56 protein-coding genes (2 of these 56 only partly in view) are annotated in these 54,166 nt (G+C 65.3%); 28 read left to right on the top strand and 28 right to left on the bottom strand.

The features are described from left to right. Positions 1-437 carry the 3' portion of a nuclear transport factor 2 family protein gene (locus ACT2FV_RS10110; RefSeq protein WP_059604582.1) on the top strand. The gene continues 43 nt to the left of window position 1, outside the view, so the window shows 437 of its 480 coding nt (coding positions 44-480); its start codon lies off the left edge, out of view; the stop codon is at positions 435-437. A gap of 443 nt (positions 438-880) precedes the next feature. Here ACT2FV_RS10110 and ACT2FV_RS10105 read toward each other — a convergent pair whose 3' ends face one another. Next, a complete protein-coding gene (locus ACT2FV_RS10105; protein WP_124901798.1) occupies positions 881-1,966 on the bottom strand; it encodes a tartrate dehydrogenase in 1,086 nt (361 codons plus the stop codon). A 117-nt stretch (positions 1,967-2,083) separates the two neighbouring features. On the opposite strand from ACT2FV_RS10105, the gene ACT2FV_RS10100 reads away from it, so the two are divergent. Continuing rightward, positions 2,084-3,007, top strand: coding sequence for a LysR substrate-binding domain-containing protein (locus tag ACT2FV_RS10100; protein ID WP_175816307.1), 924 nt, complete (start codon positions 2,084-2,086; stop codon positions 3,005-3,007). A 176-nt stretch (positions 3,008-3,183) separates the two neighbouring features. Here ACT2FV_RS10100 and argC read toward each other — a convergent pair whose 3' ends face one another. Further along, positions 3,184-4,122 carry an N-acetyl-gamma-glutamyl-phosphate reductase gene (gene argC, locus ACT2FV_RS10095; protein WP_124629511.1) on the bottom strand — a complete coding sequence of 313 codons (939 nt, stop codon included), beginning with the start codon at positions 4,120-4,122 and terminating at the stop codon, positions 3,184-3,186. Positions 4,123-4,240: 118 nt separating this feature from the next. Here argC and ACT2FV_RS10090 point away from each other — a divergent pair, with 118 nt between their 5' ends. Next, a complete protein-coding gene (locus ACT2FV_RS10090) occupies positions 4,241-5,125 on the top strand; it encodes a LysR family transcriptional regulator (protein ID WP_174906947.1) in 885 nt (294 codons plus the stop codon). 62 nt (positions 5,126-5,187) lie between these two features. On the opposite strand, the gene ACT2FV_RS10085 is transcribed toward ACT2FV_RS10090, so the two are convergent. The 4 genes from ACT2FV_RS10085 to ACT2FV_RS10070 form a co-directional block, all read right to left on the bottom strand. Beyond that, positions 5,188-5,652 carry a hypothetical protein gene (locus ACT2FV_RS10085; protein ID WP_059604569.1) on the bottom strand — a complete coding sequence of 155 codons (465 nt, stop codon included), beginning with the start codon at positions 5,650-5,652 and terminating at the stop codon, positions 5,188-5,190. A gap of 60 nt (positions 5,653-5,712) precedes the next feature. After that, the gene (locus tag ACT2FV_RS10080; protein ID WP_444503785.1) at positions 5,713-6,930 is read right to left on the bottom strand and encodes a patatin-like phospholipase family protein; all 1,218 of its coding nucleotides are present in this window, start codon (positions 6,928-6,930) and stop codon (positions 5,713-5,715) included. A gap of 129 nt (positions 6,931-7,059) precedes the next feature. After that, a complete protein-coding gene (locus ACT2FV_RS10075; protein ID WP_108064654.1) occupies positions 7,060-7,845 on the bottom strand; it encodes a 3-hydroxybutyrate dehydrogenase in 786 nt (261 codons plus the stop codon). 61 nt (positions 7,846-7,906) lie between these two features. Continuing rightward, the gene (locus ACT2FV_RS10070; RefSeq protein ID WP_124627802.1) at positions 7,907-8,647 is read right to left on the bottom strand and encodes an acetoacetate decarboxylase; all 741 of its coding nucleotides are present in this window, start codon (positions 8,645-8,647) and stop codon (positions 7,907-7,909) included. Positions 8,648-9,102: 455 nt separating this feature from the next. Here ACT2FV_RS10070 and ACT2FV_RS10065 point away from each other — a divergent pair, with 455 nt between their 5' ends. Beyond that, positions 9,103-9,684, top strand: a complete 582-nt coding sequence (locus ACT2FV_RS10065; protein WP_444503784.1) for a phosphatase PAP2 family protein — start codon at positions 9,103-9,105, stop codon at positions 9,682-9,684. Between the two features lie 26 nt (positions 9,685-9,710). Here ACT2FV_RS10065 and ACT2FV_RS10060 read toward each other — a convergent pair whose 3' ends face one another. The 5 genes from ACT2FV_RS10060 to ACT2FV_RS10040 form a co-directional block, all read right to left on the bottom strand. Then, positions 9,711-9,935 (bottom strand): hypothetical protein, encoded by a 225-nt coding sequence (locus tag ACT2FV_RS10060; protein ID WP_059605810.1) that lies wholly within the window; start codon positions 9,933-9,935, stop codon positions 9,711-9,713. A 119-nt stretch (positions 9,936-10,054) separates the two neighbouring features. Next, positions 10,055-10,876, bottom strand: a complete 822-nt coding sequence (locus ACT2FV_RS10055; protein WP_444503783.1) for a siderophore-interacting protein — start codon at positions 10,874-10,876, stop codon at positions 10,055-10,057. 37 nt (positions 10,877-10,913) lie between these two features. Beyond that, entirely contained in the window at positions 10,914-11,624 is a 711-nt protein-coding gene (locus tag ACT2FV_RS10050) for a PadR family transcriptional regulator (protein WP_124627797.1), read from the bottom strand. A gap of 382 nt (positions 11,625-12,006) precedes the next feature. After that, positions 12,007-12,954 carry an aldo/keto reductase gene (locus ACT2FV_RS10045; protein ID WP_151048203.1) on the bottom strand — a complete coding sequence of 316 codons (948 nt, stop codon included), beginning with the start codon at positions 12,952-12,954 and terminating at the stop codon, positions 12,007-12,009. Positions 12,955-13,312: 358 nt separating this feature from the next. Beyond that, on the bottom strand, positions 13,313-13,933 hold the full coding sequence (locus tag ACT2FV_RS10040) for a LysE/ArgO family amino acid transporter (RefSeq protein ID WP_124903303.1): 621 nt from the start codon (positions 13,931-13,933) through the stop codon (positions 13,313-13,315). A gap of 106 nt (positions 13,934-14,039) precedes the next feature. Between ACT2FV_RS10040 and ACT2FV_RS10035 the strand changes: the two genes are divergently transcribed. Then, positions 14,040-14,933: a LysR family transcriptional regulator ArgP gene (locus tag ACT2FV_RS10035; protein WP_059598694.1), complete on the top strand. Its 894-nt coding sequence runs from the start codon at positions 14,040-14,042 to the stop codon at positions 14,931-14,933. Between the two features lie 60 nt (positions 14,934-14,993). Here ACT2FV_RS10035 and fnr read toward each other — a convergent pair whose 3' ends face one another. The 3 genes from fnr to ACT2FV_RS10020 all read right to left on the bottom strand — a co-directional run bounded on the left by fnr (position 14,994) and on the right by ACT2FV_RS10020 (position 17,126). Continuing rightward, positions 14,994-15,740: a fumarate/nitrate reduction transcriptional regulator Fnr gene (gene fnr, locus ACT2FV_RS10030; RefSeq protein WP_059447453.1), complete on the bottom strand. Its 747-nt coding sequence runs from the start codon at positions 15,738-15,740 to the stop codon at positions 14,994-14,996. A gap of 168 nt (positions 15,741-15,908) precedes the next feature. Further along, the gene (locus ACT2FV_RS10025) at positions 15,909-16,376 is read right to left on the bottom strand and encodes a universal stress protein (RefSeq protein ID WP_059598695.1); all 468 of its coding nucleotides are present in this window, start codon (positions 16,374-16,376) and stop codon (positions 15,909-15,911) included. 339 nt (positions 16,377-16,715) lie between these two features. Then, positions 16,716-17,126 (bottom strand): DUF3005 domain-containing protein, encoded by a 411-nt coding sequence (locus ACT2FV_RS10020; RefSeq protein ID WP_444503782.1) that lies wholly within the window; start codon positions 17,124-17,126, stop codon positions 16,716-16,718. Between the two features lie 279 nt (positions 17,127-17,405). On the opposite strand from ACT2FV_RS10020, the gene ACT2FV_RS10015 reads away from it, so the two are divergent. After that, entirely contained in the window at positions 17,406-17,639 is a 234-nt protein-coding gene (locus ACT2FV_RS10015; RefSeq protein ID WP_011659947.1) for a hypothetical protein, read from the top strand. A 137-nt stretch (positions 17,640-17,776) separates the two neighbouring features. Further along, entirely contained in the window at positions 17,777-18,697 is a 921-nt protein-coding gene (gene epsC / locus ACT2FV_RS10010) for a serine O-acetyltransferase EpsC (RefSeq protein ID WP_059533573.1), read from the top strand. Between the two features lie 115 nt (positions 18,698-18,812). Here the strand turns inward: epsC and ACT2FV_RS10005 are convergent, their stop codons facing one another. The 3 genes from ACT2FV_RS10005 to ACT2FV_RS09995 form a co-directional block, all read right to left on the bottom strand. Then, positions 18,813-19,616: an SDR family oxidoreductase gene (locus ACT2FV_RS10005; RefSeq protein ID WP_444503781.1), complete on the bottom strand. Its 804-nt coding sequence runs from the start codon at positions 19,614-19,616 to the stop codon at positions 18,813-18,815. After that, entirely contained in the window at positions 19,616-20,245 is a 630-nt protein-coding gene (folE, locus tag ACT2FV_RS10000) for a GTP cyclohydrolase I FolE (RefSeq protein WP_048250599.1), read from the bottom strand. Before folE ends, ACT2FV_RS10005 begins: the two co-directional genes overlap by 1 nt. A gap of 101 nt (positions 20,246-20,346) precedes the next feature. Continuing rightward, positions 20,347-21,273 (bottom strand): LysR family transcriptional regulator, encoded by a 927-nt coding sequence (locus ACT2FV_RS09995; RefSeq protein ID WP_059598699.1) that lies wholly within the window; start codon positions 21,271-21,273, stop codon positions 20,347-20,349. Positions 21,274-21,389: 116 nt separating this feature from the next. On the opposite strand from ACT2FV_RS09995, the gene pobA reads away from it, so the two are divergent. The 7 genes from pobA to ACT2FV_RS09960 all read left to right on the top strand — a co-directional run bounded on the left by pobA (position 21,390) and on the right by ACT2FV_RS09960 (position 28,323). Continuing rightward, on the top strand, positions 21,390-22,622 hold the full coding sequence (gene pobA / locus ACT2FV_RS09990) for a 4-hydroxybenzoate 3-monooxygenase (protein ID WP_059598700.1): 1,233 nt from the start codon (positions 21,390-21,392) through the stop codon (positions 22,620-22,622). Between the two features lie 145 nt (positions 22,623-22,767). Further along, positions 22,768-23,481, top strand: coding sequence for a 3-oxoacid CoA-transferase subunit A (locus tag ACT2FV_RS09985; RefSeq protein WP_014900666.1), 714 nt, complete (start codon positions 22,768-22,770; stop codon positions 23,479-23,481). A gap of 19 nt (positions 23,482-23,500) precedes the next feature. Further along, a complete protein-coding gene (locus ACT2FV_RS09980) occupies positions 23,501-24,157 on the top strand; it encodes a CoA transferase subunit B (protein ID WP_012365076.1) in 657 nt (218 codons plus the stop codon). 88 nt (positions 24,158-24,245) lie between these two features. Further along, the gene (locus ACT2FV_RS09975) at positions 24,246-25,619 is read left to right on the top strand and encodes a 3-carboxy-cis,cis-muconate cycloisomerase (protein ID WP_151048198.1); all 1,374 of its coding nucleotides are present in this window, start codon (positions 24,246-24,248) and stop codon (positions 25,617-25,619) included. Next, complete coding sequence (pcaD, locus tag ACT2FV_RS09970) at positions 25,619-26,404, top strand: 3-oxoadipate enol-lactonase (RefSeq protein ID WP_174913497.1); 786 nt, start codon at positions 25,619-25,621, stop codon at positions 26,402-26,404. Before ACT2FV_RS09975 ends, pcaD begins: the two co-directional genes overlap by 1 nt. A gap of 10 nt (positions 26,405-26,414) precedes the next feature. Then, entirely contained in the window at positions 26,415-26,801 is a 387-nt protein-coding gene (gene pcaC, locus ACT2FV_RS09965; RefSeq protein ID WP_059598704.1) for a 4-carboxymuconolactone decarboxylase, read from the top strand. 163 nt (positions 26,802-26,964) lie between these two features. After that, the gene (locus ACT2FV_RS09960) at positions 26,965-28,323 is read left to right on the top strand and encodes an MFS transporter (protein ID WP_444503780.1); all 1,359 of its coding nucleotides are present in this window, start codon (positions 26,965-26,967) and stop codon (positions 28,321-28,323) included. Between the two features lie 123 nt (positions 28,324-28,446). Here the strand turns inward: ACT2FV_RS09960 and ACT2FV_RS09955 are convergent, their stop codons facing one another. Then, on the bottom strand, positions 28,447-28,695 hold the full coding sequence (locus ACT2FV_RS09955) for a hypothetical protein (protein ID WP_059598707.1): 249 nt from the start codon (positions 28,693-28,695) through the stop codon (positions 28,447-28,449). A gap of 109 nt (positions 28,696-28,804) precedes the next feature. Further along, entirely contained in the window at positions 28,805-29,422 is a 618-nt protein-coding gene (locus ACT2FV_RS09950; RefSeq protein ID WP_059684979.1) for a LysE family translocator, read from the bottom strand. Between the two features lie 996 nt (positions 29,423-30,418). Between ACT2FV_RS09950 and thrS the strand changes: the two genes are divergently transcribed. Then, positions 30,419-31,627, top strand: a complete 1,209-nt coding sequence (gene thrS / locus ACT2FV_RS09945) for a threonine--tRNA ligase (protein ID WP_444503779.1) — start codon at positions 30,419-30,421, stop codon at positions 31,625-31,627. A gap of 168 nt (positions 31,628-31,795) precedes the next feature. Next, a complete protein-coding gene (locus ACT2FV_RS09940; RefSeq protein WP_444503778.1) occupies positions 31,796-32,272 on the top strand; it encodes an autoinducer binding domain-containing protein in 477 nt (158 codons plus the stop codon). 352 nt (positions 32,273-32,624) lie between these two features. Here ACT2FV_RS09940 and ACT2FV_RS09935 read toward each other — a convergent pair whose 3' ends face one another. The 4 genes from ACT2FV_RS09935 to ACT2FV_RS09920 form a co-directional block, all read right to left on the bottom strand. Beyond that, complete coding sequence (locus ACT2FV_RS09935) at positions 32,625-33,716, bottom strand: IS630 family transposase (protein ID WP_444503777.1); 1,092 nt, start codon at positions 33,714-33,716, stop codon at positions 32,625-32,627. 1,317 nt (positions 33,717-35,033) lie between these two features. Next, positions 35,034-35,279 carry a chromate resistance protein ChrB domain-containing protein gene (locus tag ACT2FV_RS09930; protein WP_174920077.1) on the bottom strand — a complete coding sequence of 82 codons (246 nt, stop codon included), beginning with the start codon at positions 35,277-35,279 and terminating at the stop codon, positions 35,034-35,036. A 70-nt stretch (positions 35,280-35,349) separates the two neighbouring features. Then, positions 35,350-36,528, bottom strand: coding sequence for a chromate transporter (locus ACT2FV_RS09925; RefSeq protein WP_444503776.1), 1,179 nt, complete (start codon positions 36,526-36,528; stop codon positions 35,350-35,352). Continuing rightward, positions 36,525-37,502 carry a chromate resistance protein ChrB domain-containing protein gene (locus ACT2FV_RS09920; RefSeq protein WP_444503775.1) on the bottom strand — a complete coding sequence of 326 codons (978 nt, stop codon included), beginning with the start codon at positions 37,500-37,502 and terminating at the stop codon, positions 36,525-36,527. The genes ACT2FV_RS09925 and ACT2FV_RS09920 overlap by 4 nt, the downstream gene beginning before the upstream one ends. Before the next feature lie 263 nt (positions 37,503-37,765). Between ACT2FV_RS09920 and ACT2FV_RS09915 the strand changes: the two genes are divergently transcribed. From ACT2FV_RS09915 to ACT2FV_RS09890, 6 genes are all read left to right on the top strand, one after another. Beyond that, on the top strand, positions 37,766-38,038 hold the full coding sequence (locus tag ACT2FV_RS09915; protein WP_059447469.1) for a metal/formaldehyde-sensitive transcriptional repressor: 273 nt from the start codon (positions 37,766-37,768) through the stop codon (positions 38,036-38,038). Positions 38,039-38,049: 11 nt separating this feature from the next. After that, positions 38,050-39,363, top strand: coding sequence for a CDF family Co(II)/Ni(II) efflux transporter DmeF (dmeF, locus tag ACT2FV_RS09910; RefSeq protein WP_151047203.1), 1,314 nt, complete (start codon positions 38,050-38,052; stop codon positions 39,361-39,363). A gap of 3 nt (positions 39,364-39,366) precedes the next feature. Beyond that, the gene (locus ACT2FV_RS09905) at positions 39,367-39,552 is read left to right on the top strand and encodes a DUF1289 domain-containing protein (RefSeq protein ID WP_059508013.1); all 186 of its coding nucleotides are present in this window, start codon (positions 39,367-39,369) and stop codon (positions 39,550-39,552) included. Between the two features lie 7 nt (positions 39,553-39,559). Beyond that, complete coding sequence (locus ACT2FV_RS09900) at positions 39,560-40,765, top strand: MFS transporter (RefSeq protein WP_444503774.1); 1,206 nt, start codon at positions 39,560-39,562, stop codon at positions 40,763-40,765. Positions 40,766-41,118: 353 nt separating this feature from the next. After that, a complete protein-coding gene (locus ACT2FV_RS09895) occupies positions 41,119-42,426 on the top strand; it encodes a dicarboxylate/amino acid:cation symporter (RefSeq protein ID WP_124627763.1) in 1,308 nt (435 codons plus the stop codon). 450 nt (positions 42,427-42,876) lie between these two features. Next, a complete protein-coding gene (locus ACT2FV_RS09890; RefSeq protein WP_444503773.1) occupies positions 42,877-44,811 on the top strand; it encodes an SMP-30/gluconolactonase/LRE family protein in 1,935 nt (644 codons plus the stop codon). A gap of 34 nt (positions 44,812-44,845) precedes the next feature. On the opposite strand, the gene ACT2FV_RS09885 is transcribed toward ACT2FV_RS09890, so the two are convergent. Together ACT2FV_RS09885 and ACT2FV_RS09880 are read right to left on the bottom strand one after the other, a co-directional pair. Next, positions 44,846-45,274 carry a GNAT family N-acetyltransferase gene (locus tag ACT2FV_RS09885; RefSeq protein ID WP_444503918.1) on the bottom strand — a complete coding sequence of 143 codons (429 nt, stop codon included), beginning with the start codon at positions 45,272-45,274 and terminating at the stop codon, positions 44,846-44,848. A gap of 533 nt (positions 45,275-45,807) precedes the next feature. Beyond that, complete coding sequence (locus ACT2FV_RS09880; protein ID WP_011881216.1) at positions 45,808-45,963, bottom strand: DUF3309 family protein; 156 nt, start codon at positions 45,961-45,963, stop codon at positions 45,808-45,810. A 215-nt stretch (positions 45,964-46,178) separates the two neighbouring features. Between ACT2FV_RS09880 and ACT2FV_RS09875 the strand changes: the two genes are divergently transcribed. The 6 genes from ACT2FV_RS09875 to ACT2FV_RS09850 all read left to right on the top strand — a co-directional run bounded on the left by ACT2FV_RS09875 (position 46,179) and on the right by ACT2FV_RS09850 (position 51,763). Then, positions 46,179-46,853 carry a histidine phosphatase family protein gene (locus ACT2FV_RS09875; RefSeq protein ID WP_059604850.1) on the top strand — a complete coding sequence of 225 codons (675 nt, stop codon included), beginning with the start codon at positions 46,179-46,181 and terminating at the stop codon, positions 46,851-46,853. A gap of 20 nt (positions 46,854-46,873) precedes the next feature. Further along, positions 46,874-47,905: a phosphotransferase gene (locus ACT2FV_RS09870; protein WP_444503772.1), complete on the top strand. Its 1,032-nt coding sequence runs from the start codon at positions 46,874-46,876 to the stop codon at positions 47,903-47,905. A gap of 58 nt (positions 47,906-47,963) precedes the next feature. Next, a complete protein-coding gene (locus tag ACT2FV_RS09865) occupies positions 47,964-48,728 on the top strand; it encodes an SDR family oxidoreductase (RefSeq protein WP_059605181.1) in 765 nt (254 codons plus the stop codon). 7 nt (positions 48,729-48,735) lie between these two features. After that, the gene (locus ACT2FV_RS09860) at positions 48,736-49,494 is read left to right on the top strand and encodes an SDR family NAD(P)-dependent oxidoreductase (protein WP_059604859.1); all 759 of its coding nucleotides are present in this window, start codon (positions 48,736-48,738) and stop codon (positions 49,492-49,494) included. Positions 49,495-49,533: 39 nt separating this feature from the next. Then, positions 49,534-50,778, top strand: a complete 1,245-nt coding sequence (locus ACT2FV_RS09855; protein ID WP_124627757.1) for an acyl-CoA dehydrogenase family protein — start codon at positions 49,534-49,536, stop codon at positions 50,776-50,778. Positions 50,779-50,857: 79 nt separating this feature from the next. Further along, a complete protein-coding gene (locus ACT2FV_RS09850) occupies positions 50,858-51,763 on the top strand; it encodes a LysR family transcriptional regulator (RefSeq protein WP_444503771.1) in 906 nt (301 codons plus the stop codon). Between the two features lie 43 nt (positions 51,764-51,806). Here the strand turns inward: ACT2FV_RS09850 and ACT2FV_RS09845 are convergent, their stop codons facing one another. The 3 genes from ACT2FV_RS09845 to ACT2FV_RS09835 form a co-directional block, all read right to left on the bottom strand. Beyond that, the gene (locus ACT2FV_RS09845) at positions 51,807-52,934 is read right to left on the bottom strand and encodes a molecular chaperone DnaJ (RefSeq protein ID WP_444503770.1); all 1,128 of its coding nucleotides are present in this window, start codon (positions 52,932-52,934) and stop codon (positions 51,807-51,809) included. An 82-nt stretch (positions 52,935-53,016) separates the two neighbouring features. Beyond that, on the bottom strand, positions 53,017-53,193 hold the full coding sequence (locus tag ACT2FV_RS09840) for a hypothetical protein (protein WP_444503769.1): 177 nt from the start codon (positions 53,191-53,193) through the stop codon (positions 53,017-53,019). A gap of 160 nt (positions 53,194-53,353) precedes the next feature. Then, a protein-coding gene (locus ACT2FV_RS09835) for a DNA polymerase II (RefSeq protein ID WP_444503768.1) crosses the window boundary here: on the bottom strand, positions 53,354-54,166 show its end. 1,560 nt of this gene lie beyond the right edge of the window; 813 of the gene's 2,373 nt are visible here — the last part of the coding sequence; its start codon lies off the right edge, out of view — the gene reads right to left on this strand; the stop codon is at positions 53,354-53,356.

Genomic DNA, 54,166 nt, shown 5'->3' with positions numbered 1-54,166 from the left:
CGCTCGATACGGCGCGCCAGAAAGTGCGTGCCGCGGAGGATGCGTGGAACACGCGCGACCCGCAGCGCGTCTCGCTTGCCTATACGCCGCAGAGCCGGTGGCGCAATCGCGCGGAGTTCGTGACGGGCCGCGACGAGATCGTCGGACTGCTGCAGCGGAAATGGACGCGCGAGCTCGACTACCGGCTGATCAAGGAGCTGTGGGCGTTCGGCGGCAATCGCATCGCGGTGCGATTCGCATACGAATGGCATGACGACGCCGGCAACTGGTTCCGCTCATACGGGAACGAAAACTGGGAGTTCGACGAAAACGGCTTGATGGCGCATCGCCACGCGAGCATCAACGACCTGCCGATTCGCGAAGCGGATCGCCTGTACCACTGGCCTCTCGGTCGCCGTCCGGACGATCATCCCGGTCTGTCCGATCTTGGGCTGTGACGTAGCACGATGGCGTCGCGTGGACGCGCTCAATTGTGCATCGAGCGTGACGCCTGTGCTCAACGGTGAGGGAATACGGGAGCCGCTGGTTGAGGTGAGCGTTTTCGGGAGAGGAGGCATTTCGTGCGGGACGGTGTGATTCTTCACGCCCTGCATCTCACCGATCAATCTTCGCTGGAAACGGTCCGGTTGCACTGAGCGAAGCGTTGCTCGCATGCGGATCGAATGCGACATCGGCGGCGCACTTGCTGCATACACGCATGGTGGTGAGATTCAATCGGTGTGTATCGAGGTGCGATCCAACTCACTGTTCGACATCGACATGCACGCATCCAGGCGTGCGCGTCGAAATCGGCGAAGGTGCGCGGCAGTCAGTCGTGCTGCTCACCCTTGAGCATGACATCGATCGAACACTTCCCAGCCGCGCGCCTTCGGACGTTCCGTCAGCCGGCGATCCGCGCCGCGATCGCCTCACCCACTTCCTGCGTCCCCACCTGACCGCCAAGATCGCGCGTGCGCGGTCCGGTGCGCAGCACGTCCTCGATCGCCGCGACGATCGCATCGTGCGCCTCGCGTTCGCGACCCGCGCCGTTGCCGAGGAAGTCGAGCATCATCGCTGCCGACCAGATCATCGCGATCGGGTTCGCGACATACTGGCCCGCGATGTCCGGCGCGGAGCCATGCACCGGTTCGAACAGCGACGGAAACGTGCGATCCGGGTTCAGGTTCGCCGACGGCGCGATGCCGATCGTGCCCGTGCAGGCCGGCCCGAGATCGGACAGGATGTCGCCGAACAGGTTCGACGCGACGACGACGTCGAAGCGGTCAGGCTGCAGCACGAAGCGCGCGCACAGGATGTCGATGTGCTGCTTGTCGACGGCGATCTCGGGATAGCGTTCGCCCATCTCGGCCGCGCGTGCGTCCCACCACGGCATGCTGATCGCGATGCCGTTGCTCTTCGTCGCGACGGTCAGGCGCTTCGCGCGGCGCTGCGCGAGCTCGAACGCGAACTTCAGCACGCGCTCCGTGCCGTGGCGCGTGAAGATCGACTGCTGCATCACCACTTCGCGCTCGGTGCCTTCGAACATCGTGCCGCCGACCGACGAATATTCGCCTTCGGTGTTCTCGCGCACGATCATGAAGTCGATGTCGCCTGCTTTGCGGCCGGCGAGCGGCGACGGCACGCCGTCGAACAGGCGCGCGGGCCGCAGGTTGATGTACTGGTCGAATTCGCGTCGGAATTTCAGCAGCGAACCCCACAGCGAAATGTGATCGGGCACCGTCGCGGGCCAGCCGACCGCACCGAACAGGATCGCATCCATGCCCGAGAGCCGGGCCTTCCAGTCGTCCGGCATCATCTTGCCGTGCTGGGCGTAGTAGTCGCAGCTCGCCCAGTCGATCTGCTCGAACTGGAAACGGATGCCGAAGCGCGCCGTCACGGCGTCGAGCACGCGCAGGCCCTCGGGCATCACTTCACGGCCGATGCCGTCACCGGGGATGACGGCAATCTTGTACGTCTTGTCGCTCATGCAAGCCTCCTTGGCTGGTCGGGCCGCCGGCAGCGTGCGCAGCGGAACACGATGCCATTTTATTTATTTCCATTCAGATTAAAATCGTGCGAAAGGTTAATCGACTTTCCACGAATCGTGAACAAATCGCCGAATCTCGACGACCTGCGCGTCTTCAGCCTGGTCGTCCGCCTGACGAGCTTCAGCGCGGCGGCCGAGCAGCTCGCGGTATCGCCCGCATATGTGAGCAAGCGCATCGCGCTGCTCGAGGCGCAGCTCGGCACGCGGCTGCTGCATCGCTCGACGCGCCGCGTGACGGTCACGGAGGCCGGCGAACGCGTGTTCGCGCGTGCCGAGAAGATTCTCGATGACGTCGACCATCTCGTCGAGGACGTGTCGACCACGCGCACGGTGCCGCGCGGCACGCTGCGCATCTCGAGCAGCTTCGGCTTCGGCCGTCATGTCGTCGCGCCGGCGTTGCTCGACTTCTCCGCGCGTTATCCGCAGCTGAACGTGCGGCTCGATCTGTTCGACCGGCTCGTCGACGTCGCGGGCGAAGGCTACGACCTCGACGTGCGCATCGGCGATGAGATCGCCGATCACCTGATCGCTCGCCGCCTTGCCGCGAACTATCGCGTGCTGTGCGCGTCGCCCGACTATCTCGCACGGCGCGGCACGCCGCGCACGCTCGCGGATCTCGCATCGCACGACTGCCTCGCGATCAAGGAGCGCGACCATCCGTTCGGCGTCTGGCGGCTGAACCTGCGCGGAGAAACGGCAACGGTGAAGGTCGGCGGCGCGCTGTCGACGAACCACGGCGAGGTGGCCGTGCAATGGGCGCTGGCCGGGCGCGGAATCGTGCTGCGCTCGATCTGGGAAGCGGGGCCGCTGATCGAACGCGGCGCGCTGCGTCGCGTGCTGTCGGACGTGATTCAGCCGGCGAACATCTGGGCTGTGTATCCGGAACGCGTCGCGGCTTCGGCGAAAGTGCGCGTGTGCGTCGATTTTCTCGCGGAGGCGCTTGCCGGGTTGAATGCCGCGGCGGGTGACGATGCGGCCTGAAATCGGCCAAAGGTGAGCTTTTACGGGGGCATGTAAGAAGCGTCGGCCAAGGCCCGTTGACGGCTCGCAACCGCGTCGCGAGCCGGTAGCGTGCCGCAGGCACCGACGCACCGACGCACCGACGCACCGACGGCCGCGATGCGCCGGGCCGGCCGATGATGTTGGCCGCCTGGGGCTTACGCCGCTTTCGCCGCACCGAGCATCAGATCGAGGTTCTGCACGGCCGCGCCGGATGCCCCTTTGCCGAGATTGTCGAACACGGCGGACAGCAGCACCTGGCCGTGCTCGGCATTCACGAACACGCCAAGCCGCAGGTCGTTCGTACCGTTCAGCGCTTGCGGATCGAGATGCGTGATCGTGCGCGTATCCGCGAGCGGCGTGACCTCGACGTGGCGCGCGTCGGCGTAATGGTGCGCGAGACACGCATGCAGCAACTCACCGGTCACGCCGGCCGGGAGAAGGCGCAGCTCGATCGGCACGGTCAGCACGATGCCTTGTCGATAGGCGCCGTAAGCCGGCACGAACAGCGGACGATGCGCGAGCCCCGCGTGCAGCTGGATCTCGGGCACGTGCTTGTGCGCGAGCGCGAGGCCGTAGACCTGCAGCGGTTTCGTGCGTGCGGCCCCGTTCGATTCGAATTCGTCGACGGCGGTCCGTCCGCCGCCCGAGTAACCGGACACGGCATGGATGCTCGCCGGGTAGTCGCGTGGCAGCAGGCCAGCTTGTTGCAGCGGCCTGAGCAGGCCGATCGCGCCCGTCGGATAGCAGCCCGGATTGGTGACGCGCCGCGCGTGCGCGATCGTCTGCGCATGTCCGTGGACCATCTCGGGAAAACCGTAGACCCATTCCGGATCGGTGCGATGGGCCGAGCTCGCGTCGATCACGCGTACCGCCGGATTCCGGATGAAGCCGACTGCTTCGCGCGCGGCGGCGTCGGGCAGGCACAGAATCGCGATATCGGATGCGTTGATCGCTTCGCTGCGCCGCGCGGGGTTCTTGCGCTCGGCATCCGGCAGCGTGACGAGCCGCAGATCGGTGCGATCCCGCAGGCGCTCGTGGATCAGCAGTCCGGTCGTACCTTGGTCGCCGTCGATGTAGACAGTGGAGAGGCTCATGATGGTCGCGTTTCTCGCTTAGGACGTCGGGAAAGCCGTATCGTCCATCGAACGCCTAGAATAGGAAAAGTTGAATTTCCTGATTGCGAGATTCAGATTTCCTGAACGAGAGGTGGGAATGCGCGAGATCAGTCTGGATCGACTGCGTACGCTGGTCGCGATCGCCGACCAGGGATCCTTCGTGGCCGCCGCGCAACTGCTTCATCTTGCGCCGCCGACGGTCAGCCTTCATGTCGCCGAACTCGAAAGCCGCATCGGTGCGCCGTTGCTGTCGCGCACGCGCGGCAACGTGCAGCCGTCGACCATCGGTGCGGTGCTGGTGGAGCGGGCGCGCCGTCTGCTGGCCGAGGTCGAGTCGACTCTCGACGACGTGGAGCGACAAGTGCAGGGGCTGACCGGGCGGGTGCGTCTCGGCGCATCGACCGGGGCGATCGCCCATCTGTTGCCGCAGGCGGTGGCCCGGCTGCGCGAGCGGCATCCGGACATCGATGTTCAGATCGCCGTGCTCACGTCGCACGACACACTGGCGCGCATTGCGCAGGGCACGCTCGACGTCGGACTGGTGGCGTTGCCGCAGCCGGCGGTCGCGGGGCTCTCGATCCGCGCGTGGCGGCGCGATCCGGTGCTGGCCTTTCTGCCTGCGGACTGGCGGCTTCCGGCGCGTGTGACGCCGGCCTATCTGGCCGCGCGTCCGCTGATTCTTAACGATGCGACTACCCGCCTGTCGCGGCTCACCGCGGAATGGTTCGCGCTCGGTGGCCACCGCCCCGAGCCCCGCATCGAACTCAACTACAACGATGCGATCAAGAGTCTGGTCGCCGCAGGCTACGGCGCGACGCTGCTGCCGCACGAGGCGGGCGCCCCGTTGCCGGATGCACGCATCGTCATGCGGCCGCTGCGTCCGGCGTTGTGGCGCGAACTGGGCATCGCCCATCGGGCCGGCCCGGTCGAGCGGTCGACCCAGCACGTGCTCGACGCGTTGTGGGCGCTCGGCGCGCGCTAGAAAGCAGCGGGCGTCATGCGTCGTGCGCGGCCGTGCCGGCGTCGGCACGCGGCAGTGGGCCGTTACAGCCGGCTATCCCTCGCGAGCATCAGCACGCGCGCCCAGCGCCGCGCATCGTGCTTGTCCATCATCGGCAGCTTCCATTCGCCGCGTGCGGCGTCACGCACACGCACGACCAGATGCCAGCGGCCGTCGATCGGCTCGGCTTCGCAGCCGTCGAGCTGCGACAACGTATAGCGGCCGTCCGCACCGTCGTGCGACAGCCACAGCAGCCCCTGCGTCGCTGACACGCGCACGTCGCCCCACTCGCGATGCACGACGTGGGTCCAGCCTTGTTCCTTCGCGTTCGGTGCGATGTCGCGACGGCGCTTGATCCACCACGCGATCAGCGCGATCAGGATCGCGGCGGCGAACAAGGCGGCCGCGATCGCGACCGGCTGGCCGAACTGCGCGGCGATGACGTGAAACAGATGAACCGCGCCCCATCCCACGGCGATGAGCGCGAACAGCGCAATGAAAATCGGCATGTCGAATCGGAAAGGAGGACGGACCGGCGCAGGCAGCGCGCCGGTCCGTCGCACGCGGCATTACCGGCGGCGGTGAATGTCGTGCGTGACGAAGCCTGCGTCGTTGGCGGGCAGCGCGAGGCCGTCCTTGACCGCGAGCGTCTTGCGGATGTCGTCGAGACCCGCGCTCCAGTGGTCGCGCATCGTCGACAGACCGAACTGATAGTCCTTGTAGTGGTGCTCGTACGCCTTCTGCTGATAGATCAGGTGCTGGATGTTGTACTTCTTCCCGCTCGACATCGCTTCAGCCTCTACGCACCACGGGTCGTTCTTGCGCTGCTCCTCCGGCACCTGCTCGAGCACGTGGCGCAGCACGTTGCGGTAGCGCTGTTCGCGCTGCAGCGTGTCGGTGACGAAACGCGTGCGGCTCGAATACTGCACGTCTTTCGTGCGTTCCGCGACGTCGGCCATCGTGCGCGGCAGCGGCCCGCGTGCGCTCCACAGGTCGACCTGGAACGCGAGCGTGTCGCGTCGCGGACGCGCGCTCAGCACTTCCATCAGCGGCGTGTTCGATACGACGCCACCGTCCCAGTAGTATTCGCCGTCGATCTCGACCGGCGGGAACGCGGGCGGCAGCGCGCCGGACGCCATGAAGTGCTCGGGCGCGAGGCGGATGCGCGAGTTGTCGAAGTACACGAAGTTGCCCGTGCCGACGTTGACCGCGCCGACCGACACGCGCGTCTCGCCCGAGTTGATCCGGTCGAAATCGCACAGCCTGAGCAGCGTCGCGCGCAGCTGCGACGTGTCGTACCAGCTGATCTTTTCCGGATGATCGGACACGCCCGGCAGCGGCGGCGGCAAGCGCGGCACGAAGAAGCCCTGCTGGCCCTGCATCATCGCGCTCGCGGCCTGCGACGCGGTGAAGAACGTGCGGATCTGGTCGATGCTGTTGAACAGCGCGAACTCGAATGCGGCCGGAATTGCGGGAAAGAATGCCGGCTGGCAGATCGTTTCCCAGAATTCGCGCAGCCGCTCGACACGATGTTCGGGCGCATTGCCGGCGATCAGCGCGGTGTTGAGCGCGCCGATCGAGATGCCGGCGATCCAGTCGAGCGGAACGCCGGCTTCGTGCAGCCCTTCGAACACGCCGGCCTGATACGCGCCGAGCGCGCCGCCGCCCTGCAGGACGAGCGCGATCGTTTCGTATGGCAGCGACCGCGCAGCGGCCGGCGCGCCGGCTTCGTGTTGCAGGTCCGCCGCATCGACGGCCTGCTTTTCTGTACGCGCGTGCGGTTTCATCAGTTGCTCCGAGAAATCCCGCCGTAGATGGCGGAGACGGATGGCATACCGTCGAGCGACGGTATGCCATCACGAGTCGTGAGAATGGACGTGGTGCGGGAATCGCCTCCCGTCCGGGAGGCGAGGACGTTACTGCATGAACCAGCCGTGGCTGACGACGAACGACTGGCCCGTGAGCGCGGCGCTCGGGAACGCCGACAGGAACAGCACCGTCTGCGCGACGTCCTGCACCGTCGTGAACACGCCGTCGACCGTGTTGCCGAGCATCACCTTCTTCACCACTTCCTCTTCGCTGATCCCGAGCTCCTTCGCCTGCTCCGGAATCTGCTTGTCGACCAGCGGTGTGCGCACGAAGCCCGGACACACGACGTGCGAGCGCACGTTGTGCTTCGCGCCTTCCTTCGCCAGCACGCGCGCGAGACCGAGCAGCCCGTGCTTGGCCGTCACGTACGCCGACTTCAGCGGCGACGCTTCGTGCGAGTGCACCGAGCCCATGTAGATCACGACGCCGCCGCGATCGTCCTTGTACATGTGCTTGAGCGCGGCCTTGGTCGTCAGGAACGCGCCGTCGACGTGGATCGCCTGCATCTTCTTCCAGTCGGCGAACGAATAGTTTTCGATCGGGTTGACGATCTGGATGCCCGCGTTCGACACGAGGATGTCGACCGAGCCGAACGTTTCGGCCACCTTGTCGATACCGCTGTTGACCGCTTCCTCGCTGGTCACGTCCATCGCGACGCCGATCGCCTTGCCGCCTGCCTTGTTGATCTCGTCGGCGACCGCATTTGCGCCGTCCTGGTTCAGGTCGGCGATCGCGACCGCTGCGCCCGCCTTCGCGAGCTCCAGTGCGATTTCCTTGCCGATGCCGCTTGCGGCGCCCGTGACGACTGCGGTCTTGCCATTCAGGTTGCTCATTTCGAATTTCCCGTGGTGAAAGGATTGACAGGGAGAAAGGACTGCGGACGTGTTACCGAGGTTACTGAGCGAGGTAATCGTAGACGACTTCGCCGAGGCCGAGTGTCAAATCCGCGACGAGGTGGCGCGCTTCGACGATCTCGAGTACCGGCAGGTCGGCCACCGGCGCGAGTGCGTGCGGTGCCAGTTCGAGCGAGGCGGGGCCCGTCCACGCACCCTTCATCTTGATGTCCTGCATGTAGTAGCGCACCAGTTCGCATACGCGTGCGGTGCCGTCGACGTGCGGGATGATCTTGAGCAGGAAGTTCGGGCCGGCGAGACGCTTCGTCTGCTCGTCGATGTCGAGTTCCTTGTGCTTGTAGCCCATCGTGCCGGTCGCGACGCGCACCTTGCCGTAGTCGAGCGTGCCCAGGATGTGATCGGTGTTCACGTGCAGCGTGGGCGACGCGAGTTTCTTCGGGAAACCCCACAGCTCGCGGCCGCCGGCGATCGGCGGGTGATCGTCGAGATACATCGCGAGCGTGTAGCCGCCGGCCTGGCCGTTGTACTCGACGGGGATCACCTGGCCGCTTTCCGTGTAGTCGCCGAAGCCGGTCGAATCGGCCATGCGAATGAATTCGTAATGGACGAGCGGCTCGATGACCTGCAGTGGCTCGGGCACGATTTCACGCAGACGATCCGGATCGGTGCGATACGTGATGATCAGAAACTCACGATCGACGAAACGGTACGGGCCCATCGGAAAGGCGGGGCTGGTCAACGGCATCGCAAACGCTTTCGATCGGACATCGCTGGGTTTCATGCGGACTCCTTGTTGTTGATCGCTTCGTGGATGAGTGCTCGTAAGCTCGTAATCCTATGCCTGTGCGTTGCCGTTGTGCGATGCCGCATCTGGAATTAATTGTTGCCGATTTCGAATGATTTGCAACGCAAATATTGAGGCGAACGGTGCGAACGGCATGGAGCGCATGGGGCGCTCCGATATTCTCAGGCGTCGATGACGCCACGATGTGAAAAAGGTGAGCCTTTACGGGATGGTGGGTGAGCTTTTACGGGAGACGGTCGCGCGGAAATGTGACAATTGTGTGAACTTGTGTTGCAGTGCGGGCTCTAAGCGCGTTCGCGCGCGACGTGCAGGCCCGGTCCTGATCATCGGCCGTCCGACGCATTAAGCGTTACTTAAGCGAGTGAGCACTAGCATCGTTCCACCCGGCCGGCACGCCCGGTCCAATCGTTACGCCCCAGGCAACCGCATTCATGCAGAACCTCAATCTCACCCTGTTTTCCGCCATCAATGCCGGCGCCGTGCCGCCCCCCGGTGTTGCTCGCGTCGCGATCTTCGCCGCCGACTGGCTGGTCTATGCGCTGCCCGCGATGCTGCTGCTGACCTGGATCTTCGGCGAGCGCCCGACGCGCCGCCAGGCGATCGAAGCCGGCGTCGGCACGTGCGTGGCGCTGGCGCTCGCGCAGGTAATCGGGCATTTCTGGTTTTCGCCGCGGCCGTTCATGGCCGGTGTCGGCACGCAACTGATTCCGCATGCGCCGGACAGCTCGTTTCCGAGCGATCACATGACGTTCGCGTGGAGTCTCGCGGTCGGCATGATGCTCGCCGGCAGCACGCGGCTGAGCGGGTTCGTGATGGCCGCGATGGCCGTGGTGATTGCTTGGGGGCGCGTGTATGCGGGCGTGCACTGGCCGTTCGACATGGCCGGCGGCGTGCTGGTCGGCACCGCCGGCGCGCTGGCCGCGCATCTGTACGGACAACGCATCGTCGAGCTGCTCGAACGGATCGGCGACGTCGTGCATGCGGTGATGATGGGGCGCGAGCGAGCGCCCTGAGCGGGAGAACTACGGGCCGGACGCCGTCAACCGGGCGTCTTGGCCGCTTCAGCCGAAGCGGACGGGCCGCCGCCCGCTTCGTGCAGTTCGGGCGTCTCGCCCGGGTGCTGTGCGGCGTCGCGTTCGAGTGCGCTTTCCTTCAGGATCGCGCACATCGCAACGAACAGCGCGAGGACGACGACCGCCAGGCCGCAATAGCCGGCGATCTTCAGGTTATGACGGAAAGGCGAAGCGTGGCTTTCTTTTGTCATGAACGGGCGCTCCTGGGCGGGCTGCGGCGGCTGTCGCCCGACAGCGGCGTCGCAGACATAGATATATACCAGCCGCCCCGCCGATGCCAAGCCCGCCGATGTTCGGGCTCGCGTTCGCGTCAGTCTTCCAGCGTTTCGTGCGCGGCCGCTGCGCCGCGTTTCCAGTATGCCGCCGCGCGGATGCGCGACTTGTCGACGCCACGCTCGCCAGTCAGGTGCTGCCGCACCGCACGCATCGACTGCGCTTCGCCGGCCGCCCACACGTAACCGTCGCCGGAGGACGGCAGCGGCAGCTCGCGCACCGCATTCAGCAGCACGTCGCCGTCCGCCGCGTCGGCTTCGGCGCGAAAGCGCCAGATCTCATGCACGTCGGCTCGCGTATCGAAAGTGATCTGCGCGGTGCGATCCGCGACTTCCAGCACGACTGCCGCACGCGAGCCGGCCGGCAATTGCTCGAGGCGGCGCGCGATGGCCGGCAGCGCCGTATCGTCGCCGATCAGCAGATGCCAGTCGAAATCGATTGGGACCACGAACGAACCGCGCGGGCCGCCGATACCGAGCCATTGGCCGACGCGCGCCTGCGCCGCCCACTGCGATGCGGGGCCGGGATGGTTCAGCACGAATTCCAGATCGAGTTCGCGCGCGGCGCGATCGAAGCGGCGCGGCGTGAAATCGCGTGCGACCGGCTTCGGTTGGCCTTCGGGAAACTCCGGGCCATTCGCGCCGAGCGTCGGCATCGCGGGCCGGTCGGCGCCGGGCGGCGGGAAAAACACCTTCACGTGATCGTCGAACGAAGACGATTCGAAGTCCGCGAGGTCGGGGCCGCCGAGGGTGACACGCAGCAGGTGCGGCGTCACCGCATGCACGCGCACGACCTGCAGCAGGCGGAACTTCAGCGTATGGCGCACGCGGGTAACGGCGCGTTCGGATAGGTTCTGCATCGATCCGTTCTCCTTGGGTGTGGACGGGCGGCGCGGGTCACGCGCCGGTGCCGCTTTCGATTTCGGCCGTCGCGCGGCGCATGATCGCCGCGATACGCCGCTGTTCGTCGGCGTCGGCGGCGCTCTTGTGGAGCAGTGCGCGCTTCAGCGCGAGACGGGCCTCGACGAACTCCGGCAGCCAGCCGGGCTGCGTTTCGTCCTGCGTTTCGCCGCCTGCCGATTCACCGGCGAACGCGCGGCGCATGAATTCCATCTTGCGTGCGAGATGCGTGAGGCGCGCGAACAGGGTGTCGACGCGCTCGCGCTGCGCATCGAGGTGCGCGCGGCCGGCGTCGGTCAGCGCGTAGCGCTTGCGGTTGCCTTCCGCCTGCGACACGACGAAGCCGACTTCCTCGAGATACGTGAGCGCCGGATACACCATGCCGGGGCTCGGGCTGTAGAAACCGTTCGAGCGCGTGTCGAGCGCCTTGATCAGTTCGTAACCGTGGCTCGGTTGCTCGGCGACCAGCGCGAGCAGCAGCAGCTGGAGATCGTCGGAGCTGAACTGGCGGCCGCGCGGCATGCCGTCGTCGCCGAAATCGCCAAAGCCGCCGCGTCCGCCGCGGCCGCCAAACGGGCCGCCGCCGAATGGGTCGTGACCGCGCCGATGGCGGCCGATTGCTTGCCAGACGCTGGCGTACCAGTCAGGGCCGGCATGCGCACCATGACCGTCGCATCGGGCATGGCCGCGGGAGGGGTTGTGTCGCATGATCGTGTCCTATGTGTCGTAAAACATATCGAAAGATATATATCGAAAGATAGGGTGTCAAGGAAGATTATTGGGGAAGGATGGTTGGCGGGGCGCGGCGGGATGTCCGTATCAGCCAACGGATACGGCCGCGTCAGGCAAAACGCGGGCGCGCATTCAGGCAATATTGCTCGGTTCAGCGCGGACGTCGTATCGCTGAAGTTGTTTCGTATTACTGAATTCGAACCGTGTGTCGCCGGATCGTTTCTTCGACACCGCGCACTTCGCTCTCGCGCTACCTGCGCGGTGCAGACATGCGTGCTTGCGTGTCGAATGCGATTCAGGCCGGCGGCGAGAACCGCAAGCCGCGGCGATTCGAGCCGCCGACCTGTTGCCCAAGACTTCAGACCGCGCTGGCTGCGTCGATCTTGCGGATATCTTCATCGTCGAGCCGCACGCGGATCGCTTCTCCGAGCAATGCGAGCTGCGCGAGCGACGTCGCGCTCGCAATCGGTGCGGTGATCGTCGGTCGCGCGATCTGCCACGCGAGCGCGATCGCGGCCGGTTGCGTGCCGTGCTTCGCCGACACGTCGTCGAGCGCCGCGAGAATGCGCAGGCCGCGCGCATCGAGATAACCGGCGACGCGATCGCCGCGCACGCTCTTCTTCAGGTCGGCCTCGCTGCGGTACTTGCCCGACAGGAAGCCGCTCGCGAGCGCGTAGTAGTTGACGACGCCAAGCCTCAGGTCGCGCACGACCGGCTCGAGATCGCGCTCATACTCGGCGCGGTCGATCAGGTTGTATTCCGGCTGGATCACCTGATACGCGGGCAGCCCGTTGCGCTTGCTGACGTCGGCGGCCTCGCGCAGGCGTGCACTGCTGTAGTTCGACGCGCCGATGATGCGCACCTTGCCCGCGTCGATCAGCGTCTGGTAAGCGGAGAGCGTTTCTTCGAGCGAGGCCGTGTCGGCGAGATCGCGGTGCGAGAAATACAGGTCGATGTAGTCGGTCTGCAGGCGGCGCAGTGAATCGTCGGCGGCCTTCAGGATGTTGTCCTTCGTCAGGCCGGCGCGCGCCGCGAGCAGGCCGACCTTGGTCGCGAGCACGACCTGGTCGCGCTTGCCGGAACGCTTGAGCCACTTGCCGATGATCGTTTCCGATTCGCCGCCGCTGTTGCCGGGCGCCCAGGCCGAATAGACGTCGGCCGTGTCGATGAAGTTGATGCCGGTATCGGCGAGCGCGTCGAGCAGCTCGAACGATGCGTTTTCGTCGACGGTCCAGCCGAAGACGTTGCCGCCGAAGGCGAGCGGGGAAACCTGGATGTCCGACGTGCCGAGGGTACGTAGTGCCATTTTGCTCTCCGGAATCTGGGGGTGACGGGATGAGACGACAGGATTGGCCGGGATGAATGCGACGTGAAGGCGAGCGGGCGAAGCGCTTGCGCCGTTGTCGCGGACGCCGGAACATTCTCGCCGATCGAGCGGAATCGCGCAGCGGGCGCGCGGTCATGAAGACGGAGGAATTGCAGAGGACAGCGGATGTGCCGTCCGCCAGGTGGATGATCGGTACGGCTGCGTTCGATCGGGAACTGAATCTTGCAGCGTCTGGGGGAGAGACCGGCGGAGACCGGCGTATCACGTCACTTCGACGGAGCGGAACGAAAAACGGGCGGCAACGTTGCCACCCGTGATCGATCGGCGCTCTAATCCGTTACCGCAACTGCACGGCCGCCAGAAACAGCACCATGCTGCCGATCGCGCCATCGAGTACACGCCACGCAACAGCCTTGCGGAACCACGGCGCAAGCAGCCGCGCGCCATATCCAAGCCCGAGGAACCACACGACGCTGACCGACATCGCGCCGATCGCGAACGCCAGCCGCGAGCCTTCCGGCTCGCGCGCGCCGGCGGTGCCGATCAGCAGGAACGTATCGAGATACACATGCGGGTTGAGCCACGTGAATGCGAGCGTCATCAGCACGATCGCGACCGCGCTCTGCGGCGGCGGCGCGACGGTGTCGCCGCGCACGTCGAGCGTTTCGTGTCCCGGCTTGAACGCGCGGCGCAGCGCGTTGATGCCGAACCACGCGAGATACGCGAGGCCGATGTACAGCACGACGTGGACGAAGGTCGGATAGCGTTCGACGAGGACTGACGCGCCGCCGACGCCCGCGCCGATCAGGATCATGTCGGACAGCGCGCACAGCAGCACGATCTTGCCGACATGCGAGCGCATGATGCCTTGCCGGAGCACGAACGCGTTCTGCGCGCCGATGGTGACGATGAGCGACCCGCACAGGGCGGCGCCGTGGGAAAAAGCGATCCAGTTCATGATGGGGAGCGGTGAAGGAGTAGACGGGTGAATCGGTTGGCGCTAGTCTGCGGTCAGCCAGAACATAAGAGAAGCTAATTCACCTAATGCAGATTAAGGAAATCTAATGCTCGACTACGCATTGCTCGACGCTCTCGCGGCGGTGATCCGGCACGGTTCGTTCGAACGGGCGGCCAGGGAGCTGAACGTCACGCCGTCGGCGGTATCGCAGCGCGTGAAACTATTGGAAGAGCGCGTCGGCAGCGTGCTCGTCAAGCGCGGGCAGCCGTGCGTCGCGACGACGTCGGGCGCGTTGCTCTGCCGGCATACGGAGCGCGTGCAGTTGCTCGAGGCCGAACTGGGCGGCCGGATGCCTGCACTGCCGGGCCAGATCGCGAGCGCATGGCCGATGCTGCGCGTGGCCGTCAACGACGACAGCGTCGCGACCTGGTTCATCGATGCGGTCGGGCCGTTCTGCACCGAGCGCGAGACCTTGCTCGACCTCGTGATAGACGACCAGGACTACACGGCCGCGCGCATTCGCGACGGCAGCGTGCAGGGCGCGGTGACCGCGCAGGCTGAACCGATCCAGGGATGCCGGTCGACGCGGCTGGGGCGCATCCGCTATCGCGCAGTGTGTTCGCCGGCGTTTTACGACCGCTATTTCGGCGCGGGCATCACGCGCGATGCGCTGCGCCGTGCGCCGTGCGTCATGTTCAATCCGAAGGACGGTTTGCAGGCGCGCTTCATCCGGCGCGTGACGCGCGCGGATCTCGATCCGCCGCAACACTGGATCCCGCACGTCGCGGGTTACTTGCGTGCATGCGAAACGGGGCTGGGATGGGGGATGTGCCCGGACCGGATGGTCGATCGCCAGCTGGCGGCGGGCGAACTGGTCGACATGTCGCGCGGGCGGACCGTCGATATCGACCTGTACTGGCAGAGCTGGCGCCTGTCGATCGGCTGGCTCGACGATTTCAGCGCGGCGCTGAAGGCGCGCGCCGCGCTGTTTCTCGACTGATCGAAGCGGGCGCGGCGGACGGTGGCGGGCGGCGGCGCGCAGGCTACGCGCCGCGCGGGGTCAGACGTGGTGCAGGCCGTCGAAGTCGACGATCTGTACGAGGCGGCCGTGCATTTCGATCAGGCCGCGCTTCTGGAACTTCGACAGCGTGCGGCTGACCGTTTCGAGCGTCATGCCGAGGTAACTGCCGATGTCTTCGCGCGTCATGCGCAGGTTGAATTCCGACGGCGAGTAGCCGCGCTTCAGGTAGCGCGACGACACGTCGAGCAGGAACGCGGCGACGCGCTCTTCGGCGTTCAACGAGCCGAGCAGCATGGTTTGTGACGTTTCGCGCACGATCTGCTCGCTCATCAGCTTGTGCATGCGCAACTGCATCGTGCCGGCTTCCGAGCACAGCGACTTGAGCGCGCTGTACGGAATCACGCAGACCGAGCTGTCTTCCAGCGCAACCGCGGTGCGCGGGTGCGTGTCGTCGCAGATGCCGTCGAGGCCGAGCGCTTCGCCCGCGAGGTGCAGACCGGTGACCTGCTCGCGGCCGTCGTGGCGCGTGGCGACGGTTTTCAGTGAACCCGAGCGCACGGCGTACAGGTTGTCGAAGGTGTCGCCTTCGCGGAACAGCGCTTCGCCGCGCTTGACCGGGCGCGCCGCGCAGATGACCGATTCGAGGCGGCTGAGCGCTTCGGGTGCGAGGCCCTGCGGCATGCACAGGTGCCGCATTGCGCACGACGAGCAGTGCGGGGCCTGACGGGGAGCCCAGTTGCCTGCATGGGACGAGGCGGCGGGACGTGTGGCGACGGGCGTCAACATGATCGTTTGCTCCAGCGTTGAATCGACCGAATCATTGTCCCACCGCAAGTTGCCGCTGTCGGGTGACAAAACGTCGCGACCGCGCGCACATGTCGCGGGCATCGTAGCGGCATGCAAGCATGCCGTTGCGTGTGCGCGCCGCGACGCGCACGCTGATGCCGGTGCCGCTCAGCCTTCCTGATCGTCCGTATGCGCGGCGGCCGGGATCAGCAGCACGGGCAGCGTCGCATGCCGCACGCACTGTTCGGCGATGCTGCCGAGCACGAGGCGGCGGAACCCGCGTCGGCCGTGCGTGCCGAGCACGAGGAGGTCGGCGCCGAACGCCTTCGCACCGTCGAGGATCAGCGTCGACACGTCGGTGAGCGACGACGCCTCGCTCGTCAGCGTTTCGCCCTTCACGCCTGCCGCCTGCATCAGCTTCTTGAACTCCGCCGCGAGCGCATTGCCTTGCGCGATGAGCTGGTCGCGCAGCACGGACGGATCGTAGCCCGGCACGTTGTAGTAGATCGCGGCGTTCTCGACGACGTAGAGCGGTTGCAGTTCGGCACCGTGCTCCTTCGCGAGCGCGAGGGCGGCATCGAACGCATGGCGGGCGGTGTCGCTGCCGTCGATGGCAACCAGAATGCGCTTGTACATGGTGTCTCCAAGTGGCGGGTTGAACGAAAGTCGGCCGAACGGCCGAGCAGGCCGTGCGTCGCTGCGAGGCAGGGTAAACCAACGGCAGGGACTCTGCAGCGACGTGCCGGTCGTCGCGAGTGTGCATTGAATATCATCCGTATCGCGACGACGTGACTTCGATCAACGCCGATGCATCGATGTCGCGAAATCCGACTGTCGACCCGAACCCGGCGCCGATATCGATTCCAGCACCGATTCGGAGGACCGGCGCGCGAACCCGCACGTCGCTCCGCCGCCATCGGCCGTCGGCCTCGCCTCGACCCGTCAAACGAACGATCGATTCAAACGCCGCGCGCGTCACCGCGGCACGGCCGTGATTTCGATCACCCGTTCCGGCCGGCGTCCATGACCGGGCCAGTACGCGCTGCCGTACATCCGGTGAACCGGGCCGTACAGCGCGTCGCCCGCGTGCGACGGCGCGTCGAACCCCTTCTCGATCACCATGTAGCCGTCACGCAGCGCGAACGCCGGATGGTTGCCGCCCGGCCGGCTGTCGAAGCCGGCGAAGCCGTCGCCGGCCTCGGGCATCGCGTTGACGAGCGACGCGTTGCTGCCCGTGATCTGGTCGGGCGAGAAGACGCCGCCGCTCGCGAGACGCGCGGCCTCGCGATTCTTGCCGTCGGTGTCGACGGTGCTGTCGTGCGTGTCGTCGTTGTCGAGTTCGATGCTGCGCGGATGCGCGGTGTGCGCTTGAGCTGACGTTCCCATCACGGCTCTCCTGGCGGCGAAGCGCTCCGGATCGAAGCAAATCCCGTTCCGGGCAAGACGGGAAAACGGCGCGCGAGCGATCGCCGCGGTGGTGTGGCGCGCGCTGATTTGTCATGATTTATTTCGGCTAGAACACCCGTTTTCTACAGAGTATGATTCATTTCCTGCGAAGCGGCGACAGGGGATGAGGTCTTGCCGCCTCTGCCCGCACCGGGGGCACCGCAGCACCCTTAAGACGGGTAGTGAACAACAAATCAAGGGACTAGAGGTGGCGGATTCATGCAAGCGACTACTGCTTTCACGCACCGCGGTTATCTGTTGAATTGCGCGCCCGCGCGCGCCAGCGACGGGTCGTTCAAACCCTACGTCGTGATCTCCAGATCGAGCGACGGGGAACTCGTCGCGAACCGTTTTTTTCCGACCGAGCTCCAGTTCAACGACGAAGGCGACGCGATCGCGCACGCGCGCGACTGGGCCGTGCGCTGGATCGACGCGAGCAGTATTACGATCTGACGCCGTCGCGCGGCGGTGGCATCGTCCGTCCGGCCGATCCCCCGACGTGCCGCTGCCGATCGAAAACGCGGTAATCTTCTGGAACCCGTCACTTTATTTGCGGCCGTGCGATCGAGCGCGGCCGCCTGCATTGGCATATGTCGACATCACCCGCCCGTCAGTGGGGCCTCGAAGAAATCGTTGCCGGCTTGCGCGAATCGCGCGAGGAACTTCATCGCACGCGTCATCCGCGCGGCATCCGCGAGCTGCCGTCGCGCGACGCGATCTGCAAGATCGTCACCGGCCTGCGCGCGTCGATGTTTCCGACGCACTACGGCGCGCCGGATCTGACCGATGAAAGCGTCGACTACTACGTCGGCCACACGCTCGAAAGCACCCTGCGGATCCTCTCGGAACAGATCCGCCGCGCGCTGCCGTTCCTGCCCGAGCATGCGGACACGCCGTTCGCCGAACTCGACGAGCGCGCGTTCGAGATCGCGCGCGAGTTCGGCCGGCAGTTGCCGGCGGTTCGCGCGCTGCTGGTCAGCGACATTCAGGCTGCCTACGCGGGCGACCCGGCCGCGCAGCACATCACCGAGATCCTGCTGTGCTACCCCGGCGTGCTCGCGATGATGCACCATCGGCTCGCGCACGCGCTGCACCAACTCGGTGTGCCGCTGCTCGCGCGTTTCATCAATGAAATCGCGCACTCGGCCACCGGCATCGACATTCACCCGGGCGCGCAGATCGGCCCGAGCTTCTTCATCGACCACGGCACCGGCGTCGTGATCGGCGAAACCGCGATCATTGGCGAGCGCGTGCGCGTGTATCAGGCCGTCACGCTCGGCGCAAAGAGCTTTCCGGCCGATGGTGACGGCGCGCTGGTGAAGGGCAACGCGCGGCATCCGATCGTCGAGGACGACGTGGTGATCTACGCGGGCGCGACGATTCTCGGCCGCGTGACGATCGGGCGCGGCTCGGTGATCGGCGGCAACGTGTGGCTTACGCACAGCGTGCCGCCCGGCACGAGCGTCGCGCAGGGCAAGGTCCGCGAAGGCGGTAGCGCCGAGAAGCCGTGACGCGGCGCGCGAACGGCGCAATGGTCGTTCGCGCAGCGCAGGTGAAGGCGTGCGCCGATGTCCGCACACAAGGTGTGCGAAGGGCACACACGGCTACCGCCGAACATACCGTTCGTCAGTGTTTGCCGGCCGGTGAGCGATGCTTGTACAGCACGTCCTGGTCGACGCGGATCAGGTTCTGCCCCGCATCGACGACGAAATCCACACCGTTGTACGCGCTGCCCGTCAGCAGCAGGATCGCACCCGCGACGTCGTCGGGGCCGGCGATGCGCGCGAGCGGCGTCGATGCGCGGCTCGCGTGTTCGAAGTCGGCCTGCGTCTGGTCGTCGCTCGGCAGCATCAGCCCGGGGAACACCGCGTTCACGCGCAGCACCGGCGACGACGACAGCGCGAGCATCTGCGTGAGGTTGCCGAGCGCGGCCTTCGCGACCGTGTAGCTGAAATGGTCGCGGTGGAAGTTTTCCTTGATCTTCTGGTCGACCACGTTGACGACGACGCCCTGCGTGCCGGCCGCGCGGGCCCGTTCGTAGAATGCACGCGTGAGCAGGATCGGCGCGCGGCAGTTGACGGCCCATGCCTGGTCGAATGCCGCGAGGTCGAAGCTCGGGAAATGGTCCTGCCAGAACACGGACGCGTTGTTGACCAGCACGTCGAGGCGGCCGAAGCGCGTATACACCTGGTCGATCAGCGCGGTGATCTGCCCGGCATCCGACAGGTCGGCCTGGAAGGCGACCGAATCGTGCCCGCTCTCGGCGATCGCGCGGGCCGCCGCCTGCGCGGCATCGGCCGAACGGTCGTAGTGCACCGCGGTGCGATAGCCGTGCGCGGCGAAATACTCGGCGAACGCGCGCCCGGCCCGGCGCGCGGCGCCGGTCACGAGCACGACCGGCGCGTTTGCCGCTTGCTTCGTGGACTGCATTACGTATTCGTCAGGTTGACTGAAGAAGGATTCGCGACGATCGAAAGGAATTCGCGTCGCGTGGACGGATCGGTGCGGAACGTGCCGAGCATGCGCGACGTGACCATCTCGACGCCCGGCTTGTGCACGCCGCGCGTCGAGATGCACTGATGCGCGGCTTCGAGGATCACGCCGACGCCCTTCGGCTGCAGCACGTCGAACAGCGTGTCGGCGATCTGCACGGTCATCTTTTCCTGGATCTGCAGGCGCTTCGCGAACGCGTCGACGAGGCGCGCAAGCTTCGAGATGCCGACGACGCGATGGTTCGGCAGATACGCGACGTGCGCGCGGCCGATGATCGGCACCATGTGGTGCTCGCAGTAGCTCTCGAAGCGGATGTCCTTCAGCACGATCATTTCGTCGTAGCCGTCGACTTCGCTGAACGTGCGCGCGAGGATGTCGCGCGGCTCCAGCGCATAGCCGGCGAAGAACTGTTCATATGCGCGCACGACGCGTGCCGGCGTGTCGAGCAGGCCTTCGCGGGCGGGGTCGTCGCCGGCCCAGCGCAGCAGCACGCGAACGGCATCCTCGGCTTCTTCCCGGCTCGGCCGGGATGCGGCCGGCTCGGGCCGCGCGGATTTTTTACCCATCTAGTCACTCCATCGAATGCGGCCGCCTGCGGCGGCGCGGATATCCGGGCATTGTTTCATGCTTTCGCGGGTCGTGCGTGCGGCCTGCCGCACACCCTGCATCACTTCGGCCATTCGTCCTGCTCGTCGTTGAACAACGACGCGACGACGCCGCGCAGCCACGCCGTGCGCGGATCGTTGTGGAACTTGCGGTGCCAGTGCTGCTTCAGGTCGAAGCGCGGCAGCGGCAACGGCGGCTCGACCGGCACGATGAACGCATGCTCGGCCGCATAGGCATAGCCGATCGCATGCGGCACCGTCGCGATCAGGTCAGTGCGGCTCAGGATGAACGGCAGACTCATGAAGTGCGGCGTCTCGAGCACCGCACGGCGGTGCATGCGCTGCTTCGCGAGGTATTTCTCGAGCACCTCCTGGCTGCGCCCCTCGGCGCGCACCACCGCATGCCCGCACGCGAGGAACTGCTCGGCCGTGAACGGGCGCGCCTGTTCGAGCGGATGGCCGCGCCGCATCAGGCAGACGAACCGGTGCGTGAACAGACGCTGCTGGAAGAAGTTGTTGCCGTCGAGATCGGGGAAGTAGCCGACCGCGAGATCGATCGAGCCAGCTTCGAGGCCGCGGCCGACTTCGTCGTGCGCGAGCGAGACCGAGCGCAGGTTCGCATGCGGCGCGCGCGTCGCGAACGCCTGCAGCAGCTTCGGCAGGAACACGATCTCGCCGACGTCCGACAGCGCGATCGAGAACGTATGCGTGCTCGCCGCCGGATCGAAGTCATGCGGCGCGACGAGGCCGCGCTCGATCTGCGCGAGCGCATCGCGCGCGGCCGGCAGCAGCGCGAGCGCGCGCGGCGTCGGCTCCATGCCGCGCGACGTGCGCACGAACAACGGATCGCCGAAATACTCGCGCAGGCGGCCGAGCGCGGTGCTCACGCGCGGCTGGCTCACGCCGAGCAGGTCGCCGGCGCGGCTGACGTTGCGCGTGTCGTCGAGCGCGACGAGGTAGGGAATCAGGTTCAGATCGAGCGCATCCATCGTGAGGCCGGTATCCGGGAAACGTATACAACTTATCTCCAAAATCGCATTGCCGCATAGTCGGGAAAGCGCTCAAATGGGTTCCATTATTCGAACCAATGTTCAGGAGACGAACAATGCGCACCCAGGTCGCCATCATCGGCGCCGGTCCGTCCGGCCTTTTGCTTTCCCATCTGCTGCGCCTGCAAGGCGTCGATTCCATCCTCGTCGAAGCGCGTTCGCGCGAATACTGCGAGAACCGCATCCGCGCCGGCGTGCTGGAGCAGGGCACCGTCGACACGCTGAACGAAGCCGGCCTCGGCGAGCGGATGCGCCGCGAAGGGCTCGAACATCACGGCATCGAGCTGCTGTTCTCCGGTCAGCGCCATCGCATCGACCTGAGCGCGCTCACCGGCGGGCGCGCGATCACCGTCTATAGCCAGCATGAAGTCGTGCGCGACCTGATCGCGGCCGGCGACGCGCATGGGCACCAGATGCATTTCGAAGTCAGCGAAGTCGCGCTGCACGATATCGAAAGCGAGCACCCGTTCGTCACGTTCAAGCATGCGGACGGCCGCGCGGACCGCATCGACTGCGACTACATCGCCGGCTGCGACGGCTTCCACGGCATCGCACGGCAGACGATTCCCGCCGAGCGGCTGAACACGTTCGAGCGCGTCTATCCGTTCGCGTGGCTCGGCATCCTCGCCGACGCGGCGCCGTCGCTCGACGAGCTCGTCTACGCCCATCACGACAACGGCTTCGCACTGTTCTCGATGCGTTCGCCGACCGTCACGCGCCTCTACCTGCAGTGCAAGCCCGACGAGGACCTCGCGGAATGGTCCGACGCGCGGATCTGGGACGAACTGCACACGCGCTTTTCGAACGATACCGGCTGGACGCCGACCGAGGGCCGGATCACGCAGAAGAGCGTGACACCGATGCGCAGCTTCGTGTCGGAGACGATGCAGCACGGCCGCCTGTTCCTCGCGGGCGATGCCGCGCACATCGTGCCGCCGACCGGCGCGAAGGGGATGAACCTCGCGGTGGCCGACGTCCGCGCACTGTCCCGCGCGCTCGGCGCGCGCTATCGCAGCGGCGACGCGACGCCGCTCGAGCGCTATTCGGCGACCTGTCTCGAACGCGTGTGGCGCGCCGAGCATTTCTCGTACTTCATGACGAACATGCTGCACTCGTCGCCGGAGGACTCGCCGTTCGTCAATCGCCTGAAGTTTGCCGAGCTGAAGTACGTGACGCGCTCGCGGGCCGCCGCGCAATCGCTCGCCGAAAACTACGTCGGCCTGCCGTTCGACGACCAGACACCCCCCGAGGGATCCCGCCTTGACAACGCGCTGTGCGCGACTCTATGATCGGCCCATCGTTCGCTAATCGAATATGGGTTCGAATAGCGAACAAATGCCGAAGGTCGACGACGGCCTTCGACGCGGCACGCGACACGCGCGTGTCCCCTCGACAGGCCGCGCATCGTGCCGCGGGTTCGTATCAGGAAGAGACATGGTCAACAAGATTTTCGAATCGCTTCAATCGGCGGTCGCGGACGTCCACGACGGCGCGACCATCATGATCGGCGGTTTCGGTACGGCAGGCATGCCGTCCGAACTGATCGACGCGCTGATCGAGCAGGGCGCGCGCGGCCTGACGATCGTCAACAACAACGCGGGCAACGGCGAGACGGGTCTCGCGGCGCTGCTCAAGGCGAAGCGGGTGCGCAAGATCATCTGCTCGTTCCCGCGCCAGAGCGACTCGCAGGTGTTCGACGCGCTGTACCGTGCGGGCGAAATCGAGCTGGAGCTCGTGCCGCAGGGCAACCTCGCGGAGCGCATCCGCGCGGCGGGCGCCGGCATCGGCGGCTTCTTCACGCCGACGGGCTTCGGCACGAAGCTCGCGGAAGGCAAGGAAACGCGCGTGATCGACGGCAAGTCGTACGTGTTCGAGACGCCGATCCACGCCGATTTCGCGCTGGTGAAGGCGTACAAGGGCGATCGCTGGGGCAACCTCGTGTATCGCAAGACCGCGCGCAACTTCGGGCCGATCATGGCCAGCGCCGCGAAGGTCGCGATCGTGCAGGTGTCGGAAGTCGTACCGCTCGGCGGGCTGAACCCGGAACACATCGTGACGCCGGGCATTTTCGTGCAGCGCGTCGTCGAAGTGCCGCAAGCCGCGCATGCGGCCGAGCTGGCCGCCGAACGTGCATCGCAAGCCGCCTGACAGCCTGAGGAGACCCGAAATGAAACGACTTACCCGCGATGAAATGGCCAAGCGCGTCGCCCAGGACATCCCCGAAGGCGCTTACGTGAACCTTGGCATCGGCGTGCCGACGCTGGTGGCGAACCACCTCGATCCGAGCAAGGAGATCTTCCTGCACAGCGAGAACGGCCTGCTCGGCATGGGCCCGGCGCCCGCGCCCGGCGAGGAAGACGACGAGCTGATCAACGCCGGCAAGCAGCACGTGACGCTGCTCACCGGCGGCGCCTATTTCCACCACTCGGATTCGTTCGCGATGATGCGCGGCGGCCACCTCGACTACTGCGTGCTCGGCGCGTTCCAGGTGTCGGCGAACGGCGACCTCGCGAACTGGCATACGGGTGCGCCCGATGCGATTCCGGCCGTCGGCGGCGCGATGGACCTCGCGATCGGCGCGAAGCAGGTGTTCGTGATGATGGAGCACCTGACGAAGCAGGGCGAGAGCAAGATCGTCGCGCAGTGCTCGTACCCGGTCACCGGCGTGCAATGCGTGAGCCGTATCTATACGGATCTCGCCGTGCTCGACGTGACGGCGGACGGCCTCGCGGTGAGCGAGATCTTCACCGACCTGTCGTTCGACGAACTGCAGAAGCTGACCGGCGTGCCGCTGATCGACGCGACGCGCAAGGCCGCGGCCTGAACGGCAAGCGTGCCGGCGCGCGCGATCGCGCGCACGTTGGCACGCTTGGGTAGACAATAGGCGCACGCCGTTTCCCCAATCTGATGCCATGCTCGAAGACAGCGCCCGCCTGACCTCTCTCATTTGCGGCACCGAGCCGCTCAACCGGATCTGGTCGCCGCGCGCGACGATCCAGCGGATGCTCGACGTCGAAGCCGCGCTTGCGCGTGCGCTCGCCGCGCGGCAGGTAATTCCCGCCGCCGCGGTCGCGCCGATCGAACGCGCGTGCGACGCCGGCCGGCTCGACGCCGACGCGCTCGCGCACGGCGCGGCGCTCGGCGGCAATCTCGCCATTCCGCTCGTCAAGCAGCTCACCGCCCAGGTGAAGGCCGACGACCCCGAGGCCGCGAAGTTCGTGCACTGGGGCGCGACGAGCCAGGACATCATCGATACCGCGACGGTGCTGCAGCTGCGCGACACGCTCGACGTGCTCGAGCCGCTGCTCGACGAAGCGTGCGCGTCGCTCGCGGTGCTCGCGCGCGCCCATCGCGCGACGCCGATGATCGGCCGCACGTGGCTGCAGCAGGCGCTGCCGATCACGCTCGGCCTGAAATTCGCGCAATGGCTCGACGCACTGCTGCGCCATCGCGCGCGCTTCGCCGAATTGCGCGAGCGCGCGCTGGTGCTGCAGTTCGGCGGCGCCGCCGGCACGCTGGCGAGCTTGCGCGAGCAGGCGGCCGGCGTGAGCGCCGCGCTCGCGGCCGACCTGAAGCTGGCACTGCCGGCCGTGCCGTGGCATACGCAGCGCGACCGCATCGCGGAAGCCGCGTCGTGCTTCGGGATGCTGACCGGCACGCTCGGCAAGATCGCGCGCGACGTGTCGCTGCAGATGCAGACCGAAGTCGGCGAGCTCGGCGAACCGGCAGCCGCCGGCAAGGGCGGCTCGTCGACGATGCCGCACAAGCGCAACCCCGTCGGCTGTGCGGCCGTGCTGACCGCCGCGGTGCGCGCGCCGAACCTCGTCGCGACCGTGTTTGCCGGGATGGTCCAGGAGCACGAGCGCGCGCTCGGCGGCTGGCAGGCCGAATGGGATGCGCTGCCCGACCTCGCGCGCCTGACCGGCGGCGCGCTCGCGCAGATCGCGCAGATCGTCGCGGGCCTCGACGTGAACACCGAACGCCTCGCCGCGAACCTCGACCTGACGCACGGGCTGATCCTCGGCGAAGCCGTGATGCTCGCACTCGGCGACCGGATCGGGCGCCTCGATGCGCATCATGTCGTCGAGCATGCGTCGAAGGAAGCCGTGCGCACCGGCGCGACGCTGTTCGACGTGCTCGCCGCCGATCCGGCCGTATCCGCCCATCTGTCGCGCGACGCGCTCGCGCGGCTGCTCGATCCCGCACATTATGTCGGCGAGGCGCAGGCCTACGTCGACGCTGTGCTCGCGCTGCACGCGGGCACGACACAACCAGGAGAACACTGATGCCTTTCGCCACTGTCAACGGCGTGAAACTGCATTACCGGATCGACCGTGCCGCGCGCGACGACGCGCCGTGGCTCGTCTTCTCGAACTCGCTCGGCGCCGACCTGCAGATGTGGGCACCGCAGATTCGCCCGCTCACGCAGCACTTCAACATCCTGCGCTACGACACGCGCGGCCACGGCCATTCCGAAGCACCGGCCGGCTCGTACACGATCGACCAGCTCGCGGGCGACGTGATCGGCCTGCTCGACCACGTCGGCATCGATCGCGCGTACTTCTGCGGGATTTCGATGGGCGGCCTGACCGGTGCCGCGCTCGCCGCGCGCTTCCCGTCGCGCATCGTGCGCGCCGTGCTGTCGAACACCGCCGCGAAGATCGGCTCGCCGGAAGTGTGGGCGCCGCGCGCGCAGAAGGCGCGTGCGGAAGGGATGGCCGCGCTGGCCGACGCCGTGCTGCCGCGCTGGTTCACCGACGCGTTCGTCGCTCACGAGCCGCGCCTGTTCGACGCGATCCGCGACACCTTCGTGCATACCGACAAGGACGGTTACGCGGCGAACTGCGACGCGTTGAACGCGGCCGACCTGCGCGAAGAAGTGAAGGGCATCGCGCTGCCGGTGCTCGTCGTGACCGGCGCGAAGGATATGTCGACGCCGCCCGACCAGGGCCGTGCGCTGGCCGCCGCGATTCCCGGCGCGCGTCACGTCGAATTCGACGCCGCGCACATTTCGAACATCGAGTGCACCGACGGCTTCAACCGCGCGCTGCTCGACTTCCTGACCGCGTGAGGCACCGACGATGGACGACCAGCAACGTTACGAAGCGGGGATGAAGGTGCGTCGCGCGGTGCTCGGCGACGCGCACGTCGACCGTTCGATCCAGAACCGCACCGAAGTGACCGACGAATTCCAGAACCTGATCACGCGCTATGCATGGGGCGAGATCTGGACGCGCGAGGGCCTGCCGCGCCATACGCGCAGCCTGCTGACCATCGCGATGATGGTCGCGCTGAACCGCGGCGAGGAACTCGCGCTGCACCTGCGTGCCGCGCGCAACAACGGCGTGACGCGCGACGAGATCAAGGAAGTGCTGCTGCAGACCGCGATCTACTGCGGCGTGCCGGCCGCGAATTCCGCGTTCCATCTCGCCGACAAGATCTTCAAGGAACAGGATGGGGCCGCCTAGGTGCGGCTGAATAACACGGACGGCTCGCGCCGGACGTGACCCGATCGCGACACCTGCCGCTGCCGGCAGGTGTCGACGACGCATGACGCGCCGGCGGCGAATCGGCGCGCAAACAAGGAAAGACGCGGCCATCAGGCCGCGTTGTTTAAACAGGAGACTCGCGATGAATCGCGCACCCGTGGTCGATGTCCAGACCTTCATCAATGAGCAGCCGTTCGGCGGCTTCCAGTGGCTCGTATTCCTGATGTGTTTCGTGATCGTGCTGCTCGACGGCTTCGATACGGCCGCGATCGGCTTCATCGCGCCGTCGCTGCTCGGCGAATGGAACCTCACCAAACCCGATCTCGCACCCGTGCTGAGTGCCGCGCTGTTCGGCCTTGCGTGCGGCGCGCTCGTGTCGGGTCCGCTGTCCGACCGCGTCGGGCGCCGGTCGCTGCTGCTCGGCTCGGTGTTCCTGTTCGGCGTCGCATGTTTCGTGTCGGCGTTCTCCAACACCATCGGGCACCTGACGGTGCTGCGCTTCGTCACCGGTGTCGGCCTCGGTGCCGCGATGCCGAACGCGGTCACGATGATGGGCGAGTTCTGCCCGGACAAGCGCCGCGCGACCGTGATCAACCTGATGTTCTGCGGCTTCCCGCTCGGCGCCGCGTTCGGCGGCTTTCTCGCCGCGTGGATGATCCCGCATTTCGGCTGGCGCAGCGTGCTGATGCTCGGCGGCGTGACGCCGCTGCTGCTCGGCGTGCTGTTGCTGCTGAAGATGCCCGAATCGGTGCGTTTCATGGTCGCGCAAGGCCAGAGCATCGACCGGATCCGCGCGACGCTTGCGCGGATCTCGCGCGATGCGCTGAACGCCGGCTCGTTCGCGATGACCGAATCCGCGCCGCAGACGGGCGGCAAGGGGATGGGCGTCGTGCTGTCGCGCTCGTATGTCGTCGGCTCGGTGATGCTGTGGCTCGCGTACTTCATGGGCCTCGTGATCTTCTACGCGTCGATCAACTGGATGCCGATCCTGCTGAAGGATGCCGGTCTCACGCCGAAGAGCGCGACGCTGATTTCCGCGCTGTTCCCGCTCGGCGGTGTCGGCGCGGTGCTGTGCGGCGTGCTGATGGACCGTTTCAACGCGAATCGCGTGATCGCCGTGTGCTACGCGCTGACCGCGATCAGCGTGTATGCGATCGGGCAGGCGGCCGGAAACGTGGGGCTGCTCGTGCTGGTCGTGTTCATCGCCGGCGTGCTGATGAACACCGCGCAATCGTCGATGCCGGCGCTTGCCGCCGCGTTCTATCCGACCGAAGGGCGCGGCACGGGCGTGGCGTGGATGCTCGGTGTCGGCCGCTTCGGCGGGATCGCCGGGTCGTTCCTCGTTGCCGAACTGACGCGCCGGCACTTCTCGTTCGCCGGCGTGTTCGCGACGATCGCGGTCGCGGGCTTGCTTGCATGCCTTGCGTTGCTGATCAAGCAGATGGCCCAGCCGCATGGCGTCGCGCAGTCGAGCGGCAAGATCGAGTCGCTCGGGCATTGAGCGGAATCGGGGCCGGGGCGATGCGCCGGCCTTTTGCTGGTTGCGAAAGGTCGTGAGCCGGCCGACACGCAACGACAGACCGGGCCGCGTCGGCGGCCCGTCCACTTTACGGCCGTCGCGCCGCTACTCCTCCGCGTCGTGTTCCTTGACGAAGTTGCGCAGATACGCGCGCAGCGCGGCCTCCTGGCTGCGGTGATCGGCAAGGTTCGCGGCGCCCATCTCTTCCTCGTCGCCGAACAGCGTGGACGGCGCGCAGTACGTACCCACTTCGATGTTTTCGCGCAGCACTCGGATCTCGTGCGTGAGCGGGTGGTACTCGGCGACCCAGTGCATGCCCTCGATGTGCTCGCCGGCTTTCAGCATCGGCTTCATCGGCATCTCCATGCAGAACAGCGGTGCAACCGGCGAAGCGGCTGCACGCGCCCGTACCGAAAGGGTACGCCTGCATGGCGTGAAGCTCAACGGGGGCGCTTGTGAGCGCTTACTGCGGGAGCAGATGCGCGACGAGCGGGTATAGCGACAGGATCAGCAGCACGGCCATCGTCACATTGAAGATGCGCAGCGCGCGGCGGTTCGACAGAAAGCGGCGCAGGCCCTGGCCGAACGCGGCCCACAGGCTGATGCACGGAAAGCCGATCAGGATGAACACGACGGCCATCCACGCGGCGTTCATCCCGTAGTCGGCGGACAGGCGGATCGTAGTCGCGGCGGTCAGCACCATCATCCATGCCTTCGGATTGACCCACTGGAACGCGGCGGCTTCGAGGAACGTCATTGGCCGCGGCTTGGCGCCCTGCGCCTTCACTTCGCCGGACGTGCCGATGCGCCATGCGAGGTACAGCAGGTACGCGACGCTCGCGATTTCGAGGATCGTGTACAGGACCGGCACGCGCCGGAACGCCTCGCCGAGACCGAAGCCGACGCACAGCATCAGGATCGCGACGCCGATGCTGATGCCGAACAGGTGCGGCATCGTGCGGCGGAAACCGAAATTGACGCCGGAGGCGAGCAGCATCGTGTTGTTCGGGCCGGGCGTGATCGACGTGACGAGCGCGAACAGCATGCCGGCGGGCAATGCGCTGAGGGTGAGGAAGTCCATCGCGGATTCTCCATTCGTGTTCGAGACTGGGATGGAGCCAGTGTAGCGACGGTTGTCTGTACGGTACCGGTACAGTTTGATTGACGATTGCCGGTACGGGGAGGGGGATGGGGGCCGGGACGGAATCATCGGTTGTTGTTTCTCGGAAAAGATGTTCGCGGTCTAAATATTTTGTTTTTGAATAAAGGGCGGAAACTTATGGTTTTGCGCGATTAAAAACATACCATCGAGAAAAATGTGCGATGAAATTCCAATTAAATCAAATTTCGCACAATTTTTGTCGGCGACTTCGTTTCTTTTCCGGCGCTCTCGGCCTATAGAGCGACTCCAGCACAAACGCGAGATCTGCACTATTTCGCGATTCACACACCCGCGGCAGTTGTGCAGTCCGAGGTTCGTGGCGTATCCCGAACCAACACCCAGCAAGTCTACGGCTGTGGCCGGAGCAAAGAGACGATCCTGCTCATGCAGGCGTTTTGGCGTTGGTTGACAACGCAGTTGGAACTCGCACGCTTCGTGCAACTTTCGCGGAGCAGTGATCCGGTGGCTGAGTGGTGTGGATCCGTGCCGGACGCGATGCAATGCAAGCCAAATGTTGAGGGACTGGCTCCAACGAGTATCGATTTGCTGTTGTCACACGCTATCTGATTCATGAACAAAGCTTCCCTGTATTTACTTCGGCGCACTTTTGTTTACTCTTACTTGGTCTTTCATTGTCTTTACGGTTTTGTGGTTCTTAATGAATCAAGAGGTATCGAAAAATGAAATTAGATTTGAATGCCACATTGACAGACGTTAGCCGGTTGACTAGATTAGTCGCATGAACGCACTTTTCGTCACGACTACCACGACCACCACCACGACCGCCAATGGCGGGCCTGGGGGAGGGTGCACGTCGTAGGTCAGTGCCTCAAGCGATCCCAAAGCCCCGCCGGAAACGGACGGGGCTTTTTTAATGCTCCGTTCGACCGGTACCAAATGTCAACGGAGAACATGATGGACGAATTCGACCACCGAGTGCTTGGTAACAAACTGGATCTGTTTCATCAGCAGGATGAAAGTCCAGGCTCCATTTTCTGGCATCCGCGTGGAATGGTTCTATATCGGGTCGTCGAGGAATATATTCGCGCCCGCATGCGCCAGGCCGGCTTTTCCGAAGTGCGGACCCCTCAGATTGTCTCGCGCAGTCTTTGGGAACAGAGCGGTCATTGGGAGAAGTTCGGGCGAAACATGTTTTCTCTCGAGAGCGATAACAACCCATACTGTCTCAAACCGATGAGCTGCCCGTGCCACGTGCAGATCTTTAAAAAAGGCTCTCGCTCGTACCGCGATCTCCCAATTCGATATTCGGAATTCGGGGCGGTCCATCGAGCCGAACCGTCCGGGGCGCTGCATGGTCTTATGCGCGCCCGTGCGTTCACTCAGGACGATGCACATGTTCTTTGCATGCCGGATCAGGTCGAAGTTGAGGTCGCACGATTCTGCGTGTTGCTGAAGACGATCTATGCGGACTTCGGGTTTGGAGAATTCGATGTAGCTTTGTCGACGAGGCCGGCGGTCCGGGCCGGCGACGATGCAGTGTGGGATCGTGCCGAAGCGATGCTGGCGTCCGCTGCGCGAGCGGCAGGCCTGGATTTCGCGATCCTGCCCGCGGAAGGGGCATTCTACGGCCCCAAACTCGAATTTCATCTGCTCGACCGCCAAGGACGGAAGTGGCAGTGCGGAACGATCCAGCTCGACTTCGTCTTGCCCGAGCGGCTTGGTGCTGCATATGTCGCAGAGGACGGCGCGAAAGCGACGCCCGTCATGTTGCACCACGCTGTACTGGGGAGCCTCGAACGGTTCATCGGCATCCTCCTGGAACACTACGAGGGGTGGCTCCCGACGTGGCTGGCACCCGATCAAATCGTCGTTGCGAACATCGGGCAGGATGAACGTGCATTTGCCGACAGCACGGCGTTTGCCTTCGAAGACCTCGGCTGTCGGGTTCTGAGGGATTTCCGTTCCGAGCGCCTGCCGCGCAAGATCTTTGACGCGCGGGAACTGGCGGCGCCGATCGTTGCGGTGGCCGGACGGAAGGAGATGCTGGCCGGCGAGGTGTCGTTGCGAATGAGGGGCGGGGAGCAGCACGTGCTGACCATCAATGATGCGATCGCCTACCTGAAACAGCATGTGTGCCCCCCGTCTGCGACGCGGGTGTTCTGACCTGCCGGCAGGTATCGGCGGATAGCAAGTGCCTTGAGGATCAATCGAATCGATTCATAACCTTAAATCAATAAGTAATTCTAAAAAATTATGAGAGAAGCCAGAGATCGCGTCATTCAACGGGCCGACGAGTGTCGCGAGTCTGCATCGTGTCGGTGCAGCGAACGAATGCTCGAGATGGTGTTCGAGATTGGCAGTTGCACTTGCGTGGATGAACTGCGCCGGATGTTAATCGACATCAGGCATCTCGCGGGATTTGACCATGTCTGTTACCAGGATTGTCGAATGACTGGCGGGACACTGAAGATTGGCCGCATATTGTCGAACTATCCGGAGGCGTGGCTATCCCGTTATCGGGAGCGGGCTTATCTGATGATTGATCCGATCGCGCTGCACGCGATGTCGTCGTTGACGCCGATTATCTGGTGCGACCGCATCTTCGCGACAACCGAACAGCGCGAACTTCGAATCGGAAGTCGCATGTACGGGTTAAGCGACGGGGTGTCGTTTCCAGCTCATAACAGGCATGGCGACGTGGCATGCGTGAGCTTCGTCCGACAGGCGCGGGTGTCGGACGACGGCGATGCACCCTTCGACGTTCCGTCGTGGGGAGAGGTGGCCTCGCTCGTTCGGACCGTTTTCTGAGATTTCTAAGTGGAGCATCCGAGGCAATCATACTGCCGAATTGGTCGCAGGCAACGTCGCGACGTATGCCTCATTCGGCGTCTGATCCGCCAGGCTCGAATGGGGCCGTTTCCGGTCGTACAAGTTGATGAACTCATCCTCGGAGCACTCGCATACGATCAATTCGACATTTGCGCGCGTTCCACTCTAGCGATCTAGCCTCCCTTCCGAATCAATGCTGGAGAAATGTCGTCGGAATCGGTAGTGGTACGAGCGAGTTTCTCGCTACCGGTGAGAAGCGCAAGCAGGAGAAGAGATTTTATGATTCGATCGAGACTCTGAAAGCAATGCTTAGCGATGCATGGAGGGGGACCTAGTGTCCTGTTCCGCTGATTCGCGAGCAAAGTCGATGCAGCTTTTCGAGGATGGAATCGGCTGACGCGGTCCAGACGAACGGTTTGCAGTTTTCGTTGTAGTGGGAAACGAATTGATCGATTCGCTTGACCAGTTGTTTGACCGAGCCGAACGAGCCTCTACGGATCGCTTTGTCGGTGATCAGCGCAAAGAAGCGTTCGACCTGGTTGAGCCACGAACTGTAGGTGGGAATGAAATGCATATGCCAGCGGGGGTGTGCCGCCAGCCACGCCTTGACCTTCGGATGCTTGTGACTGCCGTAGTTGTCGACGATGCAGTGCACGTCGAGTTCGGCTGGCACGGCCTTGTCGATTTCGCGCAGAAACGACAGGAATTCCTGATGTCGATGACGCGGCTTGCAGGTAGCGAGCACGGCGCCATTGAGCACATTCAGGGCGGCAAACAGCGTCGTGGTGCCATGACGGACGTAATCGTGAGTGACGCCTTCAACGTAGCCGAAACCCATCGGCAGCATGGGTTGCGTGCGCTCGAGCGCCTGACATTGGCTCTTCTCGTCCACGCACAGCACCAGAGCGTTCTCCGGCGGACTGAGGTACAAGCCGACCACATCGCGCAGTTTCTCGATGAAGAACTGATCGGTCGAGAGCTTGAAGCTTTCACTTCGATGCGGCTGCAGACCCAGCAGTTTGAAGTAACGGTGCACGCTCGTCGGCGAGATGGCGGTTTCGGCGGCAATCGTGCGCACGCTCCAGTGAGTGGATCCATCTGCCGGCTTCGTGTGCAGGGTCTTGTGAATCAGTTGGGCCAGCCGTTCGTCGTCGATGGTGCGTGGCTTGCCGGGACGTACTTCGTCATAGAGTCCGTTGATTCGCTGATCCAGAAACCGCAGACGCCACTTGCCCACCGTGGCACGCGTGAGTTGCAGGCGTTGCGCGATCGCGCTATTGGGCTCGCCGTCAGCCGCCGCCAGCACGATGCGCGCCCGCGAGACCAGCGCAGCCGAAATCGAGCGAGAGCGCGCTATCGACATCAGTTGCGAACGCTCGTCTTCGCTCAGCACCAGTTCCGCCTTCGGTCGTCCCATCACCATGCTGACGTCTCCCGTTCCGTTGACGTCAACATGCTACGTGAACATAGACCAGTTAACAACGGAACGGGACACTAGGCGGTCACATCCAATATGGTGAGTGCAGGAAAGGCCACTTCCGGCTTCTTCCTGTGCTCAAGCCGAACAATGGAGAATCGGCACGTGGCCAATCGGCGTTCTTGGATGGGATGTTGCCGATGTGAAGGTAAGCGGATACAACTCCATGGAGCTTTGATGCGAGCGGATTGGGCTACCGGTTCCGCGCATCCAGTGCACGTTCTTTTCGTTTCGCATATTGTGCGGATCAGCATTCCCATAGACGTCAGGAAGCGGTCGTGCGCGCTCCTCGCGCCAATGACCATAGATGCGCCGATACCTGCCGGATACAGGCGCAGGGTCACGACGCTGTCGTATTGCGCGCTACAGCTGATATGAAGGTCCACGAACTACGCTCGTAGTGCGCTGGTCCGAGACACACAATTTCCGAGTAGACCGACTGTTAAGTGTGCGCGAAAAAGAAAGTGGCCACTCGTCAAGCGGGCATCGCGGAGGTGGGGCACGAGCATACCGCGGTATCACGCCCAATCCGGTAAGTCCCGCTCGCTGTTTTCTAATGCCACGTAGCCGTGAATTTGCAGATCTGCAAAGTGTGCATCGACCCTATCCAGCCGGACCGGCCTCGAGCGACGTGACGTAACACAGCAGGTCCTTAGTGCGTCCCTCCGATATCAACTGCTCGGCAGTCTTGTAGCCAAAAGTCGGCAGCGGTTCATTGCGATATCAAAGCAACTTGCTTCGTACGTCTCCGGAAATATCGGTTGCAGCTCGGATGACCTGGAGTGCGTCTCTAAGGTACTTTTGCACGCTTTCGGAACCAGCCAAGCGGCTCACCGTATTGCGATGTACACGGGCCAGCCGTGCGACTGTTTGCATATCGATATGCAGGGCGGACGCGAAGCGTCGCGCCGAGACGATCGGCGCGACACTATCTGAGTTTCTCAAAGACGCCATGAACTGGTCGAAATTGAGGGCGGCGTTGAATTTGGGAACAGGTCATGTTTCATGGCAGAGTACCCGCCGCACACTACTGCACATTTATTGCACAAAGAGTACCGACTGCACTGGCCGCCGAAACCCTTATTCATGGCGCTGCTGGTCGCCAAGCTCCGTCGAGACACCTAGGCAGGGCCGTGACATTCCCAAGGGCGACTTTTCCGAAAATTCCCGAGGCCGCGGACATCTTTTCTGAGACGAGAGGCGTGCAGATTTCTCAAAAAAGATGTCCAAGTCCTTGATTTGTCTAGGGTGCCTAAGACACCTTTACTGAGAGTCCACACGTGCTGGCGGCAATCGGCTCGCGTTGACGCTCGACGGCCGTGCCGCGAGCCGACACAGTCCGTAGCCGGATCGATTTCGACGAACTCGACGAGCGTGGACGCGCGCCGGCTGCCAGGTGTGCGCATCACGCCGGCACCACGCGTAAAGCGCATCGTCGATGAATCGCGCAATTTGCCACGGGCATGCGATGCGGTCGACCTTCGGCCGTTCGCGCGTAATCCACTTCATGCATGGCGCGCCTCCTGTATGCCGGACGAATGTCGTCCAATGCGTCACGGCCGTCTCCCCGCAGTGCGGCTCAATGATGGAGCAGCGGGTAGGCCACCAGCCCGACGAGCGCGGCAGCCATGACGATGACCGGCTCCTGCAGCTTCTTGAAACGCCACAGCAGCAGCACGGTAGCGAGGGCGAGCAGTGCGGTCGGCATGTCGACGATCGAGCGTTTCGCGATGACGAGGACGGAGCCCGTGATCGCCCCGACGGCTGCGGCGGTGATTCCGTCCACGAACGCCTTGACGCCCGGGCGGTGCCCGTACTTCTTCACGTACGGCGCGGGAATCACGGTGAACAGATAGCAGGGCAGGAACGTGCCGAGCGCCGCGACGCATGCGCCGGGCAAGCCCGCCACGAGATACCCGATGAAGCCGACGGTGATCACGACGGGGCCGGGCGTAATCATCGCGACCGCGACCGCATCGACGAACTGCTTGTCGTTGAGCCAGTGATGTTCGGTGACGACGCCGCCGTAGAGGAACGGCACGATCGCGAGCCCGGAGCCGAACACGAACGTGCCTGCCTTCATGAAGAACGCGCCGATCTGAACGAGCTGCGGCAGATCGATGCCGCTCAGCATTCCGCTGGCCGCCGGCAGGTTGGCGGCGGCAACCGCATTCAGCCCGCCCCGGTGCAGCCACCTGGGCGGGGCGCGCCACAGCCAGCCGACCAGGCCCGCGACGAGGAACAGCCACGCGATTTCCGATTCCGTGATGAAGGTCACGGCGGCGAGCGTCACGAAGATCGCCCAGAGCAGCTTGTCGCGGCCGACCGTTTTCGTCGTGAGCTTGTACGCGCTCATCGCGATGATGCCGACCACCGCGGCGCCGACGCCGTAGAAGACGGCCTGCATCCAGGACAGCCCGCCGAAATGCGCGTACGCGAACCCGAGCGCGAGCACCATGAGGAACGACGGCAGCACGAATGCGAAGCCGACGAGTGTCGCACCGACGATGCGGTAGTGAACGAAACCGAGATAGATCGCGAGCTGGGCCGCCATCGGCCCCGGCGCGAGCTGGGCCAGCGTGAGTCCTTCCTTGTAGTCGGCTTCCGTGATCCAGCCGCGGCGCTCGACCAGGTCGCGACGCATGTAGCCCGCAAGCGCAACCGGCCCGCCGAAGCCGAACGTGCCGAGGCGCAACATGTAGGCGACCAGCTCGCCGAGCGAGTAGGTCGGTTCGGTTGTGGCGATGGCAGTGGTCATGACCTGGCTCCGGTCTCGTTCTTTCCGCTCGACGAGAAATGCGCGTGCAGGGCGTCGAGCACGGCGCTCATCTGCTCGAGCAATTGATCGTCGTTCTCCGTGCGCTGGCGCATGCCGGCCATCACGGCCTCGAAGCCGATCGCCTCGGGCGCGGAGGGGCCGCCGACGTCGAGCGCGTGCACGATTTCGGCGAGCCGCGCGAGCGCAGGGTCGTTGTCGAGTCCGAAACTGGCCAGCAGCACCTCGAACGTTACGCGCTTGCCGACGTGCGTGAACGTCGCACCGTCGAAATCGAAGCCCAGCGCGTCAGCCGGACAATCGGCAGGCGATGTGAGCCAGATGAAGCGGGCGCGTGCGTCGATGAAGCGCTGGATCAGCCACGCGCTGGCGACGCGATCGACCCACATCCGCTGTCGCGTCGCCCAGGTGCGGCCCTGATATTCGTCGATCGCCAGCGGGCGGATCGCGCGGTCCGCGGCGTGCGGCTCCCCCGGCGACAGCACGGTGTCGATCAGTGCGACGAAATCCTGCAGGGCGACTTCGGCACGGGTGGCCGAGTCGCCCGGGAAATAGTCGATCGCGCGGATGGCGTCGAAATCCTTGCGCACGCGCCGCAGCAAACGTGTCAATTCCGTGGCCGACTTACCGGCGAGGGTCTTGCGGGCATCCGCAAGGGTCTGGATGAAGGCGGCGTCATCCTCCCCGCGATCGAAGAGCGCGCGGAATTCCAGTTCCTGCGATGCGTCCAGGCTCGGCGCCCGTAACAGATGAGCCGTGCCGCCACTTTCCGCAATCGCCCCCGCGAGGTCGCGCAGTGTCTCCTCATGCTCTTCGCTGTACGGCAGCAGGTAGATACCGTCGCGCAACACCGCACAGCCCTTTGCCTTCAGCGCGCGCCAGAAGCGCATGCGGGCCGTCGCGTTTTCGGTCGGAAGGGTCAGCACGAGGAGCGACCACGTAGAAATAGTGTTCATGTAGTGAACTCTATCCAATTGTTATTCACTCTACAAATTTTTTGACGCAGTCGCTGAGTCGCGTCGCACCCATGCCCGCTTCATCGTGGCCAGGCGTGTTGCAGATCCGCGCGGAGTGGGCCGAAGCGAGCACGGTGCAGGTCCGTTCGAGCACCAGGCGCCGCTTTCCGGCTAGACCTTTCATCGGCCCGATATATACCCCTCCCCCCTATATGGAAATGCGATTTCAGATATAGTCCCCCCCGGTATATGAAGGAACCACCATGAGCCACACCATCAAGGACAAGCAGAAGCTGCTGAACCGTGTCCGCCGCATCAAGGGACAGGTCGAAGCGATCGAACGCGCGCTGGAGGACGAGCGCGGTTGCAACGAAATCCTCCGCCTCATCACGAGCGGCCGCGGCGCGATGAACGGCCTGCTCGCAGTCGTGCTCGAGGATCACATCCGCAGCCATCTGGTCGATGCCGAGGGGCACGACGACGAAGGCAGCGCGACCGAGCAGCTGATCGAAGTCGTACACAGCTACTTCAAGTAAACGGAGGCGGAATGAGCAATTTCAGCGATGACGCCTTCGGCGCAGGGCACGACCACATTTTTCTTGGCGCGGCGCACGAGCAGAACGAACGCAGGACCTGGATGGTCATCGCGCTTTGCGCGGCGATGATGGTGGCCGAGATCGTCGGCGGGTCGCTTTTCGGCTCGCTGGCGCTGATCGCGGACGGCCTGCACATGTCGACGCACGCGGGCGCGATGCTGATCGCCGCGTTCGCCTATACGTATGCGCGCAAGCATGCGAACGATCCGCGCTTCGTGTTCGGCACGGGCAAGCTCGGCGACCTCGCGGGTTTCACGAGCGCGATCGTGCTCGCGATGATCGCGCTGCTGATCGGGTACGAAGCGGTCGCGCGTTTGCTGGCGCCCGTTCCGATCCATTTCGACGAGGCGATTCCAATCGCGGTTGCCGGCTTGCTCGTCAACATTGCGAGCGTCTGGCTGCTGAGCGGCGATCATCATGGCCATAGCCACGGCCACGGCCACGGCCACGGCCACGGCCACGGCCATCATCACGGGCATGGTCATGGCGATCACGACGATCATGCGCACGACAACGAAGAGGAAGCGCACCGGATCTTCGACCAGCAGGGCATATTCGTCGTGTCGGTGTTCGAGGAGGGCGTCCCGCCGGTTTTCCGCGTCGCGCCGGCGACACACGAGACGAAGCGCGTCGATGCGAGCGCCGTGTCGGTGACGACGATCCGCCCGGACGGCACGCGCCAGATGTTCGCGATGCAAAGCCGCGATGGTTATCTGGAGTCGACCGAAGCCATTCCCGAACCGCACGAATTCAAGGCGATCGTCCGCTTGAACGGTCGCGAACACGAACTGGCGTTCGAGGAGCACGATCATGGCGCATCCGCGGCGGCGGCGCGCGATCACAACATCCGCTCCGCCTACATCCACGTGATCGCCGATGCCGCGGTTTCCGTGCTGACGATCGTCGGGCTGCTGCTCGCGCGTGCGTTCGGCTGGGTCTGGATGGATCCGCTGGCCGGCATCATCGGCGCGATGGTGATCGCGAACTGGTCGTACGGCCTGATGCGCGACACGGGCGGCATCCTGCTCGACATGAATTCCGATCGCCGTCTGACGGACAAGGTGCGTGGCGCCATCGAAGGCACTGGAGACCGCGTCGCCGACCTGCATGTGTGGCGGCTCGGGCCGGGGCACATGAGTGCGGTGGTGTCGGTGACGACCACCGATCCGGATCGGGATGCGCGCTTCTATCACGGCGTGCTGCAGCGATTCAGGAACCTGTCGCACGTCACCGTCGAAGTCGTGCCCGCGACGCGAGGACGATAAAGCATGGCGGTCAAGTCCCCTTGTGTCGACGTGTGTTCGTTCGACGGTCGCACCGGCTACTGCGTGGCATGCCTGCGGACGCGCGACGAAGCGCGCGGCTGGAAGAAGATGACGGATCACCGGCGTCATCAAATCGTGAACGACCGCGCGCGGCGGCATGCGAAACTGACGCGGGAAACGACCGACTGAACACATCATGAGCGCCCCGTCACCGATTGCCGGCAAACCTGCGATTCCGCGGACCGTGTGGGCCCTGGGTCTCGTGAGCCTCTTCATGGACCTGTCGTCCGAGCTGATCCATGCGCTGTTGCCGATCTACCTGGTGTCGACGATGGGCATGAGCGTCGCCGCGCTCGGCGTCCTCGAGGGGGCGGCCGAAGCGACGGCGATGATCGTCAAGGTGTTCTCCGGTGCGATCAGCGACTGGCTCGGGCGCCGCAAGGGGCTGCTGCTGGTCGGCTACGGGCTCGCGGCGTTGACCAAGCCGTTGTTTCCGCTGGCGTCCACGCCGGCCGTCGTCGTGACGGCCCGTCTGCTCGACCGCGTTGGCAAGGGGATTCGCGGCGCGCCGCGCGACGCGCTGGTGGCCGACATCGCGCCGCCCGAAATTCGCGGCGCGTGCTTCGGCCTGCGTCAGTCGATGGATACCGTCGGCGCGATTCTCGGCCCGATGCTCGCGATCGCGCTGATGCTGTGGTTCGGCGACCGTATCCGGACCGTGCTCTGGTTTGCCGTGGTGCCGGCCTTCGTCGCGATCGCATTGATCGTCTTCGGCGTACAGGAGCCCGAGCAGTCGAAACCGGACCGGCGCTTTCGCTCACCGCTGCGCTGGAACGCCCTGCGCGAGTTTCCCCGCAGCTACTGGTTCGTCGTCGCGGCCGGTGCGACGTTTACGCTCGCGCGATTCAGCGAGGCGTTCCTGGTGCTGCGTGCGCAGCAGACGGGGCTCGACGCGGCATGGATTCCGGCCGTGATGGTCGCGATGAGCGTCACCTATGCGCTGTCGGCCTGGCCGGTCGGCATCCTGTCGGACCGGCTCGATCGCCGCGTGCTGCTCGCGGCCGGCATGGTGTTGCTGATCGCGGCCGATCTGCTGCTCGGCATCGGCACGTCGACGATCTCGATGTTCGCCGGCGTGGCCGTGTGGGGGCTGCACATGGGCTTCACGCAGGGCATTCTCGCCGCGATGGTGTCGGAAACCTCGCCGGCCACGCTGCGCGGCACCGCGTTCGGCGTGTTCAACCTGGTGAGCGGCGTCTGCATGCTGCTCGCGAGCAGCATCGCCGGCGCACTGTGGATGCGTTTCGGCGCATCGACCACGTTTCTCGCGGGCGCGGCGCTGGTCGTGGTGCCGCTGTGCCTGTGCCGGTTCATGCCGCGACCCGGCGCGTCGCACGCGTGACGCGGCGCCGGCCGGGTCTGCCGACGTTCGGCGCAAGGCTGAGCTGACGGCCGGGCACGACGGTGCCCGAAGACCAGACCCGCCGTCGCGGTCCGCCCGTCCCCGGCCCCGGCCCCGGCCGGCGAAGGCCGGCCTCGCCTCCTTTCCCGCGCCGCGCATCGCTTGTCGCTTTCAGATTTGAAAGATTGTCCGGCGTTTGCGATAGAATGCCCCCCCTGTTCGCCGTGGCCATGCCCACGGACGGGCACCGGCACTCGAAGCGGCGCGCGCCGCGCTCGCGGTCCACCGTTCCCATGTCGATGCCGGCGATCTCCCTGTCGTTGGAAGCACAAGTTCTGTAATTTGGATTGCTAATGAAGAAGAAGCACAACATCACCAAGTACATCGTCATCGCGATGGTGCTTGGCATTGCCGTGGGCTACGCCTGTCATAGCGCGTTTCCCGACCCGAAAATGGCCAAGGAAGTCGCCGGCTACGTGTCGCTGCTGTCCGACGTGTTCCTGCGGCTGATCAAGATGATCATCGCGCCGCTGGTGTTCGCGACGCTGACGGTCGGCATCGCGCAGATGGGCGACAGCGGGTCGGTCGGCCGCGTGGGCGTGAAGGCGTTCGGCTGGTTCTTCATCGCGTCGTTCACGTCGCTGGTGCTCGGCCTCGTGACCGCGACGATCCTGAAGCCGGGCAGCCACCTGAGCCTGCCGTTGCCTGCCGCCGACGCGGCGCTGAACCTGAAGACGGGCGCATTCACGCTGAAGGACTTCGTCGTCCACCTGGTGCCGAAATCGATCGCCGAGGCGATGGCGAACAACGAGATCCTGCAGATCGTCGTGTTCTCGATCTTCTTCGGTACCGCGCTGTCCGCGCTTGGTGACGCCGGGAAGCGCCTGACCGGCGTGATCGACGATCTCGCGCAGGTCATGCTGAAGGTGACGGGCGCGGTGATGTGGTTCGCGCCGGTCGCCGTGTTTGCCGCGCTGGCGTCGACGATCACGACGGAAGGGCTCGGCATCCTGCTCACGTTCGCGAAGTTCATGGCGAGCTTCTATCTGGCGCTTGCGCTGCTGTGGGGCGTGCTGACGCTCGCCGGCGTGGCGTTCCTCGGCAAGCGCGCGTTCACGCTGATTCGCCTGATTCGCGAGCCGTTCCTGCTGTCGTTCGCGACGGCGAGTTCCGAAGCCGCGTATCCGAAGCTGCTCGACGCGCTCGACCGGTTCGGCGTGAATCGCAGGATCTCGAGCTTCGTGCTGCCGATCGGGTATTCGTTCAACCTCGACGGCTCGATGATGTACTGCACGTTCGCGGTGCTGTTCATCTCGCAGGTGTACGGGATCGACCTGCCGCTCGGTACGCAGATCACGATGCTGCTGATGCTGATGGTGACGTCGAAGGGGATGGCGGGCGTGCCGCGCGCGTCGCTCGTCGTGATCGCGGCGACGCTCAACCAGTTCCATCTGCCGGAAGCCGGGCTGCTGCTGATCATGGGCGTCGACATGTTCCTCGACATGGGCCGCTCGGCGACCAACGCCGTCGGCAATTCGATCGCGGCTGCGGTGGTCGCGAAGTGGGAGGGCCAGCTCGGCGAACCGCGCGCCGACTCGGATTCGGACGGCGGTGGCGAAATTGAGCAGGTGAAGGTACGGGAGACGGCGACGTCCGCGTGATTTCCCTGTTGTAAATGATATGCGCCGGCCCGGATTCGACACGGACTCGGGCCGGCGCAATACCCGCCAGCGGTCATTCCTTTACCCGTCTTTACCCGTATCCGGCGATTGTCCCGATTCGCCGAAAAACCTTCCGCCATTGCCGATACGCGGCATTCGAAACCGCGGCGATATTCCCGCCATCGAAAGCCGTACTGCCCCGATAGCGCACGCGAACGCATAAGTGGTCGTTCACACTCGCGCAGTCGTACGCCCGGCCTTCGCGAGCAGCGCGCAATTTTTTTCGATTTATATGACGCTATTCTCGGCGTTGCCGATTATCGAGCGCACGCGCGATGTAATACCGACTGCACCGGGTGATTTAGCGGAAGTATTTACGCATTGCCGATTTTCAAACCACCCGGCTGCCCCCTCACGTGAATGACGCCACCATTCAGGAGAGCATCAGCCATGGTCGCCAGAAAATCGATTCAGGCCGTGCTGCTCGCCGCCGCGATCGCCGCGATCGCGCCGGCCGCAAACGCGGGTAACACCACCGACTGGATCGCGAATACCTACGGCACGCTCGCCGCGCACGTCGGCAACGTCGCGCGCTCGATGTGGGTCGCGCCCGAAGGCGTGATCTACACGGCGTCGATGTGGGACGAGGATGAGGGCGGCGTCGCGATCTACCAGAACGGCAAGAGCGTCGGCTCGATCGGCACGCATTCCGAGTTCCAGGGCAGCGCGATCACGGGCAATGCGACGTCGCTGTTCGTCGCGCTGCAGCCCGGCAGCGGATACGGCAGCGGCGCGGTCGGGCGCTACAACCGTGCCACGCGGTTTCGCGACAAGCTGATTCAGGTCACCGCGGCGACCAACCAGCCGCGCATCGACGTCGTCACCGGGCTCGCCACGGCCGGCTCGCTGCTCTATGCGAGCGATTTCTACGGCAATCGCGTGCGGGTGTTCACGACCGACGGCGTGTGGCAGCGTGACATCGGCGTGTCGGCACCCGGCGCGCTCGCGGTCGACGGTGCGGGGAACATCTGGGTCGCGCAGAAGAGCGCAGGCTCGGTCGCCGAATTCAGTCCGGCCGGCGCGCTGCTGAACACGATCCGGCTGGCCGCCGGGTCGCAGCCGTCGGCGCTCTATTTCGACGCGGCGGCGGGGCAGCTGATGATCGGCGACGAAGGCCCCGACATGAACATCAAGCGCTATTCCGTCTTGGTCCGACCCGCGCTGGCCGGCACGTTCGGCGTGCCCGGCGGCTATCTCGACACGACGACGGGTATCAAGGGGCAGGTCGGCGCGAAGCGCTTCACCCGCATCGCCGGCATCGGCAAGGATACGGGCGGCAACCTGTATGTGCTCAACAACCCGTGGGGTGGCAGCTGGGATCTCGGCCGCAACGGCGCGACCGACATTCACGCATACAACAGCGCCGGCAGCCTGCGGTGGACGCTGCAGTCGCTCAACTTCGAGGGCATCGCCGCACCGGATCCGGTCACCGACGGCGCGCTGTTCTACAGCGGCACGCACGTCTACAGTGGCACCGCGGGCGGCACCTTCGTCGCGAACACCGTCGATCCGTTCACGTATCCGTCGGACCCGCGCATCAACATGAGCGATACCCAGCGCGACGAGCACTTCGGGCTGCTGACGTCCGTTGGCGCGAACCGGATCCTCGTTGCAGCGGGGCAGAATCCGCCGGTCTACTACTTCTTCCACTTCAACGCGGCCAACGGCTACGTCGCGATTCCGGACGGATCGATCCCCGGGCCCGCGTTCAACACGACCCGGCGCGTGTCGGCCGGCTTCAGCCTCGACAGCAAGGGCGGCGTCTGGGCCGGCCTCGACAAGACCGGCGCCATTTATCACTATCCGCTGAACGGTTTCGACGCGAGCGGCAAGCCTTCGTGGGGGGCGGGCGTACCCACGCCCGTGCCAGCCAGCATCCAGCCGCTGACGCGCATCGTCTATCTCGCCGACAGCGACACGATGGTGCTCGCGCAGGGTGTGGTCGGGAGTACCGACTGGACGTCGATCGGCACGCGCATCGAGGTGTATCACGGCTGGAACGCCGGCAACACGACGAAGCCGAATCCGGTCATCACGCTGCCGCATAGCGGCGCGAAGTCGATCGACGCGGCCGGCAACCATCTGTTCGTCGGCTACTGGTTCAGCAGCAGCGGGCCGCTGTGGCCGAACATCGACGCGTTCAACCTCGACACCGGCAATCTCGACACGACGCTCGTCAACGCGAGCCCCGCGACCGTGGATACCAGCAGCGCGATCGACGCGATGTACAGCGTGCGCGCGTATCGCCGCTCGAACGGGGAATACGTGGTGACGAAGAACAACGTGAAGGGGAACAGCATCACCGTTTATCGGTGGACGCCTTGATGGGCGAGGCGCGGCATGCCACGGTTCAGGCGCGCTAGATCAGGCTCGCGCTCGTCTCCGTTTCCGACGCGAGGGTGAAGCCGAGCCGCTCGTAGAGGCGCCGCGCCGGGTTGCCGCGCAGCACGCCGAGCGATACTGGCACGTGCTCGCGTGCGGCTTCGATCAGCAGCTCGCGCAGCACGGCTTCGCCGATGCCTTGTCGCTGCCGCGACGGGAGGATCTGGATCTGGTGAACGTGCCATTCGTCGGCGGAGCGCGTGACCTTCAGCAAACCGATTGCATCGGCGCCGTCGCAGACGATCATTGCGTCCTCGAAGTTCGAGCGGATGCGCTGATCGTGCGCTTTGTCGTCGGTGGGTGCGCCGACGCGTCGCAGATGCTCGGTCATCGTGAGTCGGCGGAGCCTCAGCAGGAACGGCAGGTCGGCGGCGGTCGCCGGGCGCAGGCAAATGGCAGGGGGCATGGTCGAGGAGCGTGGGCGGATGGATTCCATGGCTCGAAGCGAATGATCCACGAACGCGGTATGGCGGTCAAAGGCCGGGCAGCCGGCATTGTCATGACGGTCGACAGAAAGCTTGCATCGATCGACGGCGGCCGGGTCGACGCGCTCGGGTGAACGGCACGACCGCCGGTAGCCCGCCGACATTCGCGCCGGCGCGACGAGGCCGTGCGGCTCGTGGAACCGCAGCGCCTCGACCGATACGCCGAGCCGCGCGGCTGCGGCCGAAGCGCTCGGGCGCAGGGTGGGCGTGCTCATTCGGCGTCTCAGTTTGCTGTCGATTCGTGAAACCAGTGTTCGCTGGATAACCCGAAGAACACCCCGCGCATGCGCGTCATTGTGCGGCGTGCGCGCGCCGCCGAGATACGGCAGGAACGACGGCGCCCGGGCGGGTTCGCGCCGTTGCCGGGTTGGCATTCATCGCCGGCTTTTGTAAAGAAGCCACGGCAGCGCGATCGAACGATACGTGCCTGCGCAACAGGTACGCGTCGTCACACTCAAATGCGACCCAGCAGCACCAGTATCACGACGATGACGACGATCAGCCCGACCGAGCCCGATGGCCAGTAGCCCCAGCTTCGGCTGTGCGGCCACGCCGGAAATGCTCCGATGAGCAGCAGAATCAGAACGATGATAAGGATCGTACCGAGCATCGCACCCCTCCTGAACGTGGTGACATGACGGTGGCTCCTGCCGCAATTCGCGTGCCGCGGCGGGGAGTCGGGCGAAAGCCGGCACAAGCGCCGCTGTATGAATATGAATACGTGGAATTCATGCGATGAATGGCGGCCGATTCAGAAAATAAATTTCAAAAATGTTGCCCCGGTCGCTATGCTGGGCCTTCGGTTTCCCCTCAGGCGGGCACGCAATGGCTGAACTTTTTCTGGTGCGGCACGGGCAGGCGTCGTTCGGCACGGACGATTACGACCGGCTGTCCGCGGCCGGTGAGCAGCAGGGCGTCTGGCTCGGCGAATACTTCGCGCAGCAGGGCCTGACGTTCGACCGGGTGATCTGCGGCACGATGAACCGGCATGCGCAGACTGTCGCTGCGATCCTGCGCGGGATGGGCGGGGAAGGCGCGCAGGTCGACCGCCATCCCGGCCTGAACGAATACGACTTCCACGGGCTGTTCGCGGCCGCGGCGAGCGACTATCCGGAGATCGCGCGGCTCGCGGCCGGCTCGATGAAGGAGCACTTTCGCGCGCTGCGGCAGGTGCTGCACCTGTGGTCCGACGACAAGCTGGGCGACACCGCGCCCGAAACCTGGGCGCATTTCCAGCAACGCGTCGCCGACGCCCGCGCCGCGATCCGCGAGGGCGGCAGCCAGCGCGTGCTCGCGGTGAGTTCCGGCGGCCCGATCGCGGTGACCGTGCAGCAGGTGCTCGCGGCACCGCCGTCGAGCGCGATCGCGCTGAACCTGCAGATCCGCAACAGCAGTCTTTCGCAGTTTTTCTTCAACGCCGAAGCGTTCCACCTGGCGTCGTTCAACGGCATACCACATCTCGAGGATACCGAACGATATGCGTGGCGCACCTACGGCTGACCCTACGAACGATCGCGACGATGACGAACCCTTCCCAGCCCCTCGACGTAGCTCGCCTCACGCGCTATCTGGAAGCGCACGTGCCGGGTTTCGAAGGCCCGCTCGACATGGAGAAGTTTGCCGGCGGCCAGTCGAACCCGACCTTCCTGCTGCATGCGAAGAGCGGTCGCTACGTGCTGCGCCGCCAGCCGCCCGGCGAGTTGTTGAAATCCGCGCATGCGGTCGATCGCGAATTCCGCGTGCTGAGCGCGCTGTCGGGCACCGCCGTGCCGGTCGCGCGTCCGTATCACCTCTGCGAAGACCGCGACGTGATCGGCAGCCTGTTCTACGTGATGAGCTTCGAGGACGGCCGGATCTTCTGGGATCCGGCACTGCCGGAGTTGCCGAAGGCCGATCGTGCGATCTGCTACGACGCGCTGCTGCGCACGCTGGCCGCCCTGCACGACGTGGACGTCGACGCGGTGGGCCTCGCCGACTTCGGGCGCCCCGGCAACTACTTCGAGCGCCAGATCGGCGTGTGGACGAAGCAGTATCGCGCGGCGGAAACGGAGCGCCTCGACGCGATGGAGACGCTGATCGACTGGCTGCCGAAGGCCTGCCCTGAGGACGCCGGCCGGCCCGCGCTGGTGCACGGCGATTTCCGGATCGACAACCTGATGTTCGCGCGCGACGACTATCGCGTGCAGGCCGTGCTCGACTGGGAACTGTCGACGCTCGGCAATCCGCTCGCCGATCTCGCGTATTTCTGCATGTGCCTGCGGCTGCCGCCGGGCGACCAGGTGCGCGGGCTCGCGGGCCAGGATCGTGCCGAACTCGGCATTCCCGACGAAGCGGCGATCGTCGCGCGCTACTGCGAACTGCGCGGGATCGAGCCGATCCGCGACTGGCATTTCTATCTCGCGTTCAGTTTCTTCCGGCTCGCGTCGATCGCGCAGGGCGTGAAGGCGCGCGCGCTGCAGGGCAACGCGTCGAGCGAGCAGGCGCTGCGCGTGGGCGCGATGGCTGGCCGGCTGGCCGAAATGGCGGTCGACGTGATCGGCGCGCATCGCTGACATCGCGGACATCGCCGCGCGGCCGCACGAACAACAATCAATGGAGGAGCACAGCAACATGGCAACGAATCTGTTCGATCTGACGGGCAAGATCGCGCTGGTGACGGGCGCGAGCCGCGGCATCGGCGAGGAAATCGCTAAGCTGCTCGCGGAGCAGGGCGCGCACGTGATCGTGTCGAGCCGCAAGCTCGACGACTGCCAGGCGGTCGCGGACGCGATCGTCGCGGCGGGCGGCCGCGCCGAAGCGCTGGCCTGTCACGTCGGGCGGCTGGAGGACATCGCCGCGACGTTCGAATCGATCCGCGGCAAGCATGGCCGGCTCGACATCCTCGTGAACAACGCGGCCGCGAATCCGTATTTCGGGCACATCCTCGATACCGATCTCGCCGCGTATGAAAAGACCGTCGACGTGAACATCCGCGGCTACTTCTTCATGTCGGTCGAGGCCGGCAAGATGATGAAGGCGCAGGGCGGCGGCGCGATCGTCAACACCGCGTCGGTGAACGCGCTGCAGCCGGGCGACCGTCAGGGCATCTACTCGATCACGAAGGCCGCGGTCGTCAACATGACGAAGGCGTTCGCGAAGGAATGCGGGCCGTTCGGCATCCGCGTGAACGCGCTGCTGCCGGGCCTCACGAAGACGAAGTTCGCGGGCGCGCTGTTCGCCGACAAGGACATCTACGACACCTGGATGGCGAAGATTCCGCTGCGCCGCCACGCGGAGCCTCGCGAGATGGCTGGCACCGTGCTGTATCTCGTGTCGGACGCGGCGAGCTACACGAACGGCGAGTGCATCGTCGTCGACGGCGGCCTGACGATCTGAGCGCGCGATGAAACTCGACAGCTACGCCGGGCAGGCCGTGATGATCACCGGCGCCGCGAGCGGCTTCGGCGCGCTGCTCGCGAGCGAGCTGGCCGCGATGGGCGCGCGGCTCGCGCTTGGCGACCTGAACGAGGCGGCGCTCGAACGCGTGGCCGCGCCGCTACTGGCGGCCGGCGCCGACGTGATCGCGCAGCGCTGCGACGTGCGCATCGAAGCAGAGGTCGCTGCGTTGGTGAAGGCGGCGGTCGAGCGCTTCGGCCGGCTCGACGTCGGCATCAACAACGCGGGCATCGCGCCGCCGCTGAAGGCGCTGATCGATACCGAGGAAGCGGATCTCGACCTGAGCTTCGCGGTGAACGCGAAGGGCGTGTTCTTCGGGATGAAGCACCAGATTCGCCAGATGCTCGCGCAGCGCGAAGGCGTGATCCTCAACGTCGCGTCGATGGCCGGGCTCGGCGGCGCACCGAAACTGGCCGCGTACGCGGCGTCGAAACACGCCGTGGTCGGGCTCACGAAGACGGCCGCGCTCGAATACGCGCGGCATGGCATTCGTGTGAACGCGGTGTGCCCGTTCTACAGCACGACGCCGATGGTGACCGACAGCGACATCGGCGATCGCCAGGATTTTCTCGCACAGGGCTCGCCGATGAAACGGCTCGGCCGTCCCGAGGAAATCGTCGCGACGATGCTCACGCTGTGCGCGAAGGAAAACACCTATCTGACCGGGCAGGCCGTCGCCGTCGACGGCGGTGTCTCGGCCTTCTGAGCGAAACGAACGGACAAACGGAATCACGAGGAGTCGATCATGGACTTTGGCTACACCCCGAAAGTGGAAGAACTGCGCGAACGCGTGCGTGCGTTCATGGACGCGCACATCGTGCCGCGCATCCGTCAGTGGAACGAGGAAGTGCATGCGGGGCAGTATCCCGTGTCGTTCATGGAGGCGCTGAAGGAGCGCGCGAAGGCCGAAGGGCTGTGGAACCTGTTCCTGCCGCACCTGAAGGAGGACGAGCCGGGCACCGGGCTGACGAACCTCGAATACGCGCCGCTCGCCGAGATCATGGGGCGCGTGGGCTGGGCGTCGGAGGTGTTCAACTGCAACGCGCCGGACACCGGCAACATGGAGCTGCTGCACATGTTCGCGACGCCCGAGCAGCGCGAACAGTGGCTGCTGCCGCTCTTGCGCGGCGAGATCCGTTCGGCGTTCGCGATGACGGAGCCCGACGTCGCGTCGTCGGACGCGACCAACATCACGACCCGCATCGAGCGCGTGGGCGACGAATACGTGATCAACGGCCGCAAGTGGTTCATCACGAACGCAGCGCATCCGAACTGCCGGATCTTCATCGTGATGGGCAAGACCGATCCCGACGCGGAATCGCACCAGCAGCAGAGCATGATCCTGGTGCCGCGCGACACGCCGGGCGTGACGGTCGTGCGCAACATCACGGTGGTCAATCACTACGCGCCCGAAGGGCACTGCGAGATCACGTTCGACAACGTGCGCGTGCCGGCGCGCAACCTCCTCGGCGAGGAAGGCAGCGGTTTCGCGCTCGCACAGGCGCGCCTCGGGCCGGGCCGGATACACCACTGCATGCGTTCGATCGGCGCGGCCGAGCTCGCGCTGGAACTGATGATCGACCGCGCGCAGTCGCGCGAGGCGTTCGGCAAGCCGCTGAACCGGCACGGCACGATCGGCGAATGGATCGCGCGCTCGCGCATCGAGATCGACCAGGCGCGCCTCCTGGTGCTGAAGGCCGCATGGATGATCGACAAGGTCGGCGCGAAGGCGGCGCGCAAGGAAATCTCGATGATCAAGGCGCTCGTGCCGACCGTATACACGGACGTGTGCGACCGCGCGATGCAGGTGTTCGGCGCGATGGGCCTGAGCCCCGACACGCCGCTCGCCGATCTGTGGACCTGGGGCCGCGCGCTGCGCTTCGCGGACGGCCCGGACGAGGTGCACCTGCAGGCGATCGCGCGCATGGAGATCAAGGACGCCGTGCGCGGTTCGACCGAGCCGTACCTGACGCGGCCGCCGCGCGGCTGAGCCGCGCGCCGCGCGGTGACGCGACGTGGAGGAGCGGGAGACGCACGCCGTATTAAGATGCCGGCAAGGAGATCCGGCGATGCGTCTTTCGAAGATTGATCTGAACCTGTTCGTCGTATTCGAGGCGATCTACAACAAGCGCAACCTGACGCGCGCGGCCGAGGTGCTGAACCTCACGCAGCCGGCCGTCAGCAACGCGCTGGCGCGGCTGCGCAAGACGCTGAACGACCCGCTGTTCGTCAGCACGCCGGCCGGGATGATGCCGACGCCGATGGCCGAGAACATCGTCGGCCGCGTGCGCGAGGCGCTGCAGCTGCTCGATTCGAGCGCGCACGAAGGCGACGTTTTCGATCCCGCTTCGTCCGAGCGCGTGTTCCGGCTCAGCATGAGCGACCTGACCGAGGCGCTGCTGCTGCCCGCGCTCGGTGAACTGCTGCAGACGCATGCGCCCGGCATGCACGTGCGCAGCTACACGATGGACCGCCGCGAAGTGGCGACCGCGCTCGCGAACGGCTCCGTCGACATCGCGATCGACGCGCCGCTGATCGGCGACCCGCACCTGCATCAGGCGCTGCTCGTGCGCGACCGCTACGCATGCATGATCCGCGACGATCACCCGTTCAAGGGCGACACGCTGACCATGGACGACTACCTGTCGATGGGGCACATCCACGTGTCGAGCCGCCGCAAGGGCAGCGGGCATGTCGATGCGGAGCTGACGCGGCTCGGGCTGCGCCGCAACATCCAGATGCGGGTGCAGCACTACATGGTCGCGCCGCTGATCGCGATGCGTGGCGATCTCGTGCTGACGGCGCCGCTCAGGCTGCTAAAGCGTTACCCGGCGCGGATTCTCGAACTGCCGTTCGAGATGCCGGGGCTCGAGTACTTCTGCTACTGGCACCGCAGCGCCGATCAGGATCAGGGCAGTCGGTGGCTGCGTGAGCAGTTGATGATGCTGATGGGCGGGATCGGCGAGCCGCAGTGAAGGGCGCGGCGTGCGCATCGCGCGTTTGCCCGCGCTTGCCGGCTCAATACGAATCCTCGTCGAAGCGCGACGATGCGCTCCGGCGCTTCATGTCCTTCAGCCAGCTCCTGACCTGATCCGGATCCTCGAACTCGCGCAGCGCGACGGCCAGGTCCTGGTTGCTGCGCTGCATGCCGGCGATGTCGCGCGCGAGCATGCGCAGGACCGTATCGGGCGCGACCTTGTTCGACGACGCAATGCCGTAGGTCCGCCGGAAATCGTTCTCGACGTGCACGATCTCCTGATCGAGTTCGCGCAGTTGTTCCTCCAGGATGCCGTTGTAGCGCGTGAGCCGCGCTTCGCTGAGGCCGTCGATTGCACGGCGGTCGATCTGTTCGATCTCCAGCTGGAGCTCCAGCAGCTGCAGCAGGTTGCCCTTCTCGTAAGCGCGGTTGACCCGCTGCATCAGCACGGTCTTGCGTTGTTGTTCCAGCGGATCGGTTTCGCGATCGGGATGCAGCGCGCTCGCGAGCTTGCGATAGATCTCGCGGATCGACTTGCTCGATTCGGCCTGCTCGGCTTCGACGCGGGCCTGCGCGGCCGATTGCTTCGGCGCTTTCTTGCGCTTCGCTCGCTGGGCCTCGCGGGCCGCGTGAGCGGCCATGTCGCGCTCGAACTGTGCGTCGAGTTCGGCTTGCATCCGTTCGGCCAGCTCGTCCGGCGACAGTGAGTCCAGATCGTCAGCAGGTTGCGATTGCGGTTGGGGCTCCCGCGCCGGTTCCGTTGGCTCGGGCTCGGCCGCTGCGTTGCCGACCTGCCCGGATTCGGTGTGCCGGTTGTAAATGATCTTCAGCGCCGCGTCGTCGCTCACATTCAGCAAATCGCGCGCCATGTCGGCGATCAGGTCGGACAGCGTGCGCTGTTCGGCCTTGCTCAAGCCTTTCTGCAGGAACGTGTCGTCGAGCAGATGAATCAGCCGGATCCGCAGCGCCGTCGCTTCCTGTTCGAGCGGCAACAGCGCGTCGACGAACTTCTTCTGGAACGCCGGCATCACGGCTTCCCACGCGCCGAGCCGCTCGCGCCGCTTTTCGATGTGCTTGACGAGCGTATTGAACGTTTTCTGGGCTTTCGACAGGCTGGCTGTCTCGTGACCGGGCGCGATGGCGACCGCGGCACCGCGACGTGCGGTCATGATGAATGTCCTCCGGCCGCGGCAGGGGGCGCGGCAGGCCGGTATTTTAGCCGGACGGACGCACTCCTTCCGGCGTGCGGCGTTACAGCACGGCCATCGATTCCGTCATGTTCTGCTTCATGTAGTCGAGGAAGCGCTTCTGGAACAGCATCGTGTGCTCGTGCGCGGCGCGCTCGGCGGCGTCGGCATCGCGTCGATCAGTTCGTCGTGGTCGCGCCCGAGTTTCGCAGCCGTCGGCGAACTTACGGTGAAGTCGCACGCTGCCGTCGCGCCGAGCGCCTACGGTATCGCGGTGTCGGCCGGCGAGCGGGCCGGCCTGAATGCCGATCGAGGCGTGCGCAACCCGAGGCTCAACAGGATGCGAAGCGGTTGCAAACGCAACCGTATGAAGATATTTGCGAGCGCAGTACCGCGTGTCGTCAGTCGCCGAACAACTGCCCCTGCCCGGAAATCACGCGTTCGAAATCGTCGCGCAGGAACGGCAGGATCGCATCGGCGACCGGCTGCAACTGACGGCTCACGTAGAACGCGTAATCGATCGGCGAGCGCATCGTCTCGAGCGGCTCCGGGCCGGCCGTCGTCATCACGTAGCTGATCCAGCCGCCGCGCTGGTACTGCAGCGGCCGGCCGCGCGCCTGGTTGAATTCGTCGGCGATCCGCGCGGCGCGCACGTGCGGCGGCACGTTGCGCTGGTAATCGCTCAACGGCCGGCGCACGCGCTTGCGATAGATGAGTTGCGCGTCGTATTCGCCGGCGAGCGTGCGGCGCACGTAGTCGCGAATGAAGTCCTGATACGGTTCGCGCTTGAACACGCGCCGGTAGAGCTCGCGCTGGAATGCCTGCGCGAGCGGCGTCCAGTCGGTGCGCACCGTTTCGAGCCCCTTGAACACGAGGTCTTCGCCGCCGTTCGCCGCGAGCGCGAGGCCCGCATAGCGCTTCTTGCTGCCTTCTTCTGCACCGCGCACGGTCGGCATCAGGAAGCGCCGGTAATGCCGCTCGTACTGCAGTTCGAGCGCGCTCTCCAGCCTGAAGCGGTCGCGCAGGTGCGCTTGCCACCAGCGGTTCACGTGCTCGACGAGCGCGCGGCCCTTGGCGGCGGCTGCGTCGTCGTCGTGCTCGCGCCCGAGCCAGACGAAGGTCGAATCGGTATCGCCGTAGATGACTTCGTAGCCCTGCGCCTCGATCAGCTCGCGCGTGCGATGCATGATCTCGTGGCCGCGCATCGTGATCGA

This window comes from Burkholderia sp. PR2 (genome assembly GCF_052372875.1).
GTDB lineage: Bacteria > Pseudomonadota > Gammaproteobacteria > Burkholderiales > Burkholderiaceae > Burkholderia > Burkholderia diffusa.
Note: the sequence above shows the minus strand (reverse complement) of the source record. Positions and strands in the feature narration are given on the sequence as shown.

What these genes read in the sequence shown, in the direction of transcription:
- epsC (WP_059533573.1), top strand. Translation starts at nt 17,777, where the DNA reads ATGTCGACATCACCCGCCCGTCAGTGGGGCCTCGAAGAAATCGTTGCC.
- ACT2FV_RS09865 (WP_059605181.1), top strand. Translation starts at nt 47,964, where the DNA reads ATGGCAACGAATCTGTTCGATCTGACGGGCAAGATCGCGCTGGTGACG.
- ACT2FV_RS10065 (WP_444503784.1), top strand. Translation starts at nt 9,103, where the DNA reads ATGCAGAACCTCAATCTCACCCTGTTTTCCGCCATCAATGCCGGCGCC.
- ACT2FV_RS09925 (WP_444503776.1), bottom strand. Translation starts at nt 36,528, where the DNA reads ATGACCACTGCCATCGCCACAACCGAACCGACCTACTCGCTCGGCGAG.
- ACT2FV_RS09870 (WP_444503772.1), top strand. Translation starts at nt 46,874, where the DNA reads ATGACGAACCCTTCCCAGCCCCTCGACGTAGCTCGCCTCACGCGCTAT.
- ACT2FV_RS10025 (WP_059598695.1), bottom strand. Translation starts at nt 16,376, where the DNA reads ATGTACAAGCGCATTCTGGTTGCCATCGACGGCAGCGACACCGCCCGC.
- ACT2FV_RS10050 (WP_124627797.1), bottom strand. Translation starts at nt 11,624, where the DNA reads ATGCGACACAACCCCTCCCGCGGCCATGCCCGATGCGACGGTCATGGT.
- argC (WP_124629511.1), bottom strand. Translation starts at nt 4,122, where the DNA reads ATGAGCCTCTCCACTGTCTACATCGACGGCGACCAAGGTACGACCGGA.
- ACT2FV_RS09955 (WP_059598707.1), bottom strand. Translation starts at nt 28,695, where the DNA reads ATGAAGCCGATGCTGAAAGCCGGCGAGCACATCGAGGGCATGCACTGG.
- ACT2FV_RS09890 (WP_444503773.1), top strand. Translation starts at nt 42,877, where the DNA reads ATGGTCGCCAGAAAATCGATTCAGGCCGTGCTGCTCGCCGCCGCGATC.
- ACT2FV_RS10040 (WP_124903303.1), bottom strand. Translation starts at nt 13,933, where the DNA reads ATGAACTGGATCGCTTTTTCCCACGGCGCCGCCCTGTGCGGGTCGCTC.
- ACT2FV_RS10055 (WP_444503783.1), bottom strand. Translation starts at nt 10,876, where the DNA reads ATGCAGAACCTATCCGAACGCGCCGTTACCCGCGTGCGCCATACGCTG.
- ACT2FV_RS09845 (WP_444503770.1), bottom strand. Translation starts at nt 52,934, where the DNA reads ATGACCGCACGTCGCGGTGCCGCGGTCGCCATCGCGCCCGGTCACGAG.
- dmeF (WP_151047203.1), top strand. Translation starts at nt 38,050, where the DNA reads ATGAGCAATTTCAGCGATGACGCCTTCGGCGCAGGGCACGACCACATT.
- ACT2FV_RS10015 (WP_011659947.1), top strand. Translation starts at nt 17,406, where the DNA reads ATGCAAGCGACTACTGCTTTCACGCACCGCGGTTATCTGTTGAATTGC.
- ACT2FV_RS09855 (WP_124627757.1), top strand. Translation starts at nt 49,534, where the DNA reads ATGGACTTTGGCTACACCCCGAAAGTGGAAGAACTGCGCGAACGCGTG.
- ACT2FV_RS10105 (WP_124901798.1), bottom strand. Translation starts at nt 1,966, where the DNA reads ATGAGCGACAAGACGTACAAGATTGCCGTCATCCCCGGTGACGGCATC.
- ACT2FV_RS09985 (WP_014900666.1), top strand. Translation starts at nt 22,768, where the DNA reads ATGGTCAACAAGATTTTCGAATCGCTTCAATCGGCGGTCGCGGACGTC.
- ACT2FV_RS09875 (WP_059604850.1), top strand. Translation starts at nt 46,179, where the DNA reads ATGGCTGAACTTTTTCTGGTGCGGCACGGGCAGGCGTCGTTCGGCACG.
- ACT2FV_RS09980 (WP_012365076.1), top strand. Translation starts at nt 23,501, where the DNA reads ATGAAACGACTTACCCGCGATGAAATGGCCAAGCGCGTCGCCCAGGAC.
- ACT2FV_RS10020 (WP_444503782.1), bottom strand. Translation starts at nt 17,126, where the DNA reads ATGGGAACGTCAGCTCAAGCGCACACCGCGCATCCGCGCAGCATCGAA.
- pcaC (WP_059598704.1), top strand. Translation starts at nt 26,415, where the DNA reads ATGGACGACCAGCAACGTTACGAAGCGGGGATGAAGGTGCGTCGCGCG.
- ACT2FV_RS09920 (WP_444503775.1), bottom strand. Translation starts at nt 37,502, where the DNA reads ATGAACACTATTTCTACGTGGTCGCTCCTCGTGCTGACCCTTCCGACC.
- ACT2FV_RS09900 (WP_444503774.1), top strand. Translation starts at nt 39,560, where the DNA reads ATGAGCGCCCCGTCACCGATTGCCGGCAAACCTGCGATTCCGCGGACC.
- ACT2FV_RS09860 (WP_059604859.1), top strand. Translation starts at nt 48,736, where the DNA reads ATGAAACTCGACAGCTACGCCGGGCAGGCCGTGATGATCACCGGCGCC.
- ACT2FV_RS09995 (WP_059598699.1), bottom strand. Translation starts at nt 21,273, where the DNA reads ATGGATGCGCTCGATCTGAACCTGATTCCCTACCTCGTCGCGCTCGAC.
- ACT2FV_RS10090 (WP_174906947.1), top strand. Translation starts at nt 4,241, where the DNA reads ATGCGCGAGATCAGTCTGGATCGACTGCGTACGCTGGTCGCGATCGCC.
- ACT2FV_RS09880 (WP_011881216.1), bottom strand. Translation starts at nt 45,963, where the DNA reads ATGCTCGGTACGATCCTTATCATCGTTCTGATTCTGCTGCTCATCGGA.
- fnr (WP_059447453.1), bottom strand. Translation starts at nt 15,740, where the DNA reads ATGTTGACGCCCGTCGCCACACGTCCCGCCGCCTCGTCCCATGCAGGC.
- ACT2FV_RS10070 (WP_124627802.1), bottom strand. Translation starts at nt 8,647, where the DNA reads ATGAAACCCAGCGATGTCCGATCGAAAGCGTTTGCGATGCCGTTGACC.
- ACT2FV_RS10080 (WP_444503785.1), bottom strand. Translation starts at nt 6,930, where the DNA reads ATGAAACCGCACGCGCGTACAGAAAAGCAGGCCGTCGATGCGGCGGAC.
- pcaD (WP_174913497.1), top strand. Translation starts at nt 25,619, where the DNA reads ATGCCTTTCGCCACTGTCAACGGCGTGAAACTGCATTACCGGATCGAC.
- thrS (WP_444503779.1), top strand. Translation starts at nt 30,419, where the DNA reads ATGGACGAATTCGACCACCGAGTGCTTGGTAACAAACTGGATCTGTTT.
- ACT2FV_RS09905 (WP_059508013.1), top strand. Translation starts at nt 39,367, where the DNA reads ATGGCGGTCAAGTCCCCTTGTGTCGACGTGTGTTCGTTCGACGGTCGC.
- ACT2FV_RS09850 (WP_444503771.1), top strand. Translation starts at nt 50,858, where the DNA reads ATGCGTCTTTCGAAGATTGATCTGAACCTGTTCGTCGTATTCGAGGCG.
- ACT2FV_RS10075 (WP_108064654.1), bottom strand. Translation starts at nt 7,845, where the DNA reads ATGAGCAACCTGAATGGCAAGACCGCAGTCGTCACGGGCGCCGCAAGC.
- pobA (WP_059598700.1), top strand. Translation starts at nt 21,390, where the DNA reads ATGCGCACCCAGGTCGCCATCATCGGCGCCGGTCCGTCCGGCCTTTTG.
- ACT2FV_RS09915 (WP_059447469.1), top strand. Translation starts at nt 37,766, where the DNA reads ATGAGCCACACCATCAAGGACAAGCAGAAGCTGCTGAACCGTGTCCGC.
- ACT2FV_RS10060 (WP_059605810.1), bottom strand. Translation starts at nt 9,935, where the DNA reads ATGACAAAAGAAAGCCACGCTTCGCCTTTCCGTCATAACCTGAAGATC.
- ACT2FV_RS10085 (WP_059604569.1), bottom strand. Translation starts at nt 5,652, where the DNA reads ATGCCGATTTTCATTGCGCTGTTCGCGCTCATCGCCGTGGGATGGGGC.
- ACT2FV_RS09975 (WP_151048198.1), top strand. Translation starts at nt 24,246, where the DNA reads ATGCTCGAAGACAGCGCCCGCCTGACCTCTCTCATTTGCGGCACCGAG.
- ACT2FV_RS09885 (WP_444503918.1), bottom strand. Translation starts at nt 45,274, where the DNA reads ATGCCCCCTGCCATTTGCCTGCGCCCGGCGACCGCCGCCGACCTGCCG.
- ACT2FV_RS09940 (WP_444503778.1), top strand. Translation starts at nt 31,796, where the DNA reads ATGCTCGAGATGGTGTTCGAGATTGGCAGTTGCACTTGCGTGGATGAA.
- ACT2FV_RS10035 (WP_059598694.1), top strand. Translation starts at nt 14,040, where the DNA reads ATGCTCGACTACGCATTGCTCGACGCTCTCGCGGCGGTGATCCGGCAC.
- ACT2FV_RS09895 (WP_124627763.1), top strand. Translation starts at nt 41,119, where the DNA reads ATGAAGAAGAAGCACAACATCACCAAGTACATCGTCATCGCGATGGTG.
- folE (WP_048250599.1), bottom strand. Translation starts at nt 20,245, where the DNA reads ATGGGTAAAAAATCCGCGCGGCCCGAGCCGGCCGCATCCCGGCCGAGC.
- ACT2FV_RS09930 (WP_174920077.1), bottom strand. Translation starts at nt 35,279, where the DNA reads ATGAAGTGGATTACGCGCGAACGGCCGAAGGTCGACCGCATCGCATGC.
- ACT2FV_RS09935 (WP_444503777.1), bottom strand. Translation starts at nt 33,716, where the DNA reads ATGGTGATGGGACGACCGAAGGCGGAACTGGTGCTGAGCGAAGACGAG.
- ACT2FV_RS09960 (WP_444503780.1), top strand. Translation starts at nt 26,965, where the DNA reads ATGAATCGCGCACCCGTGGTCGATGTCCAGACCTTCATCAATGAGCAG.
- ACT2FV_RS10045 (WP_151048203.1), bottom strand. Translation starts at nt 12,954, where the DNA reads ATGGCACTACGTACCCTCGGCACGTCGGACATCCAGGTTTCCCCGCTC.
- ACT2FV_RS10005 (WP_444503781.1), bottom strand. Translation starts at nt 19,616, where the DNA reads ATGCAGTCCACGAAGCAAGCGGCAAACGCGCCGGTCGTGCTCGTGACC.
- ACT2FV_RS09950 (WP_059684979.1), bottom strand. Translation starts at nt 29,422, where the DNA reads ATGGACTTCCTCACCCTCAGCGCATTGCCCGCCGGCATGCTGTTCGCG.